The organism is Herbaspirillum sp. RV1423, from assembly GCF_000577615.1.
GTDB lineage: Bacteria > Pseudomonadota > Gammaproteobacteria > Burkholderiales > Burkholderiaceae_D > Herbaspirillum.
Genome location: NZ_CBXX010000014.1, coordinates 1 through 53505, shown reverse-complemented (window position 1 = coordinate 53505; position 53505 = coordinate 1). Strand labels below are relative to the sequence as shown.

65 protein-coding genes and 1 tRNA gene (1 of these 66 only partly in view) are annotated in these 53505 nt (G+C 59.7%); 53 read left to right on the top strand and 13 right to left on the bottom strand.

Annotated elements, in window-relative coordinates; translation table 11 throughout:
- The 8 genes from RV1423_RS14735 to RV1423_RS14700 all read left to right on the top strand — a co-directional run.
- Positions 1-489 carry the 3' portion of a methyltransferase domain-containing protein gene (locus tag RV1423_RS14735; RefSeq protein WP_034297941.1) on the top strand. 447 nt of this gene lie to the left of the window's left edge, so only the last 489 of its 936 coding nucleotides appear in the window; the start codon falls outside the window, past its left edge; the stop codon is at positions 487-489.
- 242 nt (positions 490-731) lie between these two features.
- Positions 732-1190, top strand: coding sequence for a DUF2244 domain-containing protein (locus RV1423_RS14725; protein WP_155835111.1), 459 nt, complete (start codon positions 732-734; stop codon positions 1188-1190).
- 42 nt (positions 1191-1232) lie between these two features.
- The gene (gene coxB / locus RV1423_RS14720) at positions 1233-2393 is read left to right on the top strand and encodes a cytochrome c oxidase subunit II (protein ID WP_034297934.1); all 1161 of its coding nucleotides are present in this window, start codon (positions 1233-1235) and stop codon (positions 2391-2393) included.
- 61 nt (positions 2394-2454) lie between these two features.
- Positions 2455-4083, top strand: coding sequence for a cytochrome c oxidase subunit I (gene ctaD, locus RV1423_RS14715; protein ID WP_034297931.1), 1629 nt, complete (start codon positions 2455-2457; stop codon positions 4081-4083).
- Positions 4084-4115: 32 nt separating this feature from the next.
- The gene (locus RV1423_RS30650; RefSeq protein ID WP_231502292.1) at positions 4116-4223 is read left to right on the top strand and encodes a cytochrome oxidase small assembly protein; all 108 of its coding nucleotides are present in this window, start codon (positions 4116-4118) and stop codon (positions 4221-4223) included.
- Entirely contained in the window at positions 4223-4792 is a 570-nt protein-coding gene (locus RV1423_RS14710; RefSeq protein WP_034297930.1) for a cytochrome c oxidase assembly protein, read from the top strand. Before RV1423_RS30650 ends, RV1423_RS14710 begins: the two co-directional genes overlap by 1 nt.
- Before the next feature lie 10 nt (positions 4793-4802).
- Entirely contained in the window at positions 4803-5018 is a 216-nt protein-coding gene (locus RV1423_RS14705) for a DUF2970 domain-containing protein (protein WP_034297928.1), read from the top strand.
- Positions 5019-5120: 102 nt separating this feature from the next.
- On the top strand, positions 5121-5981 hold the full coding sequence (locus RV1423_RS14700; RefSeq protein ID WP_034298091.1) for a cytochrome c oxidase subunit 3: 861 nt from the start codon (positions 5121-5123) through the stop codon (positions 5979-5981).
- A gap of 138 nt (positions 5982-6119) precedes the next feature.
- Here the strand turns inward: RV1423_RS14700 and RV1423_RS14695 are convergent, their stop codons facing one another.
- The gene (locus tag RV1423_RS14695) at positions 6120-6320 is read right to left on the bottom strand and encodes a twin transmembrane helix small protein (protein ID WP_034297926.1); all 201 of its coding nucleotides are present in this window, start codon (positions 6318-6320) and stop codon (positions 6120-6122) included.
- Positions 6321-6411: 91 nt separating this feature from the next.
- Here RV1423_RS14695 and RV1423_RS14690 point away from each other — a divergent pair, with 91 nt between their 5' ends.
- The 5 genes from RV1423_RS14690 to RV1423_RS14670 are packed head-to-tail and all read left to right on the top strand — an operon-like array spanning position 6412 to position 10347.
- Positions 6412-7134, top strand: coding sequence for an SURF1 family protein (locus RV1423_RS14690; protein WP_034297924.1), 723 nt, complete (start codon positions 6412-6414; stop codon positions 7132-7134).
- Positions 7121-7732 (top strand): cytochrome c oxidase subunit I, encoded by a 612-nt coding sequence (locus RV1423_RS14685; RefSeq protein WP_034297921.1) that lies wholly within the window; start codon positions 7121-7123, stop codon positions 7730-7732. The genes RV1423_RS14690 and RV1423_RS14685 overlap by 14 nt, the downstream gene beginning before the upstream one ends.
- 8 nt (positions 7733-7740) lie before the next feature.
- Positions 7741-8856: a heme A synthase gene (locus RV1423_RS14680; protein ID WP_034297918.1), complete on the top strand. Its 1116-nt coding sequence runs from the start codon at positions 7741-7743 to the stop codon at positions 8854-8856.
- 1 nt (position 8857) lies between these two features.
- Positions 8858-9751, top strand: a complete 894-nt coding sequence (gene cyoE, locus RV1423_RS14675; protein WP_034297915.1) for a heme o synthase — start codon at positions 8858-8860, stop codon at positions 9749-9751.
- The gene (locus RV1423_RS14670; protein ID WP_034297912.1) at positions 9751-10347 is read left to right on the top strand and encodes an SCO family protein; all 597 of its coding nucleotides are present in this window, start codon (positions 9751-9753) and stop codon (positions 10345-10347) included. The genes cyoE and RV1423_RS14670 overlap by 1 nt, the downstream gene beginning before the upstream one ends.
- A 76-nt stretch (positions 10348-10423) precedes the next feature.
- Here the strand turns inward: RV1423_RS14670 and rpoH are convergent, their stop codons facing one another.
- The 4 genes from rpoH to ftsY all read right to left on the bottom strand — a co-directional run bounded on the left by rpoH (position 10424) and on the right by ftsY (position 14294).
- Positions 10424-11314 (bottom strand): RNA polymerase sigma factor RpoH, encoded by an 891-nt coding sequence (rpoH, locus tag RV1423_RS14665; RefSeq protein WP_034297910.1) that lies wholly within the window; start codon positions 11312-11314, stop codon positions 10424-10426.
- A gap of 314 nt (positions 11315-11628) precedes the next feature.
- Positions 11629-12552: a permease-like cell division protein FtsX gene (gene ftsX / locus RV1423_RS14660; RefSeq protein WP_034297907.1), complete on the bottom strand. Its 924-nt coding sequence runs from the start codon at positions 12550-12552 to the stop codon at positions 11629-11631.
- Positions 12549-13241 (bottom strand): cell division ATP-binding protein FtsE, encoded by a 693-nt coding sequence (locus RV1423_RS14655; RefSeq protein ID WP_034297905.1) that lies wholly within the window; start codon positions 13239-13241, stop codon positions 12549-12551. Before RV1423_RS14655 ends, ftsX begins: the two co-directional genes overlap by 4 nt.
- 21 nt (positions 13242-13262) lie before the next feature.
- A complete protein-coding gene (ftsY, locus tag RV1423_RS14650; protein WP_034297903.1) occupies positions 13263-14294 on the bottom strand; it encodes a signal recognition particle-docking protein FtsY in 1032 nt (343 codons plus the stop codon).
- 161 nt (positions 14295-14455) lie between these two features.
- Between ftsY and RV1423_RS14645 the strand changes: the two genes are divergently transcribed.
- From RV1423_RS14645 to RV1423_RS14605, 9 genes are all read left to right on the top strand, one after another.
- The gene (locus RV1423_RS14645; RefSeq protein ID WP_034297900.1) at positions 14456-15847 is read left to right on the top strand and encodes a pitrilysin family protein; all 1392 of its coding nucleotides are present in this window, start codon (positions 14456-14458) and stop codon (positions 15845-15847) included.
- A gap of 70 nt (positions 15848-15917) precedes the next feature.
- Positions 15918-16580 carry a ParA family protein gene (locus tag RV1423_RS14640; RefSeq protein ID WP_034297897.1) on the top strand — a complete coding sequence of 221 codons (663 nt, stop codon included), beginning with the start codon at positions 15918-15920 and terminating at the stop codon, positions 16578-16580.
- Positions 16581-16620: 40 nt separating this feature from the next.
- Positions 16621-17937 carry a pitrilysin family protein gene (locus tag RV1423_RS14635; protein ID WP_034297895.1) on the top strand — a complete coding sequence of 439 codons (1317 nt, stop codon included), beginning with the start codon at positions 16621-16623 and terminating at the stop codon, positions 17935-17937.
- Positions 17938-17940: 3 nt separating this feature from the next.
- Positions 17941-18594 carry a 16S rRNA (guanine(966)-N(2))-methyltransferase RsmD gene (gene rsmD / locus RV1423_RS14630; protein ID WP_034297893.1) on the top strand — a complete coding sequence of 218 codons (654 nt, stop codon included), beginning with the start codon at positions 17941-17943 and terminating at the stop codon, positions 18592-18594.
- Positions 18595-18644: 50 nt separating this feature from the next.
- Complete coding sequence (gene coaD, locus RV1423_RS14625) at positions 18645-19133, top strand: pantetheine-phosphate adenylyltransferase (protein WP_034297891.1); 489 nt, start codon at positions 18645-18647, stop codon at positions 19131-19133.
- Between the two features lie 69 nt (positions 19134-19202).
- Entirely contained in the window at positions 19203-19460 is a 258-nt protein-coding gene (locus tag RV1423_RS14620) for a YfhL family 4Fe-4S dicluster ferredoxin (RefSeq protein WP_034297888.1), read from the top strand.
- Positions 19461-19652: 192 nt separating this feature from the next.
- A complete protein-coding gene (locus RV1423_RS14615; protein WP_034297887.1) occupies positions 19653-20258 on the top strand; it encodes a cysteine dioxygenase in 606 nt (201 codons plus the stop codon).
- Positions 20255-21868 (top strand): rhodanese homology domain-containing protein, encoded by a 1614-nt coding sequence (locus tag RV1423_RS14610; protein WP_081768835.1) that lies wholly within the window; start codon positions 20255-20257, stop codon positions 21866-21868. Before RV1423_RS14615 ends, RV1423_RS14610 begins: the two co-directional genes overlap by 4 nt.
- A 78-nt stretch (positions 21869-21946) precedes the next feature.
- On the top strand, positions 21947-22834 hold the full coding sequence (locus RV1423_RS14605; protein ID WP_034298089.1) for a DMT family transporter: 888 nt from the start codon (positions 21947-21949) through the stop codon (positions 22832-22834).
- Positions 22835-22836: 2 nt separating this feature from the next.
- Here the strand turns inward: RV1423_RS14605 and RV1423_RS14600 are convergent, their stop codons facing one another.
- From RV1423_RS14600 to ychF, 3 genes are all read right to left on the bottom strand, one after another.
- Entirely contained in the window at positions 22837-23937 is a 1101-nt protein-coding gene (locus RV1423_RS14600; protein WP_034297885.1) for a sensor domain-containing diguanylate cyclase, read from the bottom strand.
- A gap of 122 nt (positions 23938-24059) precedes the next feature.
- Positions 24060-24944, bottom strand: a complete 885-nt coding sequence (locus RV1423_RS14595) for an SAM-dependent methyltransferase (RefSeq protein ID WP_155835110.1) — start codon at positions 24942-24944, stop codon at positions 24060-24062.
- A gap of 15 nt (positions 24945-24959) precedes the next feature.
- The gene (gene ychF, locus RV1423_RS14590; protein WP_034297879.1) at positions 24960-26051 is read right to left on the bottom strand and encodes a redox-regulated ATPase YchF; all 1092 of its coding nucleotides are present in this window, start codon (positions 26049-26051) and stop codon (positions 24960-24962) included.
- Between the two features lie 266 nt (positions 26052-26317).
- On the opposite strand from ychF, the gene RV1423_RS14585 reads away from it, so the two are divergent.
- The 24 genes from RV1423_RS14585 to tatC all read left to right on the top strand — a co-directional run bounded on the left by RV1423_RS14585 (position 26318) and on the right by tatC (position 43627).
- Positions 26318-27121, top strand: a complete 804-nt coding sequence (locus RV1423_RS14585) for an ABC transporter ATP-binding protein (protein WP_034298087.1) — start codon at positions 26318-26320, stop codon at positions 27119-27121.
- Positions 27118-27897 (top strand): lipid asymmetry maintenance ABC transporter permease subunit MlaE, encoded by a 780-nt coding sequence (gene mlaE / locus RV1423_RS14580; RefSeq protein ID WP_034297876.1) that lies wholly within the window; start codon positions 27118-27120, stop codon positions 27895-27897. The genes RV1423_RS14585 and mlaE overlap by 4 nt, the downstream gene beginning before the upstream one ends.
- Positions 27898-27953: 56 nt before the next feature.
- Positions 27954-28430: an outer membrane lipid asymmetry maintenance protein MlaD gene (gene mlaD / locus RV1423_RS14575; protein ID WP_034297875.1), complete on the top strand. Its 477-nt coding sequence runs from the start codon at positions 27954-27956 to the stop codon at positions 28428-28430.
- Positions 28427-29137: a VacJ family lipoprotein gene (locus RV1423_RS14570; protein WP_034297872.1), complete on the top strand. Its 711-nt coding sequence runs from the start codon at positions 28427-28429 to the stop codon at positions 29135-29137. The genes mlaD and RV1423_RS14570 overlap by 4 nt, the downstream gene beginning before the upstream one ends.
- Positions 29138-29363: 226 nt before the next feature.
- Complete coding sequence (locus RV1423_RS14565) at positions 29364-29999, top strand: phospholipid-binding protein MlaC (RefSeq protein ID WP_034297871.1); 636 nt, start codon at positions 29364-29366, stop codon at positions 29997-29999.
- Between the two features lie 23 nt (positions 30000-30022).
- Positions 30023-30307 (top strand): lipid asymmetry maintenance protein MlaB, encoded by a 285-nt coding sequence (locus RV1423_RS14560; RefSeq protein WP_034297870.1) that lies wholly within the window; start codon positions 30023-30025, stop codon positions 30305-30307.
- A 174-nt stretch (positions 30308-30481) separates the two neighbouring features.
- On the top strand, positions 30482-31402 hold the full coding sequence (locus RV1423_RS14555; RefSeq protein WP_034297869.1) for an ABC transporter ATP-binding protein: 921 nt from the start codon (positions 30482-30484) through the stop codon (positions 31400-31402).
- Positions 31399-32163 (top strand): ABC transporter permease, encoded by a 765-nt coding sequence (locus RV1423_RS14550; protein WP_034297868.1) that lies wholly within the window; start codon positions 31399-31401, stop codon positions 32161-32163. The genes RV1423_RS14555 and RV1423_RS14550 overlap by 4 nt, the downstream gene beginning before the upstream one ends.
- Positions 32164-32208: 45 nt before the next feature.
- Positions 32209-32445, top strand: coding sequence for a BolA family protein (locus tag RV1423_RS14545; protein ID WP_007879619.1), 237 nt, complete (start codon positions 32209-32211; stop codon positions 32443-32445).
- A gap of 15 nt (positions 32446-32460) precedes the next feature.
- A complete protein-coding gene (murA, locus tag RV1423_RS14540; RefSeq protein WP_034297865.1) occupies positions 32461-33711 on the top strand; it encodes a UDP-N-acetylglucosamine 1-carboxyvinyltransferase in 1251 nt (416 codons plus the stop codon).
- 14 nt (positions 33712-33725) lie between these two features.
- Positions 33726-34391, top strand: coding sequence for an ATP phosphoribosyltransferase (gene hisG, locus RV1423_RS14535; protein ID WP_034297863.1), 666 nt, complete (start codon positions 33726-33728; stop codon positions 34389-34391).
- Between the two features lie 39 nt (positions 34392-34430).
- On the top strand, positions 34431-35744 hold the full coding sequence (gene hisD, locus RV1423_RS14530; RefSeq protein WP_034297861.1) for a histidinol dehydrogenase: 1314 nt from the start codon (positions 34431-34433) through the stop codon (positions 35742-35744).
- Positions 35745-35772: 28 nt separating this feature from the next.
- Positions 35773-36573, top strand: a complete 801-nt coding sequence (locus tag RV1423_RS14525; protein ID WP_034297858.1) for a site-specific DNA-methyltransferase — start codon at positions 35773-35775, stop codon at positions 36571-36573.
- Positions 36554-37642 (top strand): histidinol-phosphate transaminase, encoded by a 1089-nt coding sequence (gene hisC, locus RV1423_RS14520; RefSeq protein WP_034297855.1) that lies wholly within the window; start codon positions 36554-36556, stop codon positions 37640-37642. The genes RV1423_RS14525 and hisC overlap by 20 nt, the downstream gene beginning before the upstream one ends.
- A gap of 31 nt (positions 37643-37673) precedes the next feature.
- On the top strand, positions 37674-38270 hold the full coding sequence (gene hisB / locus RV1423_RS14515; protein WP_034297853.1) for an imidazoleglycerol-phosphate dehydratase HisB: 597 nt from the start codon (positions 37674-37676) through the stop codon (positions 38268-38270).
- Positions 38271-38336: 66 nt separating this feature from the next.
- Positions 38337-38975, top strand: a complete 639-nt coding sequence (gene hisH, locus RV1423_RS14510) for an imidazole glycerol phosphate synthase subunit HisH (protein WP_081768833.1) — start codon at positions 38337-38339, stop codon at positions 38973-38975.
- Positions 38976-39067: 92 nt separating this feature from the next.
- Positions 39068-39883, top strand: a complete 816-nt coding sequence (gene hisA / locus RV1423_RS14505) for a 1-(5-phosphoribosyl)-5-[(5-phosphoribosylamino)methylideneamino]imidazole-4-carboxamide isomerase (RefSeq protein ID WP_034297848.1) — start codon at positions 39068-39070, stop codon at positions 39881-39883.
- Positions 39880-40644, top strand: a complete 765-nt coding sequence (hisF, locus tag RV1423_RS14500; protein ID WP_034297846.1) for an imidazole glycerol phosphate synthase subunit HisF — start codon at positions 39880-39882, stop codon at positions 40642-40644. Before hisA ends, hisF begins: the two co-directional genes overlap by 4 nt.
- Positions 40641-41093 carry a phosphoribosyl-AMP cyclohydrolase gene (hisI, locus tag RV1423_RS14495; protein ID WP_034297843.1) on the top strand — a complete coding sequence of 151 codons (453 nt, stop codon included), beginning with the start codon at positions 40641-40643 and terminating at the stop codon, positions 41091-41093. The genes hisF and hisI overlap by 4 nt, the downstream gene beginning before the upstream one ends.
- Entirely contained in the window at positions 41090-41434 is a 345-nt protein-coding gene (locus RV1423_RS14490) for a phosphoribosyl-ATP diphosphatase (protein ID WP_034297841.1), read from the top strand. The genes hisI and RV1423_RS14490 overlap by 4 nt, the downstream gene beginning before the upstream one ends.
- Positions 41435-41495: 61 nt before the next feature.
- Positions 41496-41879: a histidine triad nucleotide-binding protein gene (locus RV1423_RS14485; RefSeq protein WP_034297838.1), complete on the top strand. Its 384-nt coding sequence runs from the start codon at positions 41496-41498 to the stop codon at positions 41877-41879.
- An 86-nt stretch (positions 41880-41965) separates the two neighbouring features.
- Positions 41966-42178, top strand: a complete 213-nt coding sequence (tatA, locus tag RV1423_RS14480) for a Sec-independent protein translocase subunit TatA (RefSeq protein ID WP_034297835.1) — start codon at positions 41966-41968, stop codon at positions 42176-42178.
- A gap of 117 nt (positions 42179-42295) precedes the next feature.
- Positions 42296-42796 (top strand): Sec-independent protein translocase protein TatB, encoded by a 501-nt coding sequence (tatB, locus tag RV1423_RS14475; RefSeq protein ID WP_034297832.1) that lies wholly within the window; start codon positions 42296-42298, stop codon positions 42794-42796.
- Positions 42797-42847: 51 nt separating this feature from the next.
- Positions 42848-43627 carry a twin-arginine translocase subunit TatC gene (gene tatC / locus RV1423_RS14470; protein ID WP_034297829.1) on the top strand — a complete coding sequence of 260 codons (780 nt, stop codon included), beginning with the start codon at positions 42848-42850 and terminating at the stop codon, positions 43625-43627.
- Between the two features lie 360 nt (positions 43628-43987).
- Here tatC and RV1423_RS14465 read toward each other — a convergent pair whose 3' ends face one another.
- Together RV1423_RS14465 and RV1423_RS14460 are read right to left on the bottom strand one after the other, a co-directional pair.
- Positions 43988-44674 (bottom strand): DUF2461 domain-containing protein, encoded by a 687-nt coding sequence (locus tag RV1423_RS14465; protein WP_034297828.1) that lies wholly within the window; start codon positions 44672-44674, stop codon positions 43988-43990.
- Positions 44675-44691: 17 nt separating this feature from the next.
- The gene (locus RV1423_RS14460; RefSeq protein ID WP_034297825.1) at positions 44692-45864 is read right to left on the bottom strand and encodes a Do family serine endopeptidase; all 1173 of its coding nucleotides are present in this window, start codon (positions 45862-45864) and stop codon (positions 44692-44694) included.
- A gap of 25 nt (positions 45865-45889) precedes the next feature.
- On the opposite strand from RV1423_RS14460, the gene RV1423_RS14455 reads away from it, so the two are divergent.
- A complete protein-coding gene (locus RV1423_RS14455; protein WP_034297822.1) occupies positions 45890-46663 on the top strand; it encodes a Nif3-like dinuclear metal center hexameric protein in 774 nt (257 codons plus the stop codon).
- A 175-nt stretch (positions 46664-46838) separates the two neighbouring features.
- Here RV1423_RS14455 and mscL read toward each other — a convergent pair whose 3' ends face one another.
- Positions 46839-47270: a large conductance mechanosensitive channel protein MscL gene (gene mscL / locus RV1423_RS14450; RefSeq protein WP_034297818.1), complete on the bottom strand. Its 432-nt coding sequence runs from the start codon at positions 47268-47270 to the stop codon at positions 46839-46841.
- Positions 47271-47528: 258 nt separating this feature from the next.
- Between mscL and petA the strand changes: the two genes are divergently transcribed.
- From petA to RV1423_RS14420, 6 genes are all read left to right on the top strand, one after another.
- Positions 47529-48137, top strand: a complete 609-nt coding sequence (gene petA, locus RV1423_RS14445; RefSeq protein WP_034297815.1) for a ubiquinol-cytochrome c reductase iron-sulfur subunit — start codon at positions 47529-47531, stop codon at positions 48135-48137.
- Between the two features lie 2 nt (positions 48138-48139).
- Positions 48140-49588 (top strand): cytochrome bc complex cytochrome b subunit, encoded by a 1449-nt coding sequence (locus tag RV1423_RS14440; RefSeq protein ID WP_034297813.1) that lies wholly within the window; start codon positions 48140-48142, stop codon positions 49586-49588.
- 22 nt (positions 49589-49610) lie between these two features.
- A complete protein-coding gene (locus RV1423_RS14435; protein WP_034297811.1) occupies positions 49611-50375 on the top strand; it encodes a cytochrome c1 in 765 nt (254 codons plus the stop codon).
- A gap of 92 nt (positions 50376-50467) precedes the next feature.
- Positions 50468-51079 (top strand): glutathione S-transferase N-terminal domain-containing protein, encoded by a 612-nt coding sequence (locus RV1423_RS14430; protein WP_007879667.1) that lies wholly within the window; start codon positions 50468-50470, stop codon positions 51077-51079.
- Between the two features lie 135 nt (positions 51080-51214).
- Positions 51215-51697, top strand: coding sequence for a ClpXP protease specificity-enhancing factor (locus RV1423_RS14425; protein ID WP_034297807.1), 483 nt, complete (start codon positions 51215-51217; stop codon positions 51695-51697).
- A gap of 24 nt (positions 51698-51721) precedes the next feature.
- Positions 51722-51797, top strand: a tRNA-Thr gene (locus RV1423_RS14420).
- Positions 51798-52079: 282 nt separating this feature from the next.
- On the opposite strand, the gene RV1423_RS14415 is transcribed toward RV1423_RS14420, so the two are convergent.
- Positions 52080-52316, bottom strand: a complete 237-nt coding sequence (locus RV1423_RS14415) for a phage baseplate assembly protein V (protein ID WP_051516692.1) — start codon at positions 52314-52316, stop codon at positions 52080-52082.
- A gap of 219 nt (positions 52317-52535) precedes the next feature.
- Positions 52536-52997, bottom strand: coding sequence for a hypothetical protein (locus RV1423_RS14410; protein WP_034297804.1), 462 nt, complete (start codon positions 52995-52997; stop codon positions 52536-52538).
- Positions 52998-53505: the final 508 nt, after the last annotated feature.

Below are 53505 nucleotides of genomic sequence, written 5' to 3'. Positions count from 1 at the left end.
CACTGGCATCCGCAGCCGGACCGGGTTTTCGCCGAATGGCGTCGGGTCTTGCGGGTCGAGGGCTTGCTGATGTTTTCCTGTTTGGGCCCGGACACTTTCAAGGAATTGCGGACGGCCTTCGAGACCGTGGACGCCGCGCCGCACAGCCTGCCGTTTGTCGACATGCACGATTTCGGCGACATGCTGGTCAATGCCGGCTTTTCGACACCGGTCATGGACATGGAAGCGATCACTGTCACGTATGACACGCCGCAACGCCTGCTGGCCGACCTGCGCGCCTGGGGCGGCAATCCGCTGGAAAGCCGGCGACGCGGCTTGCTCGGTCGCGCCGCGCACCAGCGCCTGCTGTTGGCGCTTGACCGGCAGCGCGGGCCGGACGGCAAGATACCGCTGAGCTTCGAGGTGATATATGGTCACGCTTTCCGGCCGGTGCCCAAGACCACGGCCAGCGGCGAGTCGATTATCCGCTTCGACTTGCCCAGGAAGTAGCCGGACAGTCAACCGGAAAAGCCGCCGATGAATGCCGCGAAGCCGAGATGGAGCGCTATCGCAGCAGGCGCCGAGATGGGTTTTGAAGGGGGTGGCGGTACGGTTTCGGAGGCTGGAAAGGCGTTGTGTCAAGAGCGAAAAAGCGACTTTATTCCGCTTGATAACATTTACGGTTACCCCTTATACTCCGAGGGTTTTAGCTTGTACGGACGTGCTCAACCTACTGGTTCAGGGGGCGTATCGTGGTAAAGCGGGAGTGGATGTTGAAGCGCAACTGTTCGATTGCGCCGCACCAATTGGGGCAGGTTTTCGCGATCCTATGCGCGGTTTCGCTGACAGTAGCGTTTGTTTTCACTTTGCGTGGAGCCTGGTACATACTGGTTTTTTCCGTACTTGAGTTGTCCGCGGTCGGTTTTGCTTTTCTGATTTATGCACGTCATGCGACTGATCGCGAATATATCGCGGTGGTTGATGATTGTGTGCTGGTCGAATTCGTGTACGCAGGGAAAACGAGTCGTTACAGGCTCGATCTGCATCATGCGCGAGTCGATCCGGCAAGGTCCCACCACGCTGGCAAGCTGGTGAGGCTGGAGTCCTCTGGAATACGAGTCGATGTAGGTCGGCACCTGACGGAATGGAAGAGACGCGAATTCGCACTGGAGCTGGAGCGTGAGTTATCAGCAAGCAGTAGCGTCAGGTAGCCGGCACAATTCTTATAATTATTTTGGGCTTTTGAGGAAATCATGATAATTGCGAAGCGCCTTCATTCTTTGCTACTTGGTGCATCGCTCCTGGCGGCTTCCGTGCCGTCATGGGCAGTGGTCGATAGTCAGGGCGGTCCAGCCGTATTGCAGACCAATTTCCAGCCGCCGGTAACGCAGATCGCCGAACAGATTTATGACCTGCATCATCTGATGCTGGTCATCTGCCTGGTGATTTTCCTTGCCGTGTTCGGCGTCATGTTCTACTCCATCCTCAAGCATCGAAAATCCCTCGGCCACAAATCGGCCAGTTTCCACGAAAGCACCACCGTCGAAATAGCCTGGACCATCGTCCCGTTCCTGATCGTGATCGGCATGGCGCTGCCGGCCACCAAGACCGTGGTGGCGATGAAAGACACGTCCAACGCCGACCTCACCATCAAGGTCACCGGCATGCAATGGAAGTGGGGCTACGATTACCTCAAGGGCGAAGGCGAAGGCATTTCCTTCCTGTCCAACCTGGCTACGCCGCGCGAACAGATCACCGACTCTTCGCTGAAGAAGAACGACAACTATCTGATCGAAGTCGACAATCCGGTCGTCGTGCCGGTCAACAAGAAGGTGCGCATCGTCACCACCGCCAATGACGTGATCCACTCGTGGACCGTCCCGGCCTTCGGCGTGAAGCAGGATGCGATTCCCGGTTTCGTGCGCGATACCTGGTTCAAGGCCGAGAAAATCGGCACCTACCGCGGCCAGTGTGTTGAACTGTGCGGCAAGGACCATGCCTTCATGCCGATCGTCGTCAACGTCGTCAGCGAAGCCGACTACAAGACCTGGGTCGACGGCAAGAAGAAGGAAATGGCCGCCAAGGCCGACGATCCGACCAAGGTCTGGACCATCGACGAACTCAAGCAGCGCGGCGAAAAAGTCTACACATCCAATTGCGTGGTCTGCCATCAGGCCAACGGCAAGGGTGTTCCCGGCGCGTTTCCTGCGCTCGACGGCAGCCTGGTCGTGAACGGTCCGAAGGCGGTCCAGATCACCACCGTGTTGAACGGCAAGAACGCCATGCCGGCGTGGAAGTCGGTGCTCAACGACACCGAAATCGCTGCCGTGATCACCTACACGCGCAATAACTGGTCCAATAAAGCACAAGAAAATATCGTTCAACCGGCCGAGGTACTGGCTGCGCGCAAGTAACTGAACTGAGTGAGAACCTGAGCGCTTACTACGCGCACATGTATCGAATTGGGAGACTGAAATGAGCACAACTGTAGTCGATCACGGACACGATCACTCGCACGCGCATGAGCATGGCGCACATGGCCACGACGATCACGCGCATCACGATCATCCGCACGGCTGGCGCCGCTGGATCTTCGCCACCAACCACAAGGACATCGGCACGCTGTACCTGTGGTTCTCGTTCACCATGCTGCTGTCGGGCGGCGTGCTGGCGCTGCTGATCCGGGCCGAATTGTTCCAGCCCGGCCTGCAATTCTTCCGCCCTGAATTCTTCAATCAACTGACCACGATGCACGGTCTGGTGATGGTGTTCGGCGCGATCATGCCGGCTTTCGTCGGCTTCGCCAACTGGATGATCCCGCTGCAGATCGGAGCCTCCGACATGGCGTTCGCGCGCATGAACAACTTCTCGTTCTGGCTGCTGCCGCCCGCCGCGCTGCTGCTGGCGACCTCCTTCCTGGTGCCGGGCGGCGCGACCGCCGCCGGCTGGACCCTGTATGCGCCGCTGTCGACGCAAATGGGTCCGGGCATGGACATGGCCATCTTCGCGGTGCACATCATGGGCGCCTCGTCGATCATGGGGTCGATCAACATCATCGTCACCATCCTCAACATGCGCGCTCCCGGCATGACGCTGATGAAGATGCCGATGTTCTGCTGGACCTGGCTGATCACCGCCTACCTGCTGATCGCAGTGATGCCGGTGTTGGCAGGCGCGATCACCATGACGCTGACCGACCGCCACTTCGGCACCTCGTTCTTCAACGCCGCCGGCGGCGGCGATCCGGTGATGTACCAGCACATCTTCTGGTTCTTCGGTCACCCCGAGGTCTACATCATGATCTTGCCGGCCTTCGGCATCGTGTCGCAGATCATCCCGGCCTTCGCCCGCAAGCAATTGTTCGGTTACGCCTCGATGGTGTATGCGACCGCGTCGATCGCGATCCTGTCCTTCATCGTCTGGGCCCATCACATGTTCACTACCGGCATGCCGGTGACTGCGCAGTTGTTCTTCATGTACGCGACGATGCTGATCGCGGTGCCGACCGGCGTGAAGATATTCAACTGGATTGCCACCATGTGGCGCGGTTCGATGACCTTTGAAACGCCGATGCTGTTCTCGGTCGGTTTCATCTTCGTGTTCACCATGGGCGGTTTCACCGGCCTGATCCTGGCGGTTACGCCGATCGATATCCAGATGCAGGACACCTACTACGTGGTGGCGCACTTCCACTACGTGCTGGTGGCCGGTTCGCTGTTCGCGCTGTTCGCCGGCTTCTACTACTGGGGTCCGAAGTGGACCGGTTTCATGTACAACGAAACCCGCGGCAAGATCCACTTCTGGAATTCGCTGATCTGGTTCAACGTGACGTTCTTCCCGATGCACTTCCTGGGCCTGGCCGGCATGCCGCGCCGCTATGCCGATTATCCGGCGCAGTTCACCGACTTCAACATGGTGGCCTCGATCGGCGCGCTCGGCTTCGGCCTTTCCCAGGTGTACTTCCTGTTCTTCGTGGTGATTCCGTCGATCAAGGGCGGCGTGAAAGCCGCGGACAAGCCATGGGAAGGCGCTGAAGGTCTGGAGTGGACCGTGCCGAGCCCGGCGCCTTTCCATACATTCGAAGTGCCACCGACAGTTAAATAAAGGGAGCGGCAGGCTGGTCCTGCCCACTCTGTATGACAGATCGTAAAAAGCCGAATAATCTGCGCACGGGTTTGCTGCTGGGGCTGGTGGCGTTGGCATTCTTCGTCGGCATCTTCGTCAATCGCATCTGGTTCCGCTGATGACAGATACCGACAAGAAAGCGTTATCGCCGGAACGCAGGCTGAACCGGCAGATGCTGGGCAAGCTGTTGGTCATTGCCGTGCTGATGTTTGGCTTCGGTTATGCGCTGATTCCGGTGTACAAGAAGATTTGCGAAGTCACGGGCGTCAATTTCCTGACGCCCAAGGATGCGACGGTCGAAGCGCCGACGAACACGCAGATCGACAAGAGCCGCACCGTGACGATCGAGTTCGACGGCAATGCGCAGGGGCCGTGGCGCTTCCGTCCGACGGTGGCCAGCATGAAGGTGCATCCGGGCGAGATGACGCAGGTGTTGTACGAAGTGGTCAACACCCAGGCGCGCAGCGTCGATGCGCAGGCCATACCGAGTTACGCGCCGCAGCAGTCGGCGGCGTTCTTCAAGAAGGTGGAGTGTTTCTGTTTTACGCAGCAGACCCTGGGGCCGAACGAGGCCAAGCAGATGCCGGTGGTGTTCTACATCGATCCGGCACTGCCGAAGGATGTGACGACGATTACGCTGTCTTATACGTTCTTTGAGATTGGCGGGCAAGTGAAGAAGGCGAGTTGAGAGGTGGCGCATGGATGACTTGAAAAATGCAACTCAGCGCAAGGCATCCTTTGCGGCGACGATGAAGGCGGTGTTCTGGTCGTTCTTCGGCGTGCGCAAGCGCAGCGATTACGAAAGCGACGCCGCCAAGCTGAATCCGCTGCATGTCGTGATCGCCGGCATTATCGGCGCAGCGATTTTTGTAACGGCATTGGTGCTGATAGTGAAAATGGTGGTTGCTCAGTGACTACGCAATGAAGGCGGTCGCGAGCAAGGCCGAACGAATGTGGCAGTACCGGTTTGAAGCAGTCATTTATAAAAGATCCGAATTTTGTATTGGGAGATGGAGATGAGTTCTCAACACGCTAAAGCGCCGTACTATTTCGTACCGGGTCCCTCGCAGTGGCCGGTGCTGGCGGGCATATCGATGCTGGTCACCATGGCCGGCGCGTCGGCCTGGGTCAATGGTCACAGTTGGGGCGCAGTCCTCAATATCGTCGGCATCCTGTCGGTGCTGGTGGTGCTGTACAAGTGGTTCGGCCAGGCCATCGGCGAATCCGAATCCGGCCAGTACAGCGAGCGTATCGATGCCTCCTTCCGCTGGAGCATGAGCTGGTTCATCTTCTCCGAAGTGATGTTCTTCGCCGCCTTCTTCGGCGCGCTGTTTTATGCACGCAGCATCACCATGCCGTGGCTGGCCGATCTCGACCACAAGATTTTGTGGCCCGACTTCGCGGCGCACTGGGGCAACGTCGGTCCCGCCGGCACGATCGAGTCGTTCCAGACCATGGGCCCGTTCCCGATCCCGACCATCAACACGGCCTTGCTGCTGACGTCGGGCGTGACGCTGACGATCTCCCACCACGCGCTGCGCGCCGGTCACCGTGCGCAAACTGCAATCTGGCTGTTTGCCACGATCCTGCTCGGTGCGATCTTCATGGGTTTCCAGGCTTACGAATACCACCACGCCTATACCGAGCTGAATCTGAAGCTGACGTCAGGCGTCTACGGTTCGACTTTCTTCATGCTGACCGGTTTCCATGGCTTTCACGTGACGATGGGCGCGATCATGTTGTCGGTGGTGCTGTACCGCGTGCTGCGCGGTCATTTCACGCCGGAACACCACTTCGCTTTCGAAGGCGCGGCCTGGTATTGGCACTTTGTGGACGTGGTTTGGCTCGGCCTGTACGTTGTGGTCTACTGGCTGTAACGCGGATCCGCTTTGCGCACAAAAAAGCCGCACTTCGGTGCGGCTTTTTTACGGTCGAAAACCAGCTTCAAGAAATCCGGAAAACGTGTAAGCTGTGCCCGCTTGCCGTGTCGAACCAGCCGCCTTGCCGGCAGCGGTTCAGCGAATGCCGGTCGGCTGTATCCAGCCCAGCCGGTAGGCGATCAGCAGCAGGATGAACAGCAGCACCGAAAATCCCACGCGCATCGTCAGCGCATACACCGTACGGTTGCTTTTGCCCTTGTCGCGCATCAGGAACAGCAGCGCCGATGCAAGGCTACCGATGATGAGCAAGAAAGCGACGGCGACGATGATTTTCATGGCGTGTGCAGGTAAGGGGGGGGCAGGAAGCGGCAGGATGCCGGACGGCCCGTGGCGCAAGACCAAGCGCATTGAGTAAAGCGACATTGTAATGCCAATCAGATTCCGTATTCGATGGATTCCCCTGGTCGCCACGGTGATCGTGGCCGCGCTCGGGGTGTCGCTGGGACAGTGGCAGACCCGGCGTGGGGATGAGAAGGAAGCGATCCAGGCGAAGATGCAGGCGCGCCAGGCGGCGCCTGTCATCGCCCTGACCGGCGCGGCGCAGGTCGATATTGCGCAGGCCGAGTTCCGCCACGTGAAGATACGGGGTGAGTTCGTGCAGAACTGGGCGACTTACCTGGAAAACCGTCCGTATAACGGCGTGCCCGGTTTCTATGTGCTGATGCCGTTTAAAATAGCCGGCGCGGAACCGGCGTCTGCGGTACTGGTCGAGCGCGGCTGGGCGCCGCGCGACGCGAACGACCGCACGCGTTTGCCGTCTGTGCAGACGGCGGCGGGTGAGGTCGAGATCGAAGGCGTGATCCGCAGCGACGCCGGGCATTTGCTGCAACTCGGGGCCGCTGAAGCGCTGCGTCCCGGTGCGATCATGCAGAACCTCGACATCGCCGCATACGCCCGCGCCAGCGGCTTGCAACTCGCGCCGTTCGTGATCGAGCAGTCCAGCGCCATGAAGGACGGACTGGTGCGCGACTGGCCCGCGCCGTCGCTGGGCATCGAGCGTCATCGCGGTTATGCCGTGCAGTGGTATGCATTGGCCTTGATGGCCGTCATTTTTTTCGTCGTCACAGGATTCCGAAGTGGAAAAAAGTAAAGAGCAAGGACAGCCAGACCCGCAACGCAAGCGCGGCCGATGGAAGCTGTTGCTGGTGGTTGCGGTCTGCGCCGCGCCGTTGATCGCTTCGTATCTCACCTATTACGTGATCAAGCCGGAGAGCCGTACCAACTACGGCACGCTGATTGACCCGCGCCAATATCCGATCCCACCGCTGGGCACTGCCGGACTCGACGGCAAGCCGGCCGGGCTGGAGGATTACAAAGGTAAATGGGTGATGCTGCAAATCGCTGGCGGCGATTGCGACGACGCCTGCAAGGCGCGCCTGTTCGCCATGCGTCAGTTGCGCCTGATGCAGGGCAAGGAAATGGACCGCATCGAGCGCGTCTGGCTGATCACCGACGCCAAACCGCTCGACACAATGCTCATGCGCGAATACGACGGCACCGACATGCTGCGTGTCGATCCGGCGCTGCTCAAGGCCTGGCTGCCGACCGACGCCGGCACGACGGCGGAAGACCATATCTACATGATCGATCCGCTCGGCAACCTGATGATGCGTTTCCCCAAGGATGCCGATCCCAACAAGGTCAAGAAAGACATCGGCAAACTGTTGCGCGCGTCGGCGATCGGGTGAGGTAGCTTATGCTAATTCAACTTGCCCTCGCGGCTTTGCTGATTGCGTCAATACCGCTCGCGCTGATTCTGGTCGTTTCCAATGACCCCAATAAATATCGCAAGCTGGTCTGGGTCACGTTGTTCCTGACCTTCGACCTGATTATGTTCGGCGCCTTCACGCGACTGACTGATTCCGGTCTGGGCTGTCCTGACTGGCCGGGCTGCTACGGCCATTCCAATCCCTTGCTGGCGCATGAACACATCAGCGCTGCGCAGGAAGCCATGCCGACCGGACCCGTGACGGTCGCAAAGGCCTGGATCGAAATGACCCACCGGTACGTAGCGATGGCGGTTGGCGTGCTGATCATTTCGCTCATGGCGATTGCCTGGTGGCGCTGGATCAAGTCACGCCATGTGGAGATCAAGTTCCGGCCGTGGTTTCCGACCATGCTGTTCCTGTTCGTCTGCCTGCAAGGCGCATTTGGCGCCTGGACGGTGACGATGAAACTGCAGCCGGTCATCGTCACCATCCACTTGCTGCTCGGTCTGACCTTGCTGGCGATGTTGACCTGGCTGGGCGCGCGCCAGAACGAGCATACGCCGGTCGCGGCCGGCGGGCGGGCGCTGGCGTTTCCGGCTTTGGCCGGCTTGCTGCTGTTGGTCTTGCAGATCGCGCTGGGCGGCTGGGTCAGCACCAATTACGCGGCGCTGGCCTGCGGCGACTTTCCCTTGTGCCACGGCGCGATGATTCCGCCGATGGATTTTGAAAACGGCTTCACGTTGTGGCGTCACCTTGGCAAGACCGCCGACAATGAATACCTGCCATTCCCGGCCCTGACCGCGATCCACTGGCTGCATCGCACCTTCGCTTTCGTCGTGATCTCCTACGTTGCCTGGCTGGCGCACAAGGCGCTCAAGGACTCCGGCTTGCGCAAGACCGGATGCTGGCTGCTGATCGTGATCGCCTTGCAACTGGTTACCGGCTTGTCGACCATCTACCTGAACTGGCCCCTGGCGATTGCCGTCATGCACAACGGCGGTGCGGCGCTGCTGCTGGTTTTGCTGGTCATGTTAAACTACAAAACTCGATTGGCTCCCGCCGCGGTTGCGGTTGCCGCTGCAGCGTATGCCCCGCTTTCATGACATGACCACATTGACCGTACCACCGAATCGCATCGCCCAATACTGGGCCCTGACCAAGCCGCGGGTGACGCAACTGGCGGTGTTCTGCGCCGTCATCGGCATGTTTCTGGCCACGCCCGAATTGCCCGACTGGCGCAAGGTGGTGTTTGCGACGATTGGCATCTGGCTGCTGGCCGGCGCGGCGTTCGCCATCAATTGCCTGGTGGAACGCGAAATCGATTCGCGCATGGCGCGCACGGCGCGCCGCCCGATGGCGCGCGGCGAAATTACCGTTGTGCAAACCCTGATATTTTCCGGTGTGATCGGCGGCATGGGCATGTGGGTGCTGTACAACTTCGTCAATCCGCTGACCATGTGGCTGACCCTGGCGACTTTCGTCGGCTATGCCGTCATTTACACCATCATCCTCAAGCCTGCCACGCCGCAAAACATCGTCATCGGCGGCCTGTCGGGCGCGATGCCGCCGGCGCTGGGATGGGCCGCGATCGCCAATGACGTGCCGATGCAGGCCTGGATCCTGGTGCTGATCATTTTCATCTGGACGCCGCCGCACTTCTGGGCGCTGGCGATGTACCGCCGCGACGATTATGCCAAGTCCGGCTTGCCGATGCTGCCCATCACGCACGGCATGAAGTTTACGCAATTCCATATCCTGCTGTACACGATTGCACTGATCGCGACCACCATGCTGCCGTTCGCGGTCGGCATGAGCGGCCTGATTTATCTCGGCACGGCGATTGTGCTGGGAGGGATTTTTTTCCATTACTCCTGGCAGATTTATCGCCACTACACCGACCTGATTGCGCGCAAGGCCTTCGCTTTTTCGATCATCTACCTGTCGGTGTTGTTCGCTGCGCTGCTGGTCGACCATTACCTGCTGTTCAGGACTTTTTGATGAAACGTTTGCTGTCTTTCCTGCCGGCCGTCTTGCTGGCGCTCGGTGTGCTGATGCTGGCGGCCTGCCAGCAGGGCAACGCCGAAAAATTCGTCAACACTGATGTCACCGGCCTGGAATACGCCAGGGACTTCGCGCTCACCGACCACAACGGCAAGCCGCGCACGCTGGCCGATTTCAAGGGCAAGGCGGTGGTGATGTTTTTCGGCTACACGCAATGTCCGGATGTCTGCCCGACGACAATGGCCGAAATGGCGAATGTGATGAAGGAGCTCGGCCCGCAGGCCGACAAGGTGCAGGTCTTGTTCGTGACGATCGATCCGGCGCGCGACACGCCGCAGATTCTGTCGCAGTATGTGCCGGCCTTCGACAAGCGTTTCCTCGGCTTGTACGGCGATGAAGCGGCGACCGAGAAGGTCGCCAAGGAATTCAAGGTGTTCTTCCAGAAAGTACCGGGCAAGACGCCGGGCAGCTACACCATGGACCATACTGCGGGCAGCTACGTGTTTGACCCGCAAGGCCATATCCGTCTGTTCGTCAAACATGGCCAGGGCGCGGAGCCTATTGTGCACGACTTGAAGTTGTTGTTGTCCTGAAGCCTTTCAGGTTACGGACAAAAAGAAGGCGCTCGATTGAGCGCCTTTTTCATTGCTGTCGAACTGCGGGACTTGCTTAAGCGAACGCTTGCAGCGCGCCCTTCATCTTCTTCAATGCCACCGCCTCGATCTGGCGAATGCGTTCGGCGGATACGCCGAATTCGTCAGCCAGTTCGTGCAGCGTTGCGCCGCTGCCGTCGTCGTTGGCCAGCCAGCGCGCTTCCACGATGCGGCGCGAACGATCGTCCAGCTTGCTCAGTGCGGCTTCCAGGCCTTCCGACTGGAGACGGTCGTATTGCTTGGCTTCCATCACGCGGGTCGGTTCGCTGCTGTCCGACGACAGGTAGGCGATCGGCGCGAACTTGTCGTCTTCGTCGTCGGTCGGCGCTTCCAGTGCGATATCGCGGCCGGACAAGCGCGTTTCCATTTCGATGACTTCTTCGCGCTTCACATCCAGCGTCTTGGCCAACGCGTCGACTTGCGCCGGCGTCATGGCGTCCAGGCCTTCCTTGTGGCTGCGCAGGTTGAAGAACAACTTGCGCTGGGCCTTTGTGGTGGCTACTTTGACCAGACGCCAGTTTTTCAGGATGTATTCATGCATCTCGGCCTTGATCCAGTGCATTGCGTACGACACCAGACGCACGTTCTGGTCCGGATCGAAGCGTTTGACCGCCTTCATCAGGCCGATATTGCCTTCCTGGATCAGGTCGGCGTGCGGCAGGCCGTAACCCAGATAGCCGCGCGCGATCGACACCACCAGGCGCAAGTGGGACAGCACCAGTTTTTGGGCGGCGGCGAGGTCGTTCTTTTCGCGCAGACTGCGCGCGAGCGAGACTTCTTCAGCCTGCGTCAGCATCGGCAGACGATTAACGGCCGAAATATAGGCGTCAATGTTGCCCAGGCTGCCGGAGAAGCCGAGCGCAAGCGCATTGGTCTCGACGGGCATGAGTGCAGTGGCTGATTTCATTGATTCTCCTTGGTTCCTAAGTGAGGAAGCGATGCATAAATTAAGATAAGCAATGCTTTAAAGCTGGAGTATTTCTATCAACAATTCTAGCACTCCTTCCATGAGAGTGCTAATAACGAATCTAGAAGAAAGAAATAGTTATTATCTATGGCAACTTTCAAAGCAATTGACTTTCATCGCAGGAATTAGAGGAGATTTGGGGTGCAAAGTTGCTTGTTCCAACCATAAAGCTGTAACAAATTTTGCAGAGCAATATTGAAAAGCGGCAATTATCTTAAAAAAGAAATGATTGCCGCCGGAGGGAAATGACGAGATCAGGCCAGCCGCGCCAGATGTCGCTTGACGGACAGCATGGCGCCCAGCAAACCCAGCAGGGCGCTGACGCCGAGCAGGATGCCGATCGCCTCGATGCTCGGCAGTGCCAGGCGGAACTCGGAAGCGTACAAACGGGCAAAATCCGTGATCGCCAGATTGAGCGGTTGCAAGGCCAGCGCCACCAAGCCCAAGGCGAGTGCGCCAGCACACAGACCGAGCAGGGCGCCGGTGTAATAGAAGGGGCGATGGATGAAGGCGTTGGTCGCGCCGAGCAGGCGGGACACCTCGATTTCTTCATATTGCGTCATGACCTGCAGGCGGATCGTATTGAACACCACGGCCACCACCACCGCGCCGAGCGTGATGCCGAGGAACAGCAGCACCAGCCGCAAAATCCGCAACAGGGCCGCCAGCCGCTTGACCCAGGCCGAATCGATCTGCACGGTGTCGACGCCCGGCATGGCCTTGAGTTTTTGAGCGATGTCGTCAATTCGGGCGGCGTCCATGGCGTCCTGGAAACCCGACATTTTCAGCACATAGCTGTCCGGCAACGGATTGGCGCCCAGCGTCGCCAGCACGTCGTTCAAGCCGGTCTTGCTCTTGAGCGTGTCGAACGCCTTTTCGCGCGGCGTGAATTCGATCCTGGCGGCGCTGCCGCTGTCTTGCAAAATAGCGCGGATATTGCCGGCCAGCGCGGTGGCCTTATCGCGCGGGAAGTCCATTTTCAGGAAAATGCTGATTTCCGGCTCGACCGCGAGCTGTTCCGATACCGGTCGCACGTTTTCCAGCACGGTCAGGCCGGCGAACGGCAGCGCCAGCGCGATCGACACCACCAGTACGTTGAGGATGAAATTGCCCGGCGAGCGCAGCAGGTGAGTGAAGGCATCGGCCAGTGCGAAGAAGTGTTGGCGCAGCCAGTTCATTGCGAAATCTCCACCGGATTGCTGACGCCGTTATGCCAGCCGTCGACAATGCGGCCGCGATCCAGATAGACGATGCGGTCAGCGCCGGTCAGGTATTGTTCGTCGTGGGTCGAAATCAGGCAGGTCACGCCGACACCGTGGAAAGACTTGAGCGCGGCCAGCACCTTGTTGGCGTTGTCGCGGTCGAGGTTGGCGGTCGGTTCGTCGGCCAGGATGATTTGCGGCCGGTTGACGATGGCGCGGGCGATCGCCACGCGCTGCTGCTCGCCGCCCGACAGCTCCTGCGGCCTGGAGACAGCCTTGTCGAGCAGGTCGACCTTGTCCAGTGCAGCGCGGGCGCGCTTTTCGGCATCCGAACGCGCCGCGCCGGTAACGATCAGCGGCAACATGACGTTGGCCAGGATGTTGCGGTCCTGCAGCAGGCGTTGCTGCTGGAAAATCAGGCCGAGGTTGCGGCGCAGGTAAGGCATGCCGGAAGGCTTGATGGTATTAATGCTCTGGCCGTTGACGCTAAGCGTGCCCGCGCTGGGGCGTTCCATGGCGGCGATCATTTTCAGCAAAGTCGACTTGCCGGCGCCGGACGGGCCGGCCAGGAACAGCAGCTCGCCCTTCCGGACCGAGAGCGTGACGTCGCGCAAGGCGAAGACATCGCGCGAATATTGTTTGGAGACCTTGGCGAATTCAATCATCGTCGGTTATTGATTTGTGCTTCAGCTTAACAAGGCGTCAACGAACTCTTCGGCATCGAAGGCTTGCAGATCGTCGATCTTTTCGCCCACGCCGATGAAATACAGCGGCACCGGCCGGGTCTTGGCGATCGCGGCCAGGATGCCGCCCTTGGCGGTGCCGTCGAGCTTGGTCACGACCAGTCCGGTCAGGCCCAGCGCATCGTCGAAAGCCTTGACCTGCGCCAGCGCATTCTGGCCGGTATTGCCGTCGATGACCAGCAGTACTTCGTGCGGCGCGGTATCCATGGCCTTGGCAATGACGCGCTTGATCTTCTTCAGTTCGTCCATCAGGTGCAACTGCGTCGGCAGGCGGCCGGCGGTGTCGACCATCACGACATTGGTGCCGCGCGCCTGGGCCGAATGCACGGCGTCGAAGGCCACCGCAGCCGGGTCGCCGGATTCCTGGGCGATCACGGTGATGTTGTTGCGCTCGCCCCAGATCGTCAGTTGCTCGCGCGCGGCGGCACGGAAGGTATCGCCCGCAGCCAGAAGCACCGATTGCTCATGCGCCTGCAAATGCTTGGCCAGCTTGCCGATGGTGGTGGTCTTGCCGGCGCCGTTGACGCCGGCGATCATCATTACCAGCGGTTGATGGCGGCCCAGCACCAGCGGTTTCTGCAGCGGGCGCAGCAGGTCGATGAGCAGTTCGCGCAAGGCATTGCGGACCTGGTCGGCCTCGGTCAGCTTTTCGTCTTTGACCTTCTTTTTCAGGGCATCAAGCAGGAATTGGGTGGCTTCGACGCCGGCATCCGAGACCAGCAAGGCCGATTCCAGCTCTTCATAGAGTTCGTCGCCGATCTTGGCGCCGATGAACAGCGTGGTCAGGTTGCTGGAGGTCTTGGACAGGCCGCTTTTCAGGCGCGCGAGCCAGGAGCGTTTGGCTTCGGGCGATGACGGGGCGGGTTCGACGATTTCTTCAGCGGTGGAGGTTGCCGCTGCCGGTAGCGCCTGCGGGACTGCTTCCTTGGCAACGGCGGGTTCGGGTTGTGGCTTTTTCTTGAAGAAACTAAACATCGGATGCTGGGCTGATTCGTCGAATGTGGCTGCGGTGTCTGATGGGTGCGTTTCCCCGAGGGAAATCGCAATGAACAAGGTACAATTGGCCGGCCTTGTGCCCGGATGCTGCCGTCCGGGCGGTCCTTGGCCAGCCCCCGCATTCTATCAGAGCACAGCGAATGAAATTGAAGATCAGAGCAATCCTGTCGACTGGCTTGTTGTTTGTCTGTCTATCCGGGCAAAGTCCGGTTGTTGTGGCCGAGTCGGTGCCTTCCGCCGCCTCTGAATTCATACTGAAAAACGGCATGAAAGTCATTGTCAAGGAGGACCATCGCGCCCCGACAGCGGTGCAAATGGTCTGGTACAAGGTGGGTTCCATTGACGAAAGCAACGGCACTACCGGTGTCGCCCATGCGCTCGAACACATGATGTTCAAGGGGACAAAAAAACACAAGACCGGCGAGTTCAGCCGCCTGGTCGCCGAGTTGGGCGGCCGCGAAAACGCCTTCACCAACCGCGACTACACCGCCTATTTCCAGCAGGTCGAGCACACCCGGCTGGAAGCCGTGATGGCATTGGAGGCTGACCGGATGCGCAATTTGCAATTCGACAAGGATGAATTCGCCAAGGAAATCCGCGTCGTCATGGAAGAGCGTCGCTGGCGCACCGACGACCAACCCCAGGGGCTGATGAGCGAGGCCCTGAATGCCGCCGCGTTCGTCGCCCATCCTTACCATCATCCAGTAGTTGGCTGGATGGACGATCTGCAGTACATGACCGTCCAGGACATCGAAGCCTGGTACCGCCGCTGGTATGCGCCCAACAACGCCACGCTGGTGGTCAGCGGCGATGTCAGCGCCGGCAAGGTGGCGGCGCTGGCCGAAAAGTATTTCGGCTCCATTCCCGCGAAGACCGTCGTGCGCGGCAAGCCGCAGAACGAGCCTGAGCAGAACGGTTTGCGCCGCGTGACCGTCAAGGCGCCGGCGGAAAATCCCTACGTCATCCTCGCCTTCAAGGTGCCGACGCTGCGCGATGTCGAAAAGGACGAGGAGCCGTATGCTCTCGATGTCTTGTCGGCGGTACTCGACGGCTATGACAACGCGCGCCTGAACGACAAGCTGGTGCGCACCGACAAGGTCGCCAACAGCGTCGGCGCGAGCTACGACGACATCACGCGCGGCCCGCCCCTGTTCACGTTGGAAGGCAGTCCGGCCGCCGGCACTACCACAGCGCAACTGGAAGCCCTGCTGCGCGCCGAAGTTGCGCGCATTGCGAAAGACGGCGTGTCGGAGCAGGAATTGCAGCGCGTGAAGACCCAACTGATCGCTTCCCAGATCTACAAACGCGACTCCGTCTTCGGCCAGGCCATGGAAATCGGCGTGATGGAAATGGCTGGCCTGTCGTACAAGAATATCGACCGCATCGTCGACAAGCTCAAATCGGTGACGCCGCAACAAGTGCAGGCTGCCGCGCAAAAATACTTCACCGACGACAGGCTGACAGTGGCGACACTCGAACCGTTGCCGTTGTCCGGCAAGAAAATGGGACCGCCGCCGGGACCGTTGCGTTGAGCCGCCGATTTTTGAACAGGCGTCCTGACCCGATGTTGCATTTTCAGACGCATTTTTACGGAGGAAGAACATGCCAGTGATCGTCGTTGCGAATCCCAAAGGCGGCGTAGGTAAAAGTACTCTCGCGACCAACCTGGCCGGCTATTTCGCCAGCCGCGGACATGGCGTGCTGCTCGGCGACATCGACCGCCAGCAGTCGGCGCGCGCCTGGCTCAACCTCCGGCCGCCGGCAGCGGCGCAGATCGCTACCTGGGACGTCAGCGAAGATTACATCGCCAAACCGCCCAAAGGCACCACGCACGTCGTGCTGGACACGCCGGCGGGTTTGCACGGCTGGCGGCTCAACGACGTGCTGAAGATGGCTGACAAGGTGGTGGTGCCATTGCAGCCGTCGATCTTCGATATCCTGGCGACGCAGGATTTCCTGCGCCGGCTGGCCGAAGAAAAAGCCGTGCGCCAAGGCGAAATCGACGTCGGCATCGTCGGCATGCGCGTCGATGCGCGCACGCGTTCGGCCGAGCAACTGCATCGTTTCATTGAAGGCCTCAATCTGCCGGTGCTGAGCTATCTGCGCGACACGCAGAACTATGTGCAACTGGCGGCCCACGGCCTGACCTTGTGGGACATCGCGCCTTCGCGTGTGCAACGCGATATCGAGCAATGGCAGCCGATCATCGATTGGGTCGGCGGCAAGGCCAGGTCGGCCGACGCGCCGCCGCAGACTGGCGTCTGACAGGCGGTTCTATTTCGCAGTTTATTGGTGTCGTATCAAGATGAAAAAATATTTGCTGGCGTGTGCAGTCCTGTTGGGCGGTTTCGCGGCGCAGGCCCAGGCGGCCTTGCAGATTCAATCGTGGTCGCTGGCCAACGGCGCGCGCGTGCTGTTCGTCGAGAACCACGCGATCCCGATGCTCGATCTCAGCATCGAATTCGATGCCGGTTCGCGTCGCGATCCAACTGGCAAGTCAGGGCTGGCATCGCTGACGCAGGCGATGCTTACGCGCGGTGTTGCCGCCAGCGGCGATGCGCCGGCGCTGACCGAGGCGCAGATTCTCGACGGCCTGGCCGATGTCGCCGCACAGCGCGGCGGTGGGGCCGGCATGGACCGCGCAGGCGTGACATTGCGCATGCTGTCGAGCGCGGTCGAGCGTGACGCCGCGGTGGGTCTGCTGGCGCGTACGCTGGCGCAGCCGAGTTTCCCGGCCGACCTGTTCTCGCGCGACAAGGCGCGCACCATCGCCGAGGTGAAAGAGTCGCAGACCAAGCCCGAAGACATTGCCGCCAGAGCCTTCTGGGCTGCTGTATATGGCCAGCATCCTTATGCACGCCGGGAGACCGAAGACAGTATTGCCGCGATCACGCGCGACGATCTGGTGGCGTTCCATCGCGACCACTATGTCGCCAATCGCGCCGTCATCGCCATGATCGGCGACGTCACGCGCGCGCAGGCCGACGGGATCGCGCAGCGTCTGACGCAGCAATTGCCGCAAGGCGCGGCGTTGCCGGCTTTGCCTGAAGTCGCCGTCGGCACCCAGCAGGAAAAGCGCATCGCCCATCCGGCCTCGCAGTCGCATATCCTGATCGGCATGCCGGCGCTGGTGCGCGGCGATCCGGATTTCTTTGCGCTGACGGTCGGCAATTACATCCTCGGCGGCGGCGGGTTCGTCTCGCGGCTGACCAACGAAGTGCGTGAAAAGCGCGCGTTGTCGTACAGCATCTACAGTTATTTCTCGCCGCTGGCGCAGCAGGGACCGTTCCAGATCGGCCTGCAAACCAAGCAGGACCAGACCGACGAAGCGCTCGGCGTGGTGCGCCGGACGCTGGCGGCCTACCTGCGCGACGGCCCGAGCGCCGCTGAGTTGAAGGCGGCCAAGGACAACCTGATCGGCGGCTTCGCGCTGCGCATCGACAACAATCGCAAGATTCTCGACAACCTTGCCGTGATCGGCTATTACCGCTTGCCGCTCGACTATCTCGACACCTGGACCACCAATATCGGTAAAGTCACCATCGCGCAAATCCGCGAGGCCTTCCAGCGTAAAATCGCTCTTGATCAACTGACCACGGTGGTAGTGGGCGAGGCGAACTAAAACATGAGCAGGACAGCAAGAAGACATGGCGCTACCGACGCCAACAACCGCGGTTCGCGCCAGGTCCGCATCATCGGCGGACAATGGAAGCGTACGCCGCTGCCGGTGCTGGACGCCGAAGGCTTGCGGCCGACGCCGGATCGCGTGCGCGAAACGGTGTTCAACTGGATTACCCACCTGATCGACGGCGACTGGGAAAGCATCCGTTGCCTCGACCTGTTCGCCGGTTCCGGCGCGCTCGGCTTTGAAGCCGCCAGCCGCGGGGCGCAGCGCGTGGTCATGGTCGAGAACCACGGACCGGCAGTGCGCCAGCTCGACGCCAACAAGGAAAAGTTGAACGCCGCGCAAGTCGATATACGGCGCGGCGATGCGCTGGCGTTGCTGCAGGGATTTTCCGGGATCCACAATATGTCGGCGCAGTCAGGTGAAGGATTCAACCTCATCTTTGCCGATCCGCCGTATCATCAGGACTGGCTTGAGAAGATCATGCCGGTGTGCGAACACGTGCTGGCCGGCGACGGCCTGGTGTATGCCGAATCGGAACAGTCGCTGGAAGGCGACGCTGCGCCCGGCTGGATGGCGCCCTGGGAGGTTGTCAGGGCGGATAAGGCGGGCATGGTGTTTTATCATTTATTGCGGCGCAAAAACATCAGTTAATTCAGGCATAATGCGCGTTCTGATTGCTTAGCTGGTGAGGAGAGACCCTGATGGTGACAGCCGTTTATCCGGGAACATTCGATCCGTTGACACGTGGCCATGAAGATCTGGTAAGACGCGCATCGGGATTGTTTGACAAGTTGGTCGTAGGCGTAGCGGACAGCAAAAACAAGAAGCCGTTTTTCTCCCTTGAGGAGCGCCTGTCGATAGCAAATGAAGTATTGGGACATTATCCGAATGTCCAGGTGGAAAGTTTTTCCGGCCTGCTCAAGGATTTCGTCCGGCAAAACGGCGCCCGCGTGATCGTGCGCGGCCTGCGTGCGGTGTCGGACTTCGAGTATGAATTCCAGATGGCGGGCATGAATCGCTATCTGTTGCCCGACGTGGAAACCTTGTTTCTGACGCCGTCGGACCAATATCAATTCATATCAGGCACCATCGTGCGCGAAATCGCCCTGCTGGGTGGCGATGTGTCGAAGTTTGTTTTTCCTTCGGTCGAAAAGTGGCTGAAGGAAAAGATGGCCAAGATGGATTTGTAATGTCTGCATTGCTTGCCGGAATGAATGCGGCAGGCGATGCGGGCGGCATGTAAAGGAAGCGGAGTTGGTATGGCACTGATGATCACCGATGATTGCATCAATTGCGACGTCTGCGAGCCCGAGTGCCCGAACGAGGCGATTTACATGGGGCCGCAGATCTATGAAATCGATCCCAACAAGTGCACCGAATGCGTCGGCCATTTCAATGAGCCGCAATGCCAGCAAGTCTGTCCGGTCGCCTGCATTCCCTTCAATCCCGCCTGGCGCGAGACCAATGAGCAATTGATGGCCAAATACGAGTCGTTGCAGGCGATCGCCAAGTCCTGACGTATTCCCTTTCCACGCCGATGTCGGGGCGGCTGACGGCGTCATAAGAAAATCCTGCTTGCTTATAGGTAGTCGGTATTTCTGCTGCGCCGTCCGGGCGCGGTATCATCGTCGCTCGCCATTTTTCTTTCGCAGTTTCACGAGCGTGCCGATGGGCTTGCGTTTCATCGGCCGCCTTGCCGGAAAACAGCCATGTCCAATCATCATCGCCTGCGCCATTTCATCACCTCCTTCGCCGCCTTGCTCGAATGCGAACCCGGCGAGGCCGGCATCATCCGCGATGGTTCGTCGCTATTGGGCGAACTCGTCGCGGTCGACGACTGGCTGCCGGAAGCCTACGCCCAGCCTGACCCCGAACGTTATCGCCAATACCTGCTGCACGTCGATTCGGCGCAGCGTTTTTCCGTTGTCAGTTTCGTTTGGGGGCCTGGCCAGCAGACGCCGGTGCATGACCATACCGTATGGGGTCTGATCGGCATGCTGCGCGGCGCCGAATACACGCAGCCTTACCGCCGGCAAGAAGGTTCGCTCGCGCCGCACGGAGAACCGATACAATTGTTGCCCGGCATGGTCGAGGCAGTGTCGCCCAATCTTGATGGCTACGACGACATCCATCGCGTGCGCAATGCCTACGACGACAAGGTCTCGATCAGCGTGCATGTCTACGGCGCCAACATCGGCGCGGTGCACCGTTCGGTCTACCAGCCCGACGGCACGCGCAAGGCATTCATTTCGGGTTATTCGAACACCACATTGCCCAATATTTGGGACTTGTCCCTGGAGACGAAGACAGCATGAGCAACGACATGAACAGCGACGCGAACGTTTCCACCCGCACCTTCCGGCAAGTCCGCGAAGACCTCCTGGCGCGCCGCGAAATCGCGCTGCTCGACGTGCGCGAAGAAGCGCCGCATGCCGAAGCGCATCCGCTGTTCGCCGCCAACCTGCCGTTCTCGCATCTGGAACTGCTGGCCTATGCGCGCATCCCGCGCCGCGATACCGCCATAGTCGTGCTTGACGATGGCGAAGGTCTGGCGCAAAAGGCCGCCGCGCGTTTTGTCGCGCTGGGGTATGGCGACGTCAGCATTCTCGACGGCGGCGTGAAGGGGTGGAAGGCTGCTGGGGGCGAACTGTTCCAGGACGTCAATGTGCCCAGCAAATCTTTCGGTGAACTGGTGGAGAGCAAGCGCCACACGCCATCCCTGTCGGCGCCCGAAGTCAAAGCCTTGCTCGATGCAAAGGAAGACGTCGTGGTGCTCGACGTGCGCCGCTTCGACGAATACCAGAACATGAACATCCCGACCTCGATCAGCGTGCCCGGCGCCGAACTGGTCTTGCGCGTGCGCGCGCTGGCGCCCGATCCGAAGACGCGCGTGATCGTCAATTGCGCCGGGCGCACGCGCAGCATCATCGGCACACAGTCGCTGGTCAATGCCGGCATTCCGAATCAGGTCCACGCGCTGCGCAACGGCACCATCGGGTGGACGCTGGCCGGGCAGAAGCTGGAGCACGGCAACAGCCGCCAGTTTCCCGTCGACGTTGCGGCTGACACCCGTGCGCAGGCTGCAAGCGATGCGCGCGCCGTGGCCGACCGCGCAGGCGTCAAGCGCATTGATTTGGACGGTTTGCAGGCCTTGTGCGCAGAAGCCGGACGCACTACTTACCGGTTCGACGTGCGCATGCCGCAGGAATATGAAGCCGGCCACCTGCCCGGCTTCCTGAGCGCGCCCGGCGGCCAGTTGGTGCAGGAGACCGAATCCAACGCCACCGTGCGCGGTGCGCGCATCGTGCTGGCCGACGACGATGGCGTGCGCGCCAACATGACCGCTTCCTGGCTGGCGCAAATGGCGTGGGAAGTCTATGTGCTTGAGGGCGTGGCGACGCAGCAGCTCAGCGAGCGAGGTCCCGCCCAGCGCCAGTTGCCGCCGGCGCCGCAGTCAGAACGGATCACGCCGCAAACACTGGCCGGTTGGCTGCGGCAATCCGACGTCCGCACCGTGGTGCTGGATTTCGCGACCAGCGCGAACTACGCCAGGCAACACATTCCCGGCTCCTGGTTCGTGCTGCGTTCGCAACTTGAAGAGGCATTGTCCACATTGCCGCCGGCCGACCGCTATGTGGTCACGTGCGGCAGCAGCTTGCTGGCCGCGTATGCGATCGGCGACCTCGCCGCGCTGACCGACAAGCCGCTGTTCCTGCTCGAGGGCGGCGATGCCGGCTGGAAGGCGGCCGGCCTGCCGCTGGAGACCGGTGCAACCGCGCTGGCCTCACCATGCATCGACCGCTATCGACGTCCGTATGAAGGCACCGATAATCCCGCGTCGGCCATGCAGGCTTATCTCGACTGGGAGTTCGGCCTGGTCGAGCAGCTCGGCCGCGACGGCACGCACGGGTTTTACGTCATATAGCGTATTGCGGCGAAGCAAAAACGAGAAAGGCGCCCCCCGATTACAATGGCGGTCGCTTCTTCTTTCGAAACGGTCTTCATGCAACACATACCGCTGCGCGCAGCCGGCGCATTGCTTGTCAACGCGACGATCTGGGGTTTGTCCTGGGTCGCCTTCAAATCCTTGCAGCAGCAAGGCATTCACCCTTTGTGGGCGACCGCGCTCATCTTTTCCTTTTGCACGATCTGGATGCTGCTGCTAAAGCGCAAGTCGTTGCGTGAAATGTGCCGGCATCCTGAACTGATCTATGTCGCGATCGCATCGGGCATGACCAATACCGCTTTCAACGGCGCCGTCGCGTTCGGCGATGTGGTGCGCGTGGTCTTGCTGTTTTACCTGATGCCGATCTGGACCGTGATACTGGCGCGCCTTGTGCTGCATGAACCGATTACCCGTCCGGCGTTGTTGCGCATTGCCCTGGGGCTGAGCGGCGCCATGATCGTGCTGTATCAGCCATCGATCGGCGTACCCTTGCCGCATGACATGGCCGATTGGGTGGCGTTGTTCGGCGGTTTCAGTTTCGCGGTCAACAATGTCATGTTGCGCCGTTTGCATGACGTGGCCGATGGTGCGCGCGCGATTGCCATGCTGAGCGGCGGCGCCGTACTTTCGACGGGCCTGGGGGTGGCGTTCGCCGCAGTCGGTTTGATCGCCTGGCCCGGCGTGATCGGCACGCCGTCGGTGCCGACGCTGGCATTGTGGTCGGTGTTGTTCATGGCGTCCAACTTGTGCCTGCAATACGGTGTGGCGCGTTTGCCGGCGAACATCGCAGCGGTGATCATGCTGGCGGAAATCATCATCGCGGCCGTATCGGCATGGCTGTTCGGCGCAGCCGAGTTGCGTGTGCAGGATATTGTCGGCGGCGCGTTGATCATCGCCACGCCGTGGCTGATCCGGGATCGGCGGCCGGCCATGCCGGCGCACTAAGACTACTCGGCCAGCACGACCCGGTTGCGGCCGCTTTCCTTGGCGCGATAAAGCGCTTCGTCGGCGGTGGCGACCAGTTTCTGGCGCGCGGTATCGGCCGGGGCGTTGCGGTCCGGCGGCGCTAGCGAGGCGGCGCCGATGGAGACGGTGATTTGCAGCGATTCTTCGGCGCCGGCCAGCGGGATGGCTTGCTGCGCGACGCTGGCGCGGATGCGCTCGGCGATGCGGGCGGCATCGTGCAGCGTCGCTTGCGTCAGCAGGACGATGAATTCTTCGCCGCCGAAACGACCCAGCGAATCGCTCAGGCGCAATTCTTTCTTGATGCGTCTTGCCACTTCGCACAACACGTCGTCGCCGTTCTGGTGGCCGAATTTGTCGTTGACGCGTTTGAAATGATCGATGTCGATGAACAGGCACGACAGCGACGACCGTTCGCGCTGGGCGCGGCCGATTTCTTCCTGCATGCGTTGTTCGATGTAGCGGCGGTTGTTGACGCCGGTGAGCGGGTCGGTCAGGCCGATATGCTTCAGGCGCTCGTTGTTGATGACGTTTTCCAGGCAGATCGCCACCACCGACGCCAGGCGCTCGATGAAGTCGGTCGCCAGGTTGCCGGTGAAACGTCCTTCATGGGCGCTGCCCAGCGCCAGGTAACCGATCAGCTTCTGATGGCGCGTCAGCGGCAATATCGCGACGCTGGCGGGCTGGTAGGCGGGAAACAGGAGCTGGTGCGGGCCGGGCTGATACGGTCCGAGCGTGGGCTTCTCTTGCGGCAACGCCAGAGCGGCGGCGCCTTCGGCCAGGAACTGCAGGTTCGGATATTCATCGAGGCCGATTTGCAGGTCGTGCAGGATGCGGCGCACGTCGAAGTCGTAGTCGATCAGGGTAAGGGTGACGATTTCGAGGCTGAAGGTGTTCGGCATCAGCAACGACACCGTCTCGATCAGGTCGCGGAATTCGCTGGAACCGATCAGCCGCAGGTCGAACGCCTGATGGCGCTGCATGATCTGCTGGTTGATGCGCGCCTGTTCCAGCAAATCCTGCAACTCGGCATGCAACTGCTGATTTTCTTCGATCAGTGCTTTGGTGTCGACAGCGCTCTTCATCATGTTCCGGTCTTGAAGCCGTTCTTCCCTGACTCAACGCACGGACTTCCGGCCGGCGTTCCTCATGCCCTGGCACAGTTTGCCTGGGCGTACAAGCTTACCATTACCGTGTGGCCGCTGTGTTACAGGGCACTGAAAAAACGTTCACCCATTTCTTCCAGGCCGAGCGACCGGAGCACTTCTTGCAGGCGTTCGGCGGGCCGCTTGCGCGGCAGGTCTTTGTAGCGGGCGACGATCAGTTCATTTTTCATCGAATGTTCCCAGCCGACAAGTTCGGTGACGCTGACCTGATAGCCGTGCGCTTCCAGTTGCAGGCAGCGCAGCACGTTGGTCACTTGGCTGCCGAATTCGCGCGTGTGCAGCGGATGGCGCCAGAGTTCGGTCAGCGAGGTGCGGCCGAGCGATTTTCCCTTGTTGCGGTTCAGCGCCGAAGCAACTTCCGCCTGGCAGCATGGCACCAGCACGATGAACCTGGCATGCTTCTTCAGCGCGAAATGGATGGCATCGTCGGTCGCGGTGTCGCAGGCGTGCAGCGCGGTGACCACATCGATCTGCGCGGGCAGGGCATCCGACCCGATGGAGTCGGCAACCGACAGGTTGAGGAAGGACATGCCCGGAAAACCCAGGCGGTCGGCCAGCTCGGTCGATTTTTGCACCAGCTCTTCGCGTGTCTCAATGCCGTAGATGCGTGAGTTTCCTTCGAGCGACTTGAAGAACAGGTCGTACAGGATGAAGCCAAGGTAGGACTTGCCGGCGCCGTGGTCAACCAGGCTGACGTCGGGATGCTGCGAGTGGATTTCTTCCAGCAGCGGTTCGATGAACTGGTACAGGTGATAGACCTGTTTCAACTTGCGGCGGCTGTCCTGGTTGAGCTTGCCGTCGCGCGTCAGGATATGCAACTCCTTGAGCAGTTCTATCGACTGGCCGGGACGGATTTCCGGAATGGCCGCGGGGGCGCCGCCTGCGGCCGCGCCGGCCGCAGGTTGGTTGCGTTTCTTGCTGCTCATGGGAATGGCGATGGCTTAGACGTTGAACAGGAAGTTCATCACGTCGCCGTCCTTGACCACGTATTCCTTGCCCTCGGCGCGCATCTTGCCGGCTTCTTTGGCGCCGGTTTCGCCCTTGTAGGTGATGAAGTCTTCGTAAGCAATCGTCTGCGCGCGGATGAAGCCGCGTTCGAAGTCGGTATGGATCACGCCCGCCGCTTGCGGGCCCGTGGCGCCGACCGGGATGGTCCAGGCGCGCACTTCCTTGACGCCGGCGGTGAAGTAGGTCTGCAGGCCGAGCAGCTTGTAAGCGGCGCGGATCAGGCGATCCAGGCCCGGTTCTTCCATGCCCATATCGGTCAGGAAGACTTCCTTGTCGGCATCGTCGAGGTCGGCGATTTCCGATTCGATCGCGGCGCAGATCGCAACGATCGGCGCATTCTGTTCCTTGGCGTAAGCGGTCAACTGGTCCAGCAGCGGATTATTGGTGAAACCGGTGTCGGATACGTTGGCGACATACATGGCCGGCTTGGCGGTGATCAGGCACAGCGGCTTGATCAGCAGCATTTCTTCGGCGTCGAGGCCGAGTGCGCGCACCGGCTGGGCCTGGTCCAGCGCCGGCATGATGCGTTCCAGCAGGGCCACCAGCCTGGCGGCGTCCTTGTCGCCGGAGCGTGCTTTTTTCTGTTCGCGGTGGATCGCCTTCTCGACGGTGCCCATGTCGGCCAGCGCCAGTTCGGTCTGGATCACGGCGATGTCGTCCAGCGGGCTGACCTTGCCGGCCACGTGGATCACGTTCGGATCTTCGAAGCAGCGCACCACGTTGACGATGGCGTCGGTTTCGCGGATGTGCGAAAGGAACTGGTTGCCCAGGCCTTCTCCCTTAGAGGCGCCTGCAACCAGGCCGGCGATGTCGACGAATTCCACGACGGCCGGCAGGACGCGTTCCGGCTTGACGATTTCAGCCAGCGCCAGCAGGCGCGGGTCAGGCACTTCCACCACGCCGACGTTCGGTTCGATGGTGCAGAAGGGATAATTCTCGGCGGCGATACCCGCTTTGGTCAGGGCATTGAACAGGGTCGATTTACCGACGTTGGGCAGGCCGACGATGCCGCATTGGAGGCTCATGACAAAAATTCTTTCTTAATCAAAAGCGGTATTGTATCAAGTCGGGCCGCCCGGAGCCCGTTTGGCGGCCGGCCTCGGCGTGTACGCAAACATAGAAACTTCTCTCAACTCGCCGAGATTGGTGCGTTGAAGTGTTTCCAGTTTGTTTCAATACGTCAAATACGCGGTTTGGCGTTGGATTGTATTTACACTGCCTATTGCTACCACGGAAGCAATTGCTGTTTTTGCTCTACAATGTCGCCTTTGGAGAATTCTTGGTATCCGTCTTGCCTAACATTGTAGAAATCCACGACTTGCACTTCGGCTATGGGGATCGCCCGATCCTGTCGGGTCTCCGCATGGACTTCCCGCGTGGAAAAGTGATTGCGGTCATGGGCGGTTCCGGTTCCGGAAAAACGACGATCCTGCGCCTGATCGGCGGACAGTTGCGCCCGCAATCGGGGACGCTGACGGTGAATGGCGAGAATGTGCCGTTGCTCGATACCGCCGACCTGTACCGGCTGCGCCGTAAAATGGGCATGTTGTTCCAGAACGGCGCGCTGTTCACCGATATGACGGTGTTTGACAATGTCGCCTTTCCATTACACGAACACACCAACTTGTCGGAAGAACTGATTCGCGATCTGGTCCTGCTGAAACTCAATGCCGTCGGCTTGCGCAATGCCGCGCGGCTGAAACCGGCCGAGATTTCGGGCGGCATGGCACGCCGCGTGGCGCTGGCGCGCGCGATTGCTCTGGATCCCGCGCTGATCATGTATGACGAGCCGTTTGCCGGTCTCGATCCGATTTCCATGGGCGTGACCGCCAACCTGATTCGCAAGCTCAACGACGCGCTCGGCTCGACCTCGATCCTGGTGTCGCACGACGTCAACGAATCGTTCGCCATTGCCGACCACATCTACTTCCTGTCAGAGGGCAAGATCGTTGCGCAGGGCACGCCGGAAGAGATGCGCGCCTCGCAGGACGCCTACGTCAGGCAGTTCGTGCACGCCGAGGCCGACGGCCCGGTACCCTTCCATTATCCCGGCCGCTCGCTGGCGGAGGATATCGGCCTGGGAGGTCGTCAATGATCCTCGATTTCCTCGGCGGGATCGGCCGTAGCGTGCGCGAATTCGTGCTTGGCGTCGGTTTCGCCGCACGCATGTTCTGGACCGTGATCCGTTCGTCCGGTGGCCTGTGGCGCCGGCCGAGGCTGATCACCGACCAGATCCATTTTATCGGCAACTATTCACTGATCATCATCGCCGTGTCCGGTCTGTTCGTCGGCTTCGTGCTTGGCTTGCAGGGGTATTACACGCTGAACAAATACGGATCCGAGCAGGCGCTGGGCTTGCTGGTGGCGTTGTCGCTCACGCGCGAACTGGGGCCGGTCGTGACTGCGCTGTTGTTTGCCGGTCGCGCCGGCACCTCGCTGACCGCGGAAATCGGCCTGATGAAGGCCGGCGAGCAATTGTCGGCGATGGAAATGATGGCCGTCAATCCCTTGGAGCGCGTGCTTGCACCGCGGTTCTGGGCCGGTGTTGTGGCGATGCCCGTATTGGCCGCGATTTTTAGTGCCGTCGGTGTGATGGGTGGTTATATTGTGGGAGTGCTGCTGATCGGTGTCGACGAAGGCGCATTCTGGTCGCAGATGCAAGGAGGCGTCGACATTTGGAGCGACATTGCCAACGGCGTGCTGAAAAGCATCGTTTTCGGTATTGCGGTAACCTTCGTTGCCCTGTTTCAAGGTTACGAGGCCAAACCGACGCCGGAAGGCGTCGCACGTGCGACCACGCGCACGGTTGTGATTGCTTCGCTGTTGGTGCTGGGGCTGGACTTCGTGCTCACTGCTCTGATGTTTAGCTGAGCAAGTCGGCAACGCATTGATCGCAGACTTCGGATTGATTTTTAGGATGGCAGCATATGCAACGTAAAACATTAGACATGTGGGTAGGCTTGTTTGTCTTGCTGGGAGCGGCGGCGTTGGTTTTCCTCGCGCTCAAGGCCGGTAACTTGAGTTCGTTCTCATTCAGCCAGAAGACCTATGCGGTCACGAGCAAGTTCGACAACATCGGCGGCCTGAAGCCGCGTGCTCCGGTCAAGAGTGCCGGCGTGGTGGTTGGCCGCGTCGGTTCCATCAGGTTCGACGACAAGACATTCCAGGCGCTGGTCACGTTGAATCTCGATGCGAGCTACCAGTTTCCCAAGGATAGTTCGGCCAAGATCCTGACGTCGGGATTGCTGGGTGAACAGTACATCGGCATCGAGCCGGGGGGCGACGTGAACAATCTGGCGGCGGGCGACACGATCAAGATGACGCAATCGGCGATCGTGTTGGAAAGCCTGATCAGCCAGTTCTTATATAGCAAGGCAGCAGAGGGAAAGGATAATTCAAAATGAAATACGCAGCTCGCATCAGCACGCTGGCCATGGTTGCCGCGCTCAGTGGTTGCGCAACGTCACATAATCCGAATGATCCTCTTGAAGGTTTCAACCGTGCGATGTTCAGTTTCAACGACACGGTCGATAAGGTGGCACTGAAGCCGGCCGCGCAGGCGTATCAATTTGTGTTGCCCAATTTCGTGCAGACCGGCATCAGCAATTTCTTCGGCAACATCGGCGACCTGTGGTCCGCAGTGAACCAGATTCTGCAAGGTCGCGTGGAAACCGGTGTGTCCAGCATCATGCGCGTCGCTGTCAACACCACTTTCGGTCTGGGCGGTGTGCTCGACGTCAGTACCGAAGCCCGCCTGCCGAAGCAGAAGTCTGATTTCGGCCAGACGCTGGGTAAATGGGGTGTGGGTTCCGGCCCGTACGTCGTGCTGCCGCTGCTGGGACCGTCCACCATCCGCGACACCGCCGCTTTGCCGGCCGATTTCTACGGCGACCTGTGGACTTACAAGAAGCCGGTGCGCTGGCGTAACGTCGGCTCGGTGGTGCGTGTGATCGACCGGCGCGCCCAGTTGCTGGACGCTACGAATCTGCTGGAAGACGTGGCGCTCGACAAGTACGATTTCGTGCGCGATACGTTTATGCAAAGCCGTCAGTCGCAGATCGATGGCACCAAGGACGACAGCCGCACCAAAGAAGAAGTGATCAAGCCGTAAGCCGCAGTGCGGCCTGAAAGACAGGTGAAACCGGCCGGGCGCGATCATCGCGCCCGGCCTCACTTGAAAATCCGGATAATGCCGCCACATTGTAAAACCGGTTCTGTTTGGAACCCATCGGCCCAGAGTCGCTCCAATGATGGCGAACCCGCTTGCATGGCAACGGAATATGCCCGGCAAGTGCCTGCAGCGGGTGACGGTGCTTATTTATGAATGGATTTAGAATATGAACATGCTCACCAAACTCCTGGCGATTGCCTTGTCGGCTTCCGCACTGATATTCGCTTCCGCGGCCTCGGCGCAGGAAGCTCCCGACGTGCTGGTCAAGCGCATCAGCGAAGATGTCCTGAATACAGCCAAGAACGACAAGGAAATCCAGTCCGGCAATATCAATCGCATCGTCGCCCTGGTAGAGGAGAAAATCCTGCCTTACGTCGATGCGGAGCGCATGACCGCCTTGGCGGCCGGCCGTTTCTGGCGCCAGGCCACTCCAGAACAGCAAAAACAACTGATCACCGAATTCCGCAGCCTGCTGATCTACACCTATTCCGGCGCGCTCTCGCAAGTGCGCGACCAGAAGATCGAATACAGGCCTCTGCGGGCCGATCCGGCTGACACCGAAGTAGAAGTCCGCTCGCAAGTGATCCAGTCGCGCGGCGAACCCATCCAACTGAGCTATCGCCTGGAAAAATTGCCATCCGGCTGGAAGATGTATGACGTCAACGTCATGGGTGCATGGCTGGTGGAAGCCTACAAGGGCACCTTCAATAGCGAAATCACCAAGGGCGGCATCGACGGTCTGATCAAGAGCCTGTCCGACAAGAACAAGCAGCTTGCTGCACGTTCCATCGCCAAGAAGTAACAGGAAAGCATAGGAACCTTGCCATGTTCAAGCCAGGCGCCACTCTGACCTCCGATAACGCCACCGCCACGCTGGCTGCCGGCCTGCAAGCGATTGCTGCCGGCCAGGCAACGATAGACCTGAGCGATGTCGCCACAGTGGATTCTTCCGCGGTGGCGATTTTGCTGGCATGGCAACGCGCTGCGCAGCAGAAGGGGCAGGCGCTGCAATTCGGCGTCCTGCCGGCCAATCTGCAAAGCTTGGTCGACCTTTATGGCGCTGCTTCGCTGCTGGGCGCCCCGACTTCGGCTTCCGACCGACATCACTGATCTTTCTTCGGCCGTCGGCGCTGTCGGCAGCCGCTTCCTCCGTTCCGGCTGCAAGCTCGGAAATCCCCTATAATCCAACGTTTCGCCGTACCGCTTATTGCCTTGATGCAAACGGTTTGCGGCATGATTTGTTCCTTTGGTTTTCTCTGACGAGTCCTGAATACGGACCACAACATGGCAGCTCTACAGATTAACAATGTCGAAAAACGCTATCAGTCGCTGCAAGCGCTGGGTGGGGTGTCGCTCTCGATAGAAGAGGGTGAGTTTTTCGGCTTGCTCGGACCCAATGGGGCCGGAAAAACCACACTGATTTCCATCATCGCAGGGTTGAACCGCGCCGACTCCGGCACCGTCACCATCCACGGCCGCGACGTCGTCAGCGACTACCGCGCCGCGCGCGCCAAGCTGGGCGTGGTGCCGCAGGAGCTGGTGTTTGATCCGTTCTTCACCGTGCGCGAGACGCTGCGCATGCAATCCGGCTATTTCGGACTGAAGAACAACGACAAGTGGATCGACGAGGTAATGGACAACCTCGACCTGACCAACAAGGCCGACACCAACATGCGCGCACTGTCCGGCGGCATGAAGCGGCGTGTACTGGTGGCGCAGGCGCTGGTGCATAAGCCGCCGGTCATCGTGCTCGATGAGCCGACTGCCGGTGTCGACGTTGAGCTGCGCCAGACCTTGTGGAAATTCATCGGCCGCCTCAATCGCGAAGGTCACACCATTGTGCTGACCACGCACTACCTCGAAGAGGCACAGGCGCTATGCAACCGCATTGCCATGCTGAAGTTCGGCAAGGTGGTGGCGCTCGATTCCACCGAGGCGCTGATCAAGCGCATTTCCGGCTCGCAATTGGTGCTGCGCCTGAAACAAAACGGGCATGGTAGCTTGCCTGACAGCCTGCGCCCGCTGGTGACGCACCCCGAAGAATTATTGTCGGGTCTCAAATACACGCTGCGCGTGACCGACTACAACGACGTCGAACCTATTCTTTCGACCTTGCGTCAGTCCGGCGCGGTGATCGACGACATGCAACTGCAACATGCCGATCTGGAAGACGTCTTCATCCAGATCATGGAAGGCGTCAAATGACCGGTTTTCAGACGCTGTTTTACAAAGAGGTGCTGCGCTTCTGGAAAGTCGCCACCCAGACCGTTACGGCGCCGGTCCTGACGGCCATGTTGTACCTGCTGATTTTCGGCCATGTGCTGCAAGATCGCGTGCAAGTCTATCCGGGTGTGCAATACACCGGTTTCCTGGTGCCGGGCCTGGTCATGATGAGCGTGTTGCAGAATGCGTTCGCCAACAGCTCGTCTTCGCTGATCCAGTCCAAGATTACCGGCAACCTGGTGTTTGTCCTCCTTACTCCGCTGTCGCACTGGGAAATGTTCGGCGGCTACGTGCTGGCGGCGGTGGTGCGCGGGTTGATCGTTGGCGCCGGCGTGTTCGTGGTGACGGCCTGGTTCGGCCACCTGAGTTTTGTCGCGCCATGGTGGATCGTCATCTTTGCCTTGCTGGGCGCGGCGATTCTCGGCACTATGGGCTTGGTGGCGGGCATCTGGGCGGAAAAATTCGACCAGCTCGCGGCATTCCAGAATTTCCTGATCGTGCCGCTGACTTTCCTGGCCGGCGTGTTCTATTCGATCCACTCGCTGCCGCCATTCTGGCAAACGGTCTCGCATTTCAACCCGTTTTTTTATATGATCGATGGCTTCCGCTACGGCTTTTTCGGGCAGTCCGACATCGACCCCATGATCAGCCTGGCGATCGTCGCCGTGTTCTTCGTCGTATTGGCGACGTTGGCCGTGCGCATGCTCAAGAGCGGCTATAAACTGCGCGACGGCGGGCATTGACGGCCGCAAGACCATAGACATTGAATCCTAGTGAAGAGCCGTATCATGCTACCCACACCAGAACTTGTTAAGAACTACATCGCTGCCGGCCTGGCCTGTTCGCACCTCGAAGTTGAAGGCGACGGCCAGCATTTTACCGCCGTCATCGTATCCGACGCGTTTGCCGGCAAACGCCTGATCCAGCGTCATCAATTGGTTTACGCGGCGCTCGGCGACCGCATGCGCGAGGAAATTCACGCCCTGTCGATGAAGACCCTCACTCCCGAAGAATTCCAGAAATAAGGTCTATATTTCTCCATGGACAAGCTCTTAATCCGCGGCGGCAACCGTCTCTCCGGCGATGTCGTCATTTCCGGCGCCAAGAATGCAGCGCTGCCTATTCTGTGTGCCGGCCTGCTGACCGCCGACAACCTGCATTTGTCGAACATTCCGAACCTGCAGGATGTGAGCACGATGCTCAAGCTGTTGCGCCAGATGGGGTTGCGCGTCGAACAGGACGGCGGCGATGTCACGCTCACCGGCAACGACATCGCCAATCTGGAAGCGCCATATGAACTGGTGAAAACCATGCGCGCATCGATCCTGGTGCTGGGGCCGCTGCTGGCGCGCTTCGGCGAAGCCAAGGTATCGCTGCCGGGCGGTTGTGCCATCGGTTCGCGTCCGGTCGACCAGCACATCAAGGGCCTGCAGGCCATGGGCGCCGAGATCACCATCGATGCCGGCTACATTTACGCCAAGGCCAAAAGGCTCAAGGGCGCGCGCATCGTCACCGACATGATCACCGTCACCGGCACCGAAAACCTGCTGATGGCGGCGGTGCTGGCCGATGGCCAGACAGTGCTGGAGAACGCCGCGCGCGAACCGGAAGTCAGCGATCTTGCGCATCTGCTGGTGGCCATGGGCGCGAAGATCGAAGGCATTGGCAGCGACCGCTTGGTGATCCAGGGCGTCGATAAGCTGCACGGCGCCAGCCACAAGGTCATTGCCGACCGCATCGAAACAGGTACCTTCCTGTGCGCTGTCGCTGCCGTGGGTGGCGACGTCACGCTGAAGAACACGCGCAGCAATTTCCTCGATGCCGCCCTCGACAAACTGCGCGAAGCCGGCGCTATCCTGACCTCCAGCGACGACTGGATCCGCGTGCAAATGGCGCGCCGTCCCAAGGCGGTCAGCTTCCGCACCACCGAATACCCGGGTTTCCCGACCGACATGCAAGCGCAATTCATGGCGTTGAACTGCATTGCCGAAGGCACCAGCCACGTCACCGAAACGATTTTCGAAAACCGTTTCATGCATGTGCAGGAACTGAATCGCCTGGGCGCCGCCATCGACATCGAAGGCAACACCGCGATCGTCAGGGGCGTGGACAAGTTCGTCGGCGCGCCGGTGATGGCGACCGACTTGCGCGCGTCGGCGTCGCTGGTGATCGCCGGCCTGGCTGCGCAAGGCGAAACCCTGATCGAACGCATCTATCACCTCGATCGCGGTTACGATCGCATGGAAAACAAACTCTCTTCGATCGGCGCCCAGATCGAACGCGTTAAATAATCGGCAGTATAAAAATGACTCAGCAACCGAATCAACAGCTCACCTTGGCCTTGTCCAAGGGACGCATCTTCGAAGAAACGCTGCCGCTGCTGAAAGCCGCCGGCATCGAGGTGACCGAAGATCCGGAAACATCGCGCAAGCTGATCCTGCCGACCAACGATCCTGCCGTGCGTGTGATCATCGTGCGCGCGTCGGACGTACCGACTTACGTGCAATACGGCGCCGCCGACTTTGGCGTGGCCGGCAAGGATGTGCTGCTGGAACATGGCGGCGAAGGCCTGTACCAGCCTATCGACCTGAACATCGCCAGGTGCCGCTTGTCGGTCGCGGTGCAGGACGGTTTCGACTATGCCAGCGCCGTGCGCCAGGGCGCGCGCCTGCGAGTGGTGACCAAATACGTCAAGACGGCGCGCGAGCACTTCGCGGCCAAGGGCGTGCATGTCGACCTGATCAAACTCTACGGTTCGATGGAACTGGGCCCGCTGGTCGGCCTGTCCGACGCCATCGTCGACCTGGTCAGCACTGGCGGCACGCTGCGTGCCAACAAACTGGTCGAAGTCGAGCACATCATGGATATTTCCTCGCGCCTGGTGGTCAACCAGGCCGCATTGAAACTCAAGCGCGAGCGTCTGCAACCGATCCTGGAAGCATTTGAAAAAGCTTCGCAGGCAAACGCATAAACGATTGAACGGAACACCGAAAGCAGCAAGGGCGACATCATGGGCATAGCCATCAGAAAACTCGACTCCGCCGAAGCCGGCTTCAGGCAGAAGCTGTCCGCCGTGCTGGCTTTCGAAGCCAGTGAAGACGAAGCCATCGACCGCGCCGCTGCCGGCATCCTGGCCGACGTCAAGGCGCGCGGCGACGCTGCCGTACTCGAATACACCAACCGCTTCGACCGCCTTTCCGCAAGCGCCGTTGCGGCGCTGGAAATCGGCAAGGATGAATTGCAAAAGGCGCTCGCCGGCTTGCCTGCCGCGCGCCGCGCCGCCCTGCAGACCGCCGCCGATCGCGTGCGCGCCTACCATGAACGCCAGAAGCAGGAATGCGGCTCCGACGGTTTCCTCTACACGGAAGCCGACGGCACGGTGCTGGGCCAGAAGGTGACGCCATTGGACCGCGTCGGCATTTACGTGCCGGGCGGCAAGGCGGCTTATCCGTCGTCGGTGCTGATGAACGCCATTCCGGCCAAGGTCGCCGGGGTGCAGGAAGTCATCATGGTGGTGCCGACGCCGGACGGCGTGAAGAATGAACTGGTGCTGGCCGCCGCCGCGATTGCGGGCGTCGACCGCGTGTTCACCATCGGAGGCGCCCAAGCCGTCGGCGCGCTGGCCTACGGCACCGACACGATTCCCCAGGTCGACAAGATCGTCGGCCCCGGCAATGCCTACGTCGCCGCCGCCAAGCGCCGCGTGTTCGGCACGGTCGGCATCGACATGATCGCCGGTCCGTCCGAGATCCTGGTGATCTGCGACGGCAGCACCGATCCCGACTGGATCGCCATGGACCTGTTCTCGCAAGCCGAGCACGACGAACTGGCGCAATCCATCCTGCTCTGCCCGGACGCCGCTTACATCGCCAAAGTCGAAGCCAGCATTAACAAGCAGCTCGACGCCATGCCGCGCAAGGACGTGATTCGTACATCGCTGACCGATCGCGGCGCACTGGTCAAGGTGCGCGACATGGACGAAGCTTGTGAGATCGCCAACATGATCGCCGCCGAACATCTGGAAATTTCCGCCGGACAGCCGCAGCAATGGGCCGACAAGATCCGCCATGCCGGCGCTATGTTCCTCGGCCGTTTTTCGTCGGAATCTCTGGGCGATTACTGCGCCGGTCCGAACCATGTGTTGCCGACCTCGCGCACCGCGCGCTTCTCGTCGCCGCTGGGCGTCTACGATTTCCAGAAGCGCTCCAGCATCATCCAGGTCAGCGAAGCCGGCGCCCAGACGCTCGGCAAGGTTGCGGCCGAGTTGGCGTATGGCGAAGGCTTGCAGGCGCATGCGCGCTCTGCGGAGTATCGCCTCAAATGACAACCCGCCGCGTCCAGCCAGGTCCGCGATGAGTTGGCTCGACCGCGTTTTTTGCGAAGATGCGCTGCAAGGGCTGGTGCGCATTCCCGACGGCCAGGTCGATTTGCTGATCGCCGATCCGCCGTATGGCCTCGGCAAGGACTACGGCAACGATTCCGACAAGCTCGATACCGATGCTTACCTGGCCTGGACCGAGCAGTGGATCGATACGGCGCTTCCCAAGCTCAAACCGAACGGCAGTCTTTATATTTTTTTGACCTGGCGTTACTCGCCGGAAATTTTCGTCATGCTCAAACGGCGCATGACCATGCTCAACGAGATCATCTGGGACCGTCGCGTGCCGTCGATGGGCGGCAGCACGCGCAAGTATTCGTCGGTGCATGACACCATCGGTTTTTTCGCGCGTGCCAAGGATCATTATTTCGACCTCGACGCCATTCGCATCCCGTACGACGCCGAGACCAAGAAGGCACGCTCCCGCTCGATCTTCGTCGGCGCCAAGTGGCTGGAGATGGGGTACAACCCGAAAGACGTCTGGAGCGTCTCGCGCCTGCATCGCGAACACAAGGAGCGCACCGACCATCCCACGCAAAAACCGCTGGAGATCGTCGAGCGCATGATCAAGGCATCCTGTCCGCCCGGCGGCGTGGTGCTCGATCCTTTCATGGGCAGCGGCACCACCGCGGTGGCGGCAAAACGTTGCGGCCGCCGGTACGTCGGCTTTGAATTGAATCCGGTCTATTGCGAATTGATTGCACAACGTGTAGCCGGCGTGGCTGAATTGAACACTATTTCGACATCGATACCCAATGAGCAAGTCCCTGGTTGAACGCGTCATCCGTGCCGACGTGCGCGCACTGTCCGCCTATCCGGTGCCGGATGCGAGCGGCTTCGTCAAACTCGATGCGATGGAGAATCCCTACACCTTGCCGCAGGCTCTGCGCGAGGAGCTCGGGCAGCGGCTGGCGGCGGTCGCCCTGAATCGCTATCCGGTGCCGTCCTACACACTGCTGAAGGAAAAGCTGTGCCGCCATATGGGCGTGCCGGCCGGTTTCGACGTCTTGCTGGGCAATGGTTCGGATGAGCTGATTTCCATCATGTCGATTGCCTGTGCGCAGGCGGGCGCCAAGGTGCTGGCGCCGGAACCCGGTTTCGTGATGTACGGCGTGTCGGCCAGGTTTGCCGGGCTCGATTATGTCAGCGTGCCGTTGAAGGCGGATTTCACGCTCGACCGCGACGCCTTGCTGGCGGCGATTGCGGCACACCGGCCGGCCATCACCTATCTCGCTTATCCCAACAATCCGACCGGCACGCTGTACGATGCCGCCGATATCGAGGCCGTGATCCGCGCCGTCGGCGACAGCGGCATCGTGGTGGTCGACGAAGCCTACCAGCCGTTTGCCCAGGAAAGCTTCATGCCGCGGTTGCCGGAATTCAACAATCTGGTGGTGATGCGCACGGTTTCCAAGCTGGGCCTGGCCGGCATCCGCCTCGGCTACATGGCGGCCGACCCCGCTTTGTTGCAGGAATTCGACAAGGTCCGCCCGCCATACAATATCAACGTGTTGACGCAGGCGGCGGCCGAGTTCGTACTCGATCATACGGCTGAACTGGACCGCCAAGCCGCGGCTTTGCGTAGCGCCCGCAGCGAACTTGCCGCCGCGATTGCCGGGCTCGGCAGCGTCGAGGTGTTCCCCTCCGCGGCCAATTTCCTGCTGATCAGGATGGCGAATGCGGATAAAGTATTCGCTGGGCTGCTGCAACGTAAGGTATTAGTCAAAAATGCCGGTAAAATGCATCCATCGCTGCGAAATTGCCTGAGAGTCAATGTCAGCACTTCCGAAGAGAATGCCCTGTTCCTGAAGGCCTTGAAGGAATCGCTTCAAGAGCGCATCTAGGAATTGGTTTTGTAATGTCTTTACCCTGATCATGCCTACTCCACGAACTGCAGAAGTCGTCCGCAACACCAACGAGACGCAAATTCGCGTCGCGATCAACTTGGATGGCACCGGCCAGCAAAAGCTGAATACCGGTGTGCCTTTCCTCGATCACATGCTGGACCAGATCGCGCGCCACGGTTTGATCGACCTCGATATCGAGGCCAAGGGCGACCTGCACATCGATGCGCACCACACCGTGGAAGACGTCGGCATCACGCTTGGCCAGGCGTTTGCCAAGGCCATCGGCGACAAGAAAGGCATCCGCCGTTACGGCCATGCCTACGTGCCGCTCGACGAGGCGCTGTCGCGCGTGGTGATCGATTTTTCCGGCCGGCCCGGCCTGGAATACCATCTCCCTTTTACCCGCTCGATGATCGGCGGTTTCGACGTCGACCTGACCAGCGAGTTCTTCCATGGTTTTGTCAATCATGCGCAAGTCACGCTGCATGTCGACAATCTGCGCGGCATCAATGCGCACCATCAATGCGAAACCGTATTCAAGGCTTTTGGCCGCGCCCTGCGCATGGCGATCGAACTCGATCCGCGCGCGGCCGGAACGATACCTTCCACCAAAGGCAGCTTGTAATGTGAGCCGGTCGGCGGGGCAGGTTGCTTCGCCGTTGGCACTTTCTGTGCTTTTGCATTCTTTACTATGAATAAAATTGTTGTAGTGGATTACGGAATGGGCAACCTGCGCTCGGTCGCGCAAGCCCTGCGCCACGTCGCGCCGGAAGCCGACGTGCGCATTTCCGGCGACGTCGCCGACATCCGGGCGGCCGACCGCGTGGTGCTGCCGGGCCAGGGCGCCATGCCCGACTGTATGCGCTGCCTGCGCGAGTCGGGTTTGCAGGAAGCGGTGGTCGCGGCTTCACGCAGCAAGCCTCTGTTCGGCGTGTGCGTCGGCGAACAGATGTTGTTCGACTGGAGCGAGGAAGGCGATACGCCTGGCCTCGGCTTGTTGCCGGGCAAGGTGGTGCGCTTCCGGCTCGACGGCATGCTGCAGGAAGACGGCTCGCGTTTCAAGGTGCCGCAAATGGGCTGGAACCGCGTGCACCAGAAAGTCGCGCACCCATTGTGGGAAGGCATCGCAGACCAGGCTTATTTTTATTTCGTCCACAGCTATTACGCCCAACCGGCCGAGGCGGCGCATGTGGTGGGCGAGACGGTGTATGGGCAGGCATTTGCCTGCGCCGTTGCCCGCGATAATATTTTTGCAACCCAGTTCCACCCGGAAAAAAGTGCCTCCGCGGGTTTGCAGCTCTACCGGAATTTCGTACACTGGAATCCTTGATTTTTGCTTAATTTTTGTCCAACAGGCAAGCGATGCGCATGTTGCGCTGATTTGCCATTTACTTCCACTTACTCAACGTCATTACCGTAGCCATGCTGCTGATACCTGCCATCGACCTGAAAGACGGTCATTGCGTTCGCCTGAAGCAAGGCGATATGGACCAAGCCACCGTTTTTTCCGAGGATCCCGCCGAGATGGCGCGGCATTGGCTGGCGCAGGGCGCCCGGCGCCTGCATCTGGTTGATCTCAACGGCGCCTTCGCCGGCAAGCCGAAGAACGAAGCGGCAGTCAAATCCATCCTGAAAGCCGTGCGCGATTTCGCCGTCGCAAACGATGTCGATGAAATTCCCGTGCAACTGGGTGGCGGCATCCGCGATCTTGACACCATCGAACGCTATCTCGACGATGGCCTGTCCTACATTATCATCGGCACCGCCGCGGTGAAGAATCCCGGATTCCTGCACGACGCCTGCAGCGCCTTTCCGGGCCAGATCATCGTCGGCCTCGACGCCAAGGACGGCAAGGTCGCCACCGACGGCTGGAGCAAGCTGTCCGGCCATGAGGTGGTCGACCTCGCGCGCAAGTTCGAAGGCTACGGCTGCGAAGCCATCGTCTACACCGACATCGGCCGCGACGGCATGATGGGAGGCGTCAACATCGAAGCCACCGTGCGCCTGGCGCAGGCGGTCTCGATCCCGATCATCGCTTCCGGCGGCGTGCACAGCATCAAGGACGTCGAAGCCCTGTGCGGCGTACAGGATGAAGGCATCGAAGCCGTCATCTGCGGCCGTTCGATTTATGAAGGAACGCTGGACCTGAGTTCGGCGCAGGAACGCGCCGACGAATTGACCGACTCGTTGCCTGAGTTGCCGGCGTCGTCCGCAGGGACCGATAGCGAACCATCATGACACTCGCAAAACGCATCATTCCCTGTCTCGACGTGACGGCCGGACGGGTTGTCAAAGGCGTCAATTTCGTCGAGCTGCGCGACGCCGGCGACCCGGTCGAAATCGCGCGCCGGTATGACGAGCAAGGCGCCGACGAAATCACTTTCCTCGACATTACCGCCTCGTCGGACGGTCGCGGCCTGATTCTCGACATCATCGAAGCGGTGGCGTCGCAGGTCTTCATTCCGCTGACCGTCGGCGGCGGCGTGCGCGCGGTCGATGACGTGCGCCGCCTGCTCAATGCCGGCGCCGACAAGGTCGGCATCAACACCTCGGCGGTGACCAATCCGCAACTGGTCGAAGACGCGGCAAGCAAATACGGTTCGCAATGCATCGTCGTGGCGATTGACGCCAAGCGTACCGGCGAAGGCAAATGGGAAGTCTTCACCCACGGCGGCCGCAACCCCACAGGCCTGGATGCCGTCGAATGGGCGCGCAAGATGGCGCAACTCGGCGCCGGCGAAATCTTGCTGACCAGCATGGACCGTGACGGCACCCGCAGCGGCTTCGACTTGGCATTGACGCGCGCCGTGTCGGAAGCGGTGCCGATTCCGGTGATCGCCTCGGGCGGCGTCGGCGGCCTGCAGGACCTGGCCGACGGCATCAAGCAAGGCAAGGCGGACGCCGTGCTGGCGGCGAGTATTTTCCATTACGGGCAGCACACGGTGCAGGAAGCGAAGCGTTTTATGGCCGATCAGAACATTCCAATGAGGCTGGCATGAGCATCAGCGCAAAATGGCTGAACAAGGTGAAATGGGACGAAGTCGGCCTGGTGCCGGTGATCGCCCAGGAAGTCGGTTCCAACGACGTGCTGATGTTCGCCTGGATGAATCGCGAAGCGCTGGCCAGGACCGTGCAGACCGGCGAAGCCGTCTACTGGAGCCGTTCACGCAAGAAGCTGTGGCACAAGGGCGAAGAGTCAGGCCACTTCCAGAAAGTGCATGAAATCCGCCTCGACTGCGATGAAGACGTGGTCCTGCTCAAGGTCGAGCAGGTTGCGGGCATCGCTTGCCATACCGGCCGTCATTCCTGCTTCTTCCAGAAATTCGAAGGCAATGCCGACACCGGCGAATGGCAGACCGTCGAGCCGGTATTGAAAGACATCGAAGCCGTTCCGGAAAAGGAAAAGCCCAAGCGTGCGCGCAAGACAACCAACAAGGTGACGCCATGAGTGAAACACTGGGCCGTCTGGCCGACGTCATCGAATCGCGCAAACTGGCCAATGGCGGCGATCCCGAGAAGTCCTACGTGGCGCGCCTGTTTTCCAAGGGCGACGATGCCATCCTGAAAAAGATCGGCGAAGAAGCCGCCGAAACCATCATGGCGGCCAAGGATGCGCGCGTCAGCGGCGATGCATCGAAGGTGCTCTACGAATGCGCCGACCTGTGGTTCCACTCCATGGTCATGCTGGCGCAGTTCGACCTCAAGCCGCAGGATGTGCTCAACGAACTGGCCCGCCGCGAAGGCTTGTCCGGGCTGGAAGAGAAAGCCAGCCGTCCGTCCGGCAAATAAGAACGAAGAACGGCAAACCGATCCGGACGGCAATTTACCGGGACACTCAGGAGGAACAGCTTTGGATAACTGTATTTTTTGCAAGATCGCCGCCAAACAGATCCCGTCGAAGGTGATCTACGAGGACGACGACGTCATCGCCTTTCACGACATCAATCCCGCCGCGCCGGTGCATTTCCTGATCGTTCCCAAGGAGCATGTCGCGACCCTGGCCGATTGCGGCGAGAAACATGCGGCGCTATTGGGTAAAATGTCCCTGCTTGCGCCTAAACTGGCGCAAGAACAGGGATGCGGTTACCAGCTTGATGCGACCGGCGGCAAGACCGGTGGTTTCAAGACGCTTTTCAATACAGGCCCGGACGGCGGCCAAGAGGTGTACCATCTCCACATGCATGTCATCGGCGGCCCGCATCCGTGGCGGGCCAAGTCGGTGTTGCAGGGATAGACGCCGCGGCGTCCGGCACAGCAGGAATATAGGCAGTAGAGAAGTTAATTGAATACAGGACATGCGTGTCCGCTTAGGAGAGAAAAATGGGTTCGTTCAGTATCTGGCATTGGTTGATCGTTCTGGTTATCGTCATGGTCGTGTTCGGCACGAAGAAGCTGGGCAACATGGGTTCCGACCTCGGCAAGGCGGTCAAGGGCTTCAAGGATGGCGTCAAGGGCGAAGAAGAGAAGCCTGTCGCCAAGGATCAGACCACCATCGACGTGCAAGCCAAAGACAAAGAAAAATCCGGCAATTGATCCTATTCCGTCGACGCCCGTGCGGCCTTGCCGGTTGCGCGGGCTATCGTTGTTCCTGATGCCCGGCGTCATGTGCGCTGATTTTCGCGGCATTCACTTTCGATTGTTACCCTTGCAATGATTGATATCGGTCTTTCCAAGCTGGCTTTAATCGGCGTCGTCGCGCTGGTCGTGATCGGTCCTGAGCGCCTGCCCAAGGTGGCGCGCATGGCCGGCTCGCTGTTCGGCCGCGCCCAGCGCTACATCAACGAGGTCAAGACCGAAGTCAGCCGCGAGATCGAGCTGGAAGAACTGCGAAAGATGCAGAAGGACGTGGAGGACGCCGCCAGCGACGTCCACAGCAGTATTTCCAAGAGCGTTGCCGATGCCGAGAATTCCATCAACGATGCATGGAACGACAGCAACTCGGGCAGCGGCGCCAACTGGAGTACAACGCCGAGTCCAGAAGCGCTGACCATCAAGGCCAAGAATTTCCGCAAGAAGAAGCTGGCGCGCACCTCGGCCGTTCCGTCGTGGTACAAAAACCAGAGCGGCCGCCGCACCCGCGTGATTTCCGCCGCGGCGCGCGTGGCCAAATACCGTCCGATCGGCGCCGGCAAGTCGGCCGGTTTTTTCTAATCCCGATGGACGCGTTTTCCGTGTTTTCCATCCCACTCCTGCAGTAATTCCATGGCCGAAGAACAGAAAACGTCAGGTAGCGAAGAGTCTTTCATTTCGCATCTGATCGAATTGCGCAGCCGCGTGGTCAAGTCGGCCGCCGCCGTGCTCATCATTTTCCTGTGCATGATGCCGTGGGCTGCGCATCTCTTCGACTTGCTCGCCGCGCCGATGATGCACGCGCTGCCGGTCGGCAGCAAGATGATTGCGACCGGTGTGATCACACCGTTCCTGATCCCGGTCAAGGTCACCATGCTGATGGCTTTCATCATCGCCTTGCCGTGGGTGCTGTACCAGATGTGGGCGTTCGTGGCGCCGGGTTTGTACACGCATGAAAAGCGCCTGGTGGCGCCGCTGGTGATTTCGTCGTCGGTGCTGTTCATTACCGGCGTGGCGTTCTGCTATTTCTTCGTGTTCGGCGTGGTGTTCCCGTTCATCAACAACTTTGCGCCGAAGTCGGTATCGGTGGCGCCGGATATCGACAGCTACGTCGACTTTGTGCTGACCATGTTCCTGGCCTTCGGCATCACGTTCGAAGTGCCGATCATCGTGATCGTGCTGGTGCGCATGGGCCTGGTGCCGCTGGCCAAGCTGAAACAGATTCGTCCCTATGTTGTGGTCGGCGCGTTCGTCGTCGCCGCCGTGGTCACGCCGCCGGATATCATGAGCCAGCTCATGCTGGCGGTGCCGCTGTGCCTGCTGTATGAGATCGGTTTGCTGGTGGCGCCGATCTTCGAGAGGGCCACGCGCGCCCCGGAAGAGCAGGAAGATCCCGTGAGCAGCGGGCAGTGAACTGGGCAGCGCGACAAGAACGGCCACTTGTCGTGGTCATGCCGTTCAGTCAAGTTTAAAAAACGCCTTACCGTATAGTCAGTCCATCGCAACTGCCGTCCTGACGAAAGTCAGGGCCCAGCGTCGTATCGGATGTTGTCACGACACTTGGCCCTGAGTCCCAGCGTGCGCCGGGACGACGGCAGAGGAAATAGGCTTCACTGAACTGCATTGCCGTATCGTCAGTTCACCATAACCGTCGTCCTGACGAAAGTCAGGACCCAGCGTCGTATCGGACGTCGTCACGACACTGGGTCCCGGCGAACGCAGGGACGATGGCTGGGAAGCTTCTCGTGGTCTTGCGATTTTGGCGCGCCTGCTTTATTCCGGCACAACCAGCGGCACCTTGCGCAGCCAATTCACCAGCGGATAGGCATCCTTGAACCCGGCCAGGACTTCCTTGCCGAGATCGGCCGGGATCTTCTTCTTGAGGCTGCTTTCCTTCCAGACGATGAAACTCTTGAGTTTGATGTATTCGCCATGCGGACCATCGGCGTCGAAACCTTTGGGCGGGCGCGTCAGTTTGCCTTCTTCCTGCAAGCCGCCGTAATTGTCCTTGATGGTCTTGTTCTTCAGCACCTTGCTGAAGCCGGCGGCATCGGCGATAACTTGCCGGCGAATCGCACGCAGGCGGTCTGCCGGCGGCATGTATTCGCCGCCGGCGACTAGCAACTGGCCGTCGGCGTCGATGTGGAAGTAATATGCCGGACCGCCGCCCGAGCTGGGCTTCTTCAAACCGCTGGCGGTGAGCGCTGCAGAAAAGTGCGTCTTGTACGGACTCTTGTCGTGCGAGAAGCGCATGTCGCGATTGATACGGAACAGCGCTTTCTTCGGATTGCAGCCGGCGATGGCCGGATCGAATTTGCTGATGTCGGCGATCAGCTTGATCACCAACTCCAGAAACTCGGCGCGCAGGATGTCGTAGCGCGGCTTGTTCATGACGAACCAGGCGCGGTTGTTGTTCTCAGACAGCTCGGCGAGATATTGGGTCAGGTCGCGGATATGCATGCGCTTACTCTCTTGTTTTATTCACGTTCTTCGCGTTTCGGCGGCGGACGTTTGCCGACGACGATTTCCAGCGTGGCTTCCTGCGCTTTGCGCAGCACGGTCATCTTGGCTTTCTGCCCCGGCGTCAGTTGGGCGATCAGGTTCAGCATGTCGGTGGTGTCGGCCACCTGTTTGTCTTCGATGCTGATCAGGATGTCGCCTGGACGCATGCCGGCCTTGTCGGCAGGACCGTTCTTGAGCACGCCGGCGATGATGGCGCCGGTCTTCTTGGTCAGGCCGAAGCTTTCCGCCAGTTCAGGCGTGATGTCCTGCGGCTCGACGCCGATCCAGCCGCGCACTACCTGGCCGTGATTGATGATGGCTTCCATGACGTTCTTGGCGGTCGACACCGGAATCGCAAAGCCGATGCCGAGGTTGCCGCCGGTGCGCGAATAGATCGCCGTGTTGATGCCCAGCAGGTTGCCGCTGGTATCGACCAGCGCGCCGCCCGAATTGCCCGGGTTGATCGCAGCATCGGTCTGGATGAAGTTCTCGAACGTGTTGATGCCGAGGTGGTTGCGGCCCAACGCCGAGATGATGCCCATGGTGACGGTCTGACCGACGCCGAACGGATTGCCGATGGCCAGCACGATGTCGCCCACGGTGGCTTGTTCGACATGCGCCAGCGTGATCGCAGGCAGGTTCGGCAGGTTGATCTTGATCACGGCGAGGTCGGTTTCGGGATCGGTGCCGACGACCTTGGCCGAAGCCTTGCGGCCGTCGGCCAGCGCCACTTCGATTTCATCGGCGGCTTCGACCACATGGTTGTTGGTCAGGATATAGCCTTGCGGGCTGACGATCACGCCCGAGCCGAGACTGGATTGCTTGTCGTCCTGCTGCTGGTCTTCAAACTGGTCGCCGAAGAACTTCTTGAAGAATGGATCGTCCAGGAACGGACTTTTTTGCGGTCGCGCTTCCGTCGTGGTGAAGATGTTCACCACCGACGGCATCGCCTGGCGCGCAGCGTCGCGATAGGAGTTGGACGTCTGTACGCCGGGAGTGGCTTCCTGCATCTGTACCGACGATGCGGCGGGGCGTACCCGGGAGCTCAGCGTGCCGGTCGCCCAGTCGGGCTTCAAGGTGGCTACAATGAACCAGACTGCCAAACCGACAGTCACGGTTTGCGCAAACAACAGCCAAAAACGTCGCATATTGAAATAAAGATGAGGATGAAAAATGACCCTGCGCACAGCAAATAGGGATGAACTTGCGAAATACCTGGCGCAAATGCTGAATATCGCACAATACCGCGATTATTGCCCAAATGGGCTACAGGTGGAAGGGCGCGCCGAGATCGGCTTCGTCGTCAGCGGCGTCACCGCAAGCCAGGCGCTGATCGAGGCCGCGATCGACCTCAAGGCCGACGCCATCCTGGTCCATCACGGCTACTTCTGGCGCGGCGAAGATTCGCGCGTGATCGGCACCAGGTACAAACGCCTCAAGGCGCTGCTCGCCCACGACATCAACCTGTTCGCCTACCACTTGCCGCTCGACGGCCATCCTGAACTCGGCAACAACGCCCAGCTTGCGCGTCAGTTGAGTCTTCTGGCCGGCAGCGAACGTTTCGGCGAGGACAAGCTGGGCTGGCTCGGCGAGCCGGAAGCCGAGGCCAACGTCGCCACCGTCGGCGACCTGGCGCGCCTGATCGAACGCCGTCTCGGCCGCGCGCCGCTGCTGATCGGCGACGCCGGCCAAGCGGTCGGCAAGGTGGCCTGGTGCACCGGCGCCGCGCAAGGCTTCCTGGGGGACGCCATTGCAGCCGGCGCATCGGTTTACATCAGCGGCGAAATCTCCGAACCCACCGTGCATCTGGCGCGCGAAACCGGCGTCGCCTACATCGCCGCCGGTCACCACGCCACCGAACGCTACGGCGTGCAGGCGCTGGGAACACATCTCGCGGAATACTTCGGCATTCGCCATCAGTTTGTCGACATCGACAATCCCGTCTGACGCGGGCGCACGAAAAAACTGAACAGCCCGCCATCCAGTTTGCAAATATCCTCGTAAAACTTGTACTGCCTTGTCGTCCTGACGCATCTCCGGACAGAGCGTCGTATCGATCGTCCTTACGGCGCCGGGTCCCAGCGTTCGCCGGGACGACTGCGATAGAGGCGATATTGCCGTTTTACTTTTTCAGCGCGTCGCGAATCTCGCGCAACAGGACGATGTCTTCCGATGGCGCGGCCGGCGCCGCAGGCGCCTCTTCCTTTTGCGCCGTCGCCAGATCGCGCGCCTTGTTGATCATGCGGACCATCTGGAAAATGACGAAGGCCAGAATCAGGAAGTTGATCAAAATAGTCAGGAAATTCCCGTAAGCGAACACCGCCCCCGCTTTCTTGGCTTCCACCAGCGTCAACTGGGTGTTCTGGCCGTTCAGCGGCCAATAATAGTTGGCGAAGTCGAGGCCGCCGAAGATCCTTCCCACCAGCGGCATGATGATGTCCTGTACCAGCGATTCGACGATCTTGCCGAATGCGCCGCCGATAATCACGCCGACGGCCAAGTCGACAACGTTGCCTTTGAGTGCAAAAGAACGGAATTCTTGCATCATGCCCATCTTTTTCTCCTAGAAAATGTTGCAAAACGATGCAGTCGGTTATATCGTGCTTCGATTAAAAAGTAAATTGCTGGCAATTTATTGCACAATACGAATGATTGAGACATTTTTGCTTGTGGAACACTTGAAATATTAAAAAATTTCCATAAATCGCGTTTCCAGAATTTTATTCGCTTTAAAAGGCATCCTTGGTTAGTTATAATCTAAGGTTGCTGGAAGTTCCGTGCAGTTTTCGTATTTTCACTAATTGGGGTTGGTATGAGTAACGAAAAACAGGTCGACTCCAGTCGGCGTGGATTGCTCGTCGCGACTTGCGCGGCGGGTGGTGTGGCCGGACTGGCTACCGCAGGGGCTTTTGTTTCCACCTTTCAGCCATCCGAGCGCGCCAAAGCAGCCGGCGCGCCGGTCGAAGTGGATATCTCCACCTTGGCTCCGGGCGAAATGCGCACCGTCGAATGGCGCGGCAAACCGGTCTGGATCCTCAAGCGCACTCCGGAAATGGTGGAGTCGCTGAAAAAAGTCGACGCACAGGTTGCGGACCCGGAATCCAAGCGCACCGAATTCTCCACAACTCCGGAATACGCTCTCAACGAATGGCGTTCGATCAAGAAAGACGTCCTCGTCGTGGTCGGCATCTGCCCGCACCTCGGATGTTCGCCCAGTTCCAAATTCCAGCCCGGTGCCCAGCCCTCGCTGCCGGACGACTGGCAGGGCGGTTTCCTCTGCCCGTGCCACGGTTCCACCTTCGACCTCGCCGGCCGGGTCTACAAGAACAAACCGTCCCCAGACAACCTCCAGGTTCCACGGCACATGTTTGAAGGTGACACCAAACTGGTCATCGGCAAAGATGAGAAAGGCGAGGCGTAATCATGGCTGCATTCCAAGAAAAACAATTGCCCAAAGATGCACCGATAGCCGCTAAAGCACTGAACTGGGTTGACGCCCGTTTTCCCCTGACTTCCACTTGGAAAGCCCATCTTTCCGAGTACTACGCTCCCAAGAATTTCAACTTCTGGTACGCCTTCGGTTCGCTGGCGCTGCTGGTGCTGGTCATTCAGATCGTGACCGGGATTTTCCTGGTGATGCACTACAAGCCGGACGCCAACCTGGCGTTCGCTTCGGTCGAATACATCATGCGCGACGTCCCCTGGGGCTGGCTGGTGCGCTACATGCACTCCACCGGCGCCTCGGCGTTCTTCATCGTGGTTTACCTGCACATGGTGCGCGGACTGCTGTACGGTTCCTATCGCAAGCCGCGCGAGCTGGTCTGGCTGTTCGGCGTCGCCATCTTCCTGTGCCTGATGGGCGAAGCCTTCATGGGCTACCTGCTGCCGTGGGGCCAGATGTCCTATTGGGGCGCGCAAGTGATCGTCAACCTGTTCGGCGCGATCCCTTTCATCGGCCCTGACCTGTCGCTGTGGATCCGCGGCGACTATGTCGTGTCCGACGCCACGCTGAACCGCTTCTTCTCGTTCCACGTGATCGCCATCCCGCTGGTGCTGATCGGCCTGGTGGTCGCGCACATCATTGCGTTGCACGAAGTCGGCTCGAACAACCCGGACGGCGTCGAGATCAAGGAAAAGCTCGACGAAAAGGGCGTGCCGCTGGACGGCGTTCCTTTCCATCCGTACTACTCCGTGCATGACATCATGGCCGTTGCCGTGTTCCTGATCGTGTTCACCGCCGTGGTGTTCTTCGCGCCGGAAATGGGCGGCTACTTCCTCGAATACAACAACTTCATCCCGGCCGATTCGCTGAAGACCCCGCCGCACATCGCGCCGGTCTGGTACTTCACGCCGTTCTACTCGATCCTGCGCGCCACCACGTCCGACTTCATGGTTTACCTGATGGCCGGCGTCGCCGCCTACGTCGCGCTGCTGCTGCTTCGTTCCAAGCGCAACAGCACCTTCAAGATCGCGGCGATCGTCGTCGGCGTCGCCGTCATCATCGGCATGGCGATTTTCGATGCGAAGTTCTGGGGCGTGGTCCTGATGGGCGTGTCCGTCATGATCCTCGGCGGCCTGCCGTGGCTGGATCATTCGCAAGTCAAGTCGATCCGCTATCGTCCGAGCTGGCACAAATACATCTACATCCTGTTCGCGATCGCCTTCTTCGTGCTGGGATATCTGGGCGTGAAGCCGCCGGGAGTCTGGGGCGGTTTGCGCATCGGCGATCACACGGTGATCAACGACATTGCCCAGACCGTCAGTCAAGTATGTACTTTCATTTACTTCGGTTTCTTTTTGCTGATGCCATGGTGGAGTGCTGCAGGACAGTTCAAGCAAGTTCCTGACCGCGTTACTTACAAGCCGCACTAAGCCAGCCGCCAAGAGGATAAAAATGACATTGCTTAAAAGACTGATCGCGACTTTCGTGCTGCTGCCCGCCCTGAGCTACGCCAGCGAGGGAGCCTTTCCGCTGGATACTGCGCCGGATCGCACCACCGACGTGTCGGCGCTGCAAAACGGCGCCAAGCTGTTCGTCAACTATTGCCTGAATTGCCACTCGGCATCGGCCATGCGTTACAACCGCCTGCGCGACATCGGCCTGTCCGAAGACCAGATCAAGAACAACCTGCTGTTCACCGGCGAAAAGGTCGGCGATCTGATGAAGACCACCATGCTGCCGCAAGACGCCAAGGCATGGTTCGGCACGGTTCCCCCCGATTTGTCTGTGATCGCCCGCGCCAAGGCGTCCGAAGCCGGTTCCGGACCGGACTGGATCTACACCTACCTGCGCAGCTACTACAAGGACGACAGCCGTCCGACCGGCTGGAACAACATGGTTTTCCCCAACGTCGGCATGCCGCACGTATTGTGGGAATTGCAAGGCATACGTGCGCCCAAGTTTGCAGAAGAGAAAGATCCGCATGAAGAAGGCAAGACCATCCACAAATTTGTCGGTTTCGAACAATTGAAACCAGGCAAGATGAGCACTGTCGAATACGACAGCGCCGTGGCTGATCTGGTCGGCTACTTGCAATGGATGGGCGAACCCGCGCAAAATACGCGTAAGCGCCTCGGCGTCTGGGTTTTGCTGTTCCTCGGCGGTTTCCTGGTGTTGGCGTGGCGTCTGAACGCCTCCTTCTGGAAAGAAGTCAAGTAAGCAGTAAGTTTTCGTGTCCGCGCGGTTTGCGGACGTACGTATCGGGGTGAGGCGTACGGCGTCTCACCCCTTTGTTTCTAAGGCACTACAAAATGATGGTTCTCTACTCGGGCACAACCTGCCCATTCTCGCAACGTTGCCGCCTGGTCCTGTTCGAAAAGGGCATGGACTTTGAAATCCGCGACGTCGACCTGTTCAACAAGCCGGAAGACATTTCGGTCATGAACCCATACGGCCAGGTGCCGATCCTGGTCGAGCGCGACCTGGTGCTGTACGAATCCAACATCATCAACGAATACATCGACGAGCGTTTCCCGCATCCGCAACTGATGCCGGCCGATCCGCTGATGCGCGCGCGCGCGCGTCTGATGCTGTTCAATTTCGAAAAAGAATTGTTCATCCACGTCCACACGCTGGAAAACGAAAAGACCAAGGCCGCAGAAAAGGCCCATGAAAAGGCACGCGCAGAAATTCGCGACCGTCTGACCACGCTGGCGCCGCTGTTCCTGAAGAACAAGTACATGCTCGGCGACGAGTTCTCCATGCTCGACGTCGCCCTGGCGCCGTTGCTCTGGCGTCTCGACCACTACGGCATCGAACTGTCGAAGACCGCCGCGCCGCTGATGAAATACGCAGAACGCATCTTCTCGCGTCCGGCCTACATCGAAGCCCTGACGCCTTCCGAAAAGGTTATGCGTCGTTAATTCGCCAAGCACTGCAGTACGCTTCATCGCACTTCGCCGGTTGGTCCCGAGTGACGGAACAATCGGCGAACGCATTTAAGACTGCCGCCTCAGCATAAGCATTGCGCAGTCTGTTTTTCCGGATCGGTTTACGTCATGTCAGAAGTGTCTACCAAACCTTATCTTTTGCGCGCCATTTACGAATGGTGTACGGACAACGGCTACACGCCGCACATTGCCGTGGTGGTGGATGCCCGCACGCGGGTTCCCATGCAATTCGTCAAGAACGGCGAGATCGTCCTGAACGTCAGTTTCGAAGCCACCAGCGGCCTCAAGATGGACAACGACTTCATCAATTTCAGCGCCCGTTTCGGCGGCGTCTCGCGCGACATCTCGGTCCCGGTCGAAAACGTCATTGCCATCTACGCCCGTGAAAACGGCCAGGGCATGGCCTTCGAAGCGCCGTCCGTGCTCGCCGTCGGCGAAAATGTCGACGACGCGCCGGAGGCATCGGCGACGCCAGGCTTGGCGTCGGTCCCGGCGGTAGAAAAGGCAGAAGCAAGCAGCGAAAAAAATCCCGATGACGAGCCGGAGCCGCCAAAAAAGGGTGGAAGACCTGTACTAACCAGAATTAAATAGGTTATAATCGCGGTCTTAGTTTTTGCTGGCTTAGCTCATCTGGTAGAGCACCTGACTTGTAATCAGGGGGTGGCGGGTTCAAGTCCTGCAGCCAGCACCAGTATTTAAAAGGCCCACCGCTCGGTGGGCCTTTTCTTTTTGCTTCGCAAATATGTCTTTGCTTCGCAATTTTCTCACTACGCAGTAATGCTCAAAAATCGCTCGCTTAAGCTCCTGAACAGACTTCTCACGACTGTTCTCGGCCAGCATCGCATGCCTGCAGCGATGCTGGCCTCGTCAAACCGATGCCATAACGCGTAATAGGCAAGCGGCTGATCGTAACAGCGTCCGCAGCAACGGTATTTGCTTTGATGATGGCGGTGCTGCCGCCTGGCAGGATCGCCTATAGCTTGTGCGTTGCGTGGTCGTAGCGCACAACCGCGCCGTCGGCGTAGGGCGTGGCGTTCGCCGACAGGCTCGTTTCAGGAGCCGGGAAGTCGGCAGTAAAACGACCGGAGAAGATTTTGCCTTGTGTGAGGTCGCCGTCGGGCGAGAAGATGGAGATTTGTTCGCCATCCGAAGACGGAAACCATGTTCGCGAATTTCTGGCGCGCAATGCGCCGGATAGGTCGAAATTCATGCAACCCATATTGCAGGATCGCGCGCGCATGCATGTTCTGAAGGGGTGATATCTGCGTTACTTACTATCTCGCGTCATCATGAGGAGGGATGAACCAGTTGGAGACAGAGCGCTACTTTCTTTTTCTGATTTTTTGAATAGCGCTGTCTAAACCAGCCGGTTTTGCCTTTGTTGTTTATATGTCTGCGCTACCACTCTGACTACTAATTCGTCGTCTTTTCACTGCATATTCTTCCGCCGTAGAAGACGCAACGGCGCGCTTGGCGTCATCTTGTTGTCGGATTTCGGCAGCAGCGTCACGTCTCTTATGAGCTTCTGCATCGGCTTTCCATCTGATGCGTGGCGAGACTGCAGCGTCATCTTGCTGTCGGGCTTCGGCAGCAGCGTCACGTCTCTTTCGAGCTTCTGCGTTGGCTTTCCATCTGATGCGTGGCGAGACTGCAGCGTCATCTTGCTGTCGGGCTTCGGCAGCAGCATCACGTCTCTTTCGAGCTTCTGCGTTGGCTTTCCATCTGATGCGTGGCGAGACTGCAGCGTCATCTTGCTGTCGGGCTTCGGCAGCAGCATCACGTCTCTTTCGAGCTTCTGCATCGGCTTTCCATCTGATGCGTGGCGAGACTGCAGCGTCATCCCGCAGTCGGGCTTCGGCAGCAGCGTCGCGTCTCTTTCGAGCTTCTGCATCGGCTTTCCATCTGATGCGTGGCGAGACTGAGGAGTTAGCACGGGGTTCAGTGCTATCCAGTGAGCTGGCTGGGGCGTCGTCTTGATCCTGTACGCTACGACTAGAGTTTGAGTATGACCGGTCGAGCGGTTTTAACTCGTCATCGTCATCCCGGACGCTATGGCTAGAGTTCGAGTATGAACGGTCGAGCGGTTTTAACTCGTCATCGTCATCTCGGACGCTATGGCTAAAGTTTGAGTATGACCGGTCGAGCGGTTTTAACTCGTCATCGTCATCTCGGACGCTATGGCTAAAGTTTGAGTATGACCGGTCGAGCGGTTTTACCTCGTCGTCGTCATCCCGAACGCTATGGCTAGAGTTCGAGTATGACCGGTCGAACGGTTTTAACTCGTCATCGTCATCCTGTACGCTATGGCTAGAGTTCGAGTATGACCGGTCGAACGGTTTTACCTCGTCGTCGTCATCCCGGACGCTATGGCTAAAGTTTGAGTATGACCGGTCGAGCGG

What these genes read in the sequence shown, in the direction of transcription:
- coxB (WP_034297934.1), top strand. Translation starts at nt 1,233, where the DNA reads ATGATAATTGCGAAGCGCCTTCATTCTTTGCTACTTGGTGCATCGCTC.
- ctaD (WP_034297931.1), top strand. Translation starts at nt 2,455, where the DNA reads ATGAGCACAACTGTAGTCGATCACGGACACGATCACTCGCACGCGCAT.
- RV1423_RS30650 (WP_231502292.1), top strand. Translation starts at nt 4,116, where the DNA reads ATGACAGATCGTAAAAAGCCGAATAATCTGCGCACGGGTTTGCTGCTG.
- RV1423_RS14710 (WP_034297930.1), top strand. Translation starts at nt 4,223, where the DNA reads ATGACAGATACCGACAAGAAAGCGTTATCGCCGGAACGCAGGCTGAAC.
- RV1423_RS14705 (WP_034297928.1), top strand. Translation starts at nt 4,803, where the DNA reads ATGGATGACTTGAAAAATGCAACTCAGCGCAAGGCATCCTTTGCGGCG.
- RV1423_RS14700 (WP_034298091.1), top strand. Translation starts at nt 5,121, where the DNA reads ATGAGTTCTCAACACGCTAAAGCGCCGTACTATTTCGTACCGGGTCCC.
- RV1423_RS14695 (WP_034297926.1), bottom strand. Translation starts at nt 6,320, where the DNA reads ATGAAAATCATCGTCGCCGTCGCTTTCTTGCTCATCATCGGTAGCCTT.
- RV1423_RS14690 (WP_034297924.1), top strand. Translation starts at nt 6,412, where the DNA reads ATGCCAATCAGATTCCGTATTCGATGGATTCCCCTGGTCGCCACGGTG.
- RV1423_RS14680 (WP_034297918.1), top strand. Translation starts at nt 7,741, where the DNA reads ATGCTAATTCAACTTGCCCTCGCGGCTTTGCTGATTGCGTCAATACCG.
- cyoE (WP_034297915.1), top strand. Translation starts at nt 8,858, where the DNA reads ATGACCACATTGACCGTACCACCGAATCGCATCGCCCAATACTGGGCC.
- RV1423_RS14670 (WP_034297912.1), top strand. Translation starts at nt 9,751, where the DNA reads ATGAAACGTTTGCTGTCTTTCCTGCCGGCCGTCTTGCTGGCGCTCGGT.
- rpoH (WP_034297910.1), bottom strand. Translation starts at nt 11,314, where the DNA reads ATGAAATCAGCCACTGCACTCATGCCCGTCGAGACCAATGCGCTTGCG.
- ftsX (WP_034297907.1), bottom strand. Translation starts at nt 12,552, where the DNA reads ATGAACTGGCTGCGCCAACACTTCTTCGCACTGGCCGATGCCTTCACT.
- RV1423_RS14655 (WP_034297905.1), bottom strand. Translation starts at nt 13,241, where the DNA reads ATGATTGAATTCGCCAAGGTCTCCAAACAATATTCGCGCGATGTCTTC.
- ftsY (WP_034297903.1), bottom strand. Translation starts at nt 14,294, where the DNA reads ATGTTTAGTTTCTTCAAGAAAAAGCCACAACCCGAACCCGCCGTTGCC.
- RV1423_RS14645 (WP_034297900.1), top strand. Translation starts at nt 14,456, where the DNA reads ATGAAATTGAAGATCAGAGCAATCCTGTCGACTGGCTTGTTGTTTGTC.
- RV1423_RS14640 (WP_034297897.1), top strand. Translation starts at nt 15,918, where the DNA reads ATGCCAGTGATCGTCGTTGCGAATCCCAAAGGCGGCGTAGGTAAAAGT.
- RV1423_RS14635 (WP_034297895.1), top strand. Translation starts at nt 16,621, where the DNA reads ATGAAAAAATATTTGCTGGCGTGTGCAGTCCTGTTGGGCGGTTTCGCG.
- rsmD (WP_034297893.1), top strand. Translation starts at nt 17,941, where the DNA reads ATGAGCAGGACAGCAAGAAGACATGGCGCTACCGACGCCAACAACCGC.
- coaD (WP_034297891.1), top strand. Translation starts at nt 18,645, where the DNA reads ATGGTGACAGCCGTTTATCCGGGAACATTCGATCCGTTGACACGTGGC.
- RV1423_RS14620 (WP_034297888.1), top strand. Translation starts at nt 19,203, where the DNA reads ATGGCACTGATGATCACCGATGATTGCATCAATTGCGACGTCTGCGAG.
- RV1423_RS14615 (WP_034297887.1), top strand. Translation starts at nt 19,653, where the DNA reads ATGTCCAATCATCATCGCCTGCGCCATTTCATCACCTCCTTCGCCGCC.
- RV1423_RS14610 (WP_081768835.1), top strand. Translation starts at nt 20,255, where the DNA reads ATGAGCAACGACATGAACAGCGACGCGAACGTTTCCACCCGCACCTTC.
- RV1423_RS14605 (WP_034298089.1), top strand. Translation starts at nt 21,947, where the DNA reads ATGCAACACATACCGCTGCGCGCAGCCGGCGCATTGCTTGTCAACGCG.
- RV1423_RS14600 (WP_034297885.1), bottom strand. Translation starts at nt 23,937, where the DNA reads ATGAAGAGCGCTGTCGACACCAAAGCACTGATCGAAGAAAATCAGCAG.
- RV1423_RS14595 (WP_155835110.1), bottom strand. Translation starts at nt 24,944, where the DNA reads ATGAGCAGCAAGAAACGCAACCAACCTGCGGCCGGCGCGGCCGCAGGC.
- ychF (WP_034297879.1), bottom strand. Translation starts at nt 26,051, where the DNA reads ATGAGCCTCCAATGCGGCATCGTCGGCCTGCCCAACGTCGGTAAATCG.
- mlaE (WP_034297876.1), top strand. Translation starts at nt 27,118, where the DNA reads ATGATCCTCGATTTCCTCGGCGGGATCGGCCGTAGCGTGCGCGAATTC.
- mlaD (WP_034297875.1), top strand. Translation starts at nt 27,954, where the DNA reads ATGCAACGTAAAACATTAGACATGTGGGTAGGCTTGTTTGTCTTGCTG.
- RV1423_RS14570 (WP_034297872.1), top strand. Translation starts at nt 28,427, where the DNA reads ATGAAATACGCAGCTCGCATCAGCACGCTGGCCATGGTTGCCGCGCTC.
- RV1423_RS14565 (WP_034297871.1), top strand. Translation starts at nt 29,364, where the DNA reads ATGAACATGCTCACCAAACTCCTGGCGATTGCCTTGTCGGCTTCCGCA.
- RV1423_RS14560 (WP_034297870.1), top strand. Translation starts at nt 30,023, where the DNA reads ATGTTCAAGCCAGGCGCCACTCTGACCTCCGATAACGCCACCGCCACG.
- RV1423_RS14555 (WP_034297869.1), top strand. Translation starts at nt 30,482, where the DNA reads ATGGCAGCTCTACAGATTAACAATGTCGAAAAACGCTATCAGTCGCTG.
- RV1423_RS14550 (WP_034297868.1), top strand. Translation starts at nt 31,399, where the DNA reads ATGACCGGTTTTCAGACGCTGTTTTACAAAGAGGTGCTGCGCTTCTGG.
- RV1423_RS14545 (WP_007879619.1), top strand. Translation starts at nt 32,209, where the DNA reads ATGCTACCCACACCAGAACTTGTTAAGAACTACATCGCTGCCGGCCTG.
- murA (WP_034297865.1), top strand. Translation starts at nt 32,461, where the DNA reads ATGGACAAGCTCTTAATCCGCGGCGGCAACCGTCTCTCCGGCGATGTC.
- hisG (WP_034297863.1), top strand. Translation starts at nt 33,726, where the DNA reads ATGACTCAGCAACCGAATCAACAGCTCACCTTGGCCTTGTCCAAGGGA.
- hisD (WP_034297861.1), top strand. Translation starts at nt 34,431, where the DNA reads ATGGGCATAGCCATCAGAAAACTCGACTCCGCCGAAGCCGGCTTCAGG.
- RV1423_RS14525 (WP_034297858.1), top strand. Translation starts at nt 35,773, where the DNA reads ATGAGTTGGCTCGACCGCGTTTTTTGCGAAGATGCGCTGCAAGGGCTG.
- hisC (WP_034297855.1), top strand. Translation starts at nt 36,554, where the DNA reads ATGAGCAAGTCCCTGGTTGAACGCGTCATCCGTGCCGACGTGCGCGCA.
- hisB (WP_034297853.1), top strand. Translation starts at nt 37,674, where the DNA reads ATGCCTACTCCACGAACTGCAGAAGTCGTCCGCAACACCAACGAGACG.
- hisH (WP_081768833.1), top strand. Translation starts at nt 38,337, where the DNA reads ATGAATAAAATTGTTGTAGTGGATTACGGAATGGGCAACCTGCGCTCG.
- hisA (WP_034297848.1), top strand. Translation starts at nt 39,068, where the DNA reads ATGCTGCTGATACCTGCCATCGACCTGAAAGACGGTCATTGCGTTCGC.
- hisF (WP_034297846.1), top strand. Translation starts at nt 39,880, where the DNA reads ATGACACTCGCAAAACGCATCATTCCCTGTCTCGACGTGACGGCCGGA.
- hisI (WP_034297843.1), top strand. Translation starts at nt 40,641, where the DNA reads ATGAGCATCAGCGCAAAATGGCTGAACAAGGTGAAATGGGACGAAGTC.
- RV1423_RS14490 (WP_034297841.1), top strand. Translation starts at nt 41,090, where the DNA reads ATGAGTGAAACACTGGGCCGTCTGGCCGACGTCATCGAATCGCGCAAA.
- tatA (WP_034297835.1), top strand. Translation starts at nt 41,966, where the DNA reads ATGGGTTCGTTCAGTATCTGGCATTGGTTGATCGTTCTGGTTATCGTC.
- tatB (WP_034297832.1), top strand. Translation starts at nt 42,296, where the DNA reads ATGATTGATATCGGTCTTTCCAAGCTGGCTTTAATCGGCGTCGTCGCG.
- tatC (WP_034297829.1), top strand. Translation starts at nt 42,848, where the DNA reads ATGGCCGAAGAACAGAAAACGTCAGGTAGCGAAGAGTCTTTCATTTCG.
- RV1423_RS14465 (WP_034297828.1), bottom strand. Translation starts at nt 44,674, where the DNA reads ATGCATATCCGCGACCTGACCCAATATCTCGCCGAGCTGTCTGAGAAC.
- RV1423_RS14460 (WP_034297825.1), bottom strand. Translation starts at nt 45,864, where the DNA reads ATGCGACGTTTTTGGCTGTTGTTTGCGCAAACCGTGACTGTCGGTTTG.
- RV1423_RS14455 (WP_034297822.1), top strand. Translation starts at nt 45,890, where the DNA reads ATGACCCTGCGCACAGCAAATAGGGATGAACTTGCGAAATACCTGGCG.
- mscL (WP_034297818.1), bottom strand. Translation starts at nt 47,270, where the DNA reads ATGGGCATGATGCAAGAATTCCGTTCTTTTGCACTCAAAGGCAACGTT.
- petA (WP_034297815.1), top strand. Translation starts at nt 47,529, where the DNA reads ATGAGTAACGAAAAACAGGTCGACTCCAGTCGGCGTGGATTGCTCGTC.
- RV1423_RS14440 (WP_034297813.1), top strand. Translation starts at nt 48,140, where the DNA reads ATGGCTGCATTCCAAGAAAAACAATTGCCCAAAGATGCACCGATAGCC.
- RV1423_RS14435 (WP_034297811.1), top strand. Translation starts at nt 49,611, where the DNA reads ATGACATTGCTTAAAAGACTGATCGCGACTTTCGTGCTGCTGCCCGCC.
- RV1423_RS14430 (WP_007879667.1), top strand. Translation starts at nt 50,468, where the DNA reads ATGATGGTTCTCTACTCGGGCACAACCTGCCCATTCTCGCAACGTTGC.
- RV1423_RS14425 (WP_034297807.1), top strand. Translation starts at nt 51,215, where the DNA reads ATGTCAGAAGTGTCTACCAAACCTTATCTTTTGCGCGCCATTTACGAA.
- RV1423_RS14415 (WP_051516692.1), bottom strand. Translation starts at nt 52,316, where the DNA reads ATGAATTTCGACCTATCCGGCGCATTGCGCGCCAGAAATTCGCGAACA.
- RV1423_RS14410 (WP_034297804.1), bottom strand. Translation starts at nt 52,997, where the DNA reads ATGCAGAAGCTCGAAAGAGACGCGACGCTGCTGCCGAAGCCCGACTGC.